This window comes from Dyella flava (genome assembly GCF_016904955.1).
Classification (GTDB): Bacteria; Pseudomonadota; Gammaproteobacteria; order Xanthomonadales; family Rhodanobacteraceae; genus Dyella_B; species Dyella_B flava.
Map to the genome: position 1 here is coordinate 115,154 of NZ_JADIKE010000031.1, position 57,671 is coordinate 172,824.

Annotated in this window: 52 protein-coding genes and 1 riboswitch (2 of these 53 running past the window's edge); of the genes, 12 read left to right on the plus strand and 40 right to left on the minus strand. The window is 60.6% G+C overall.

Annotated features, from left to right (window positions below; translation table 11 throughout):
• The 6 genes from ISP19_RS07090 to ISP19_RS07115 all read right to left on the minus strand — a co-directional run.
• A protein-coding gene (locus tag ISP19_RS07090) for a MarR family winged helix-turn-helix transcriptional regulator (RefSeq protein WP_204680663.1) crosses the window boundary here: on the minus strand, window positions 1-273 show its 5' portion. It extends 219 nt beyond the left edge of the window; 273 of the gene's 492 nt are visible here — the first part of the coding sequence; its start codon is at window positions 271-273; its stop codon lies off the left edge, out of view.
• A gap of 149 nt (window positions 274-422) precedes the next feature.
• Window positions 423-1,067 carry an HAD-IA family hydrolase gene (locus tag ISP19_RS07095; protein ID WP_204680664.1) on the minus strand — a complete coding sequence of 215 codons (645 nt, stop codon included), beginning with the start codon at window positions 1,065-1,067 and terminating at the stop codon, window positions 423-425.
• Window positions 1,068-1,103: 36 nt separating this feature from the next.
• A complete protein-coding gene (locus tag ISP19_RS07100) occupies window positions 1,104-2,102 on the minus strand; it encodes an LLM class flavin-dependent oxidoreductase (protein ID WP_204680665.1) in 999 nt (332 codons plus the stop codon).
• A 298-nt stretch (window positions 2,103-2,400) separates the two neighbouring features.
• Window positions 2,401-3,423: a cupin-like domain-containing protein gene (locus ISP19_RS07105; protein WP_204680666.1), complete on the minus strand. Its 1,023-nt coding sequence runs from the start codon at window positions 3,421-3,423 to the stop codon at window positions 2,401-2,403.
• A 180-nt stretch (window positions 3,424-3,603) separates the two neighbouring features.
• On the minus strand, window positions 3,604-5,253 hold the full coding sequence (pgm, locus tag ISP19_RS07110) for a phosphoglucomutase (alpha-D-glucose-1,6-bisphosphate-dependent) (protein WP_204680667.1): 1,650 nt from the start codon (window positions 5,251-5,253) through the stop codon (window positions 3,604-3,606).
• A gap of 90 nt (window positions 5,254-5,343) precedes the next feature.
• The gene (locus tag ISP19_RS07115; RefSeq protein WP_284385185.1) at window positions 5,344-6,042 is read right to left on the minus strand and encodes an HAD family hydrolase; all 699 of its coding nucleotides are present in this window, start codon (window positions 6,040-6,042) and stop codon (window positions 5,344-5,346) included.
• Window positions 6,043-6,463: 421 nt separating this feature from the next.
• Between ISP19_RS07115 and ISP19_RS07120 the strand changes: the two genes are divergently transcribed.
• Window positions 6,464-7,315, plus strand: coding sequence for a substrate-binding periplasmic protein (locus ISP19_RS07120; RefSeq protein ID WP_204680669.1), 852 nt, complete (start codon window positions 6,464-6,466; stop codon window positions 7,313-7,315).
• A gap of 44 nt (window positions 7,316-7,359) precedes the next feature.
• On the opposite strand, the gene ISP19_RS07125 is transcribed toward ISP19_RS07120, so the two are convergent.
• The 7 genes from ISP19_RS07125 to ISP19_RS07155 form a co-directional block, all read right to left on the minus strand.
• The gene (locus ISP19_RS07125; RefSeq protein ID WP_239556616.1) at window positions 7,360-9,441 is read right to left on the minus strand and encodes a S46 family peptidase; all 2,082 of its coding nucleotides are present in this window, start codon (window positions 9,439-9,441) and stop codon (window positions 7,360-7,362) included.
• A gap of 132 nt (window positions 9,442-9,573) precedes the next feature.
• Window positions 9,574-10,074, minus strand: a complete 501-nt coding sequence (locus ISP19_RS07130; protein ID WP_204680670.1) for a DUF302 domain-containing protein — start codon at window positions 10,072-10,074, stop codon at window positions 9,574-9,576.
• A 26-nt stretch (window positions 10,075-10,100) separates the two neighbouring features.
• Entirely contained in the window at window positions 10,101-11,663 is a 1,563-nt protein-coding gene (locus ISP19_RS07135; protein ID WP_204680671.1) for a DHA2 family efflux MFS transporter permease subunit, read from the minus strand.
• Between the two features lie 11 nt (window positions 11,664-11,674).
• A complete protein-coding gene (locus ISP19_RS07140; protein WP_204680672.1) occupies window positions 11,675-12,913 on the minus strand; it encodes an HlyD/EmrA/EmrK family protein in 1,239 nt (412 codons plus the stop codon).
• A gap of 53 nt (window positions 12,914-12,966) precedes the next feature.
• On the minus strand, window positions 12,967-14,454 hold the full coding sequence (locus ISP19_RS07145) for an efflux transporter outer membrane subunit (RefSeq protein WP_204680673.1): 1,488 nt from the start codon (window positions 14,452-14,454) through the stop codon (window positions 12,967-12,969).
• A 41-nt stretch (window positions 14,455-14,495) separates the two neighbouring features.
• Window positions 14,496-15,089, minus strand: coding sequence for a MarR family winged helix-turn-helix transcriptional regulator (locus ISP19_RS21260; protein ID WP_204680674.1), 594 nt, complete (start codon window positions 15,087-15,089; stop codon window positions 14,496-14,498).
• Between the two features lie 21 nt (window positions 15,090-15,110).
• Window positions 15,111-15,701, minus strand: coding sequence for a TetR/AcrR family transcriptional regulator (locus tag ISP19_RS07155; RefSeq protein WP_204680675.1), 591 nt, complete (start codon window positions 15,699-15,701; stop codon window positions 15,111-15,113).
• Between the two features lie 139 nt (window positions 15,702-15,840).
• On the opposite strand from ISP19_RS07155, the gene ISP19_RS07160 reads away from it, so the two are divergent.
• Window positions 15,841-16,551: an SDR family oxidoreductase gene (locus tag ISP19_RS07160; RefSeq protein ID WP_204680676.1), complete on the plus strand. Its 711-nt coding sequence runs from the start codon at window positions 15,841-15,843 to the stop codon at window positions 16,549-16,551.
• Between the two features lie 22 nt (window positions 16,552-16,573).
• Window positions 16,574-17,872 (plus strand): acetyl-CoA C-acetyltransferase, encoded by a 1,299-nt coding sequence (locus ISP19_RS07165; RefSeq protein WP_204680677.1) that lies wholly within the window; start codon window positions 16,574-16,576, stop codon window positions 17,870-17,872.
• Between the two features lie 17 nt (window positions 17,873-17,889).
• On the opposite strand, the gene ISP19_RS07170 is transcribed toward ISP19_RS07165, so the two are convergent.
• Window positions 17,890-18,882, minus strand: coding sequence for a VTT domain-containing protein (locus ISP19_RS07170; protein WP_204680678.1), 993 nt, complete (start codon window positions 18,880-18,882; stop codon window positions 17,890-17,892).
• 132 nt (window positions 18,883-19,014) lie between these two features.
• On the minus strand, window positions 19,015-19,716 hold the full coding sequence (gene aqpZ / locus ISP19_RS07175) for an aquaporin Z (RefSeq protein WP_204680679.1): 702 nt from the start codon (window positions 19,714-19,716) through the stop codon (window positions 19,015-19,017).
• A gap of 387 nt (window positions 19,717-20,103) precedes the next feature.
• Between aqpZ and ISP19_RS07180 the strand changes: the two genes are divergently transcribed.
• Entirely contained in the window at window positions 20,104-20,799 is a 696-nt protein-coding gene (locus tag ISP19_RS07180) for a class I SAM-dependent methyltransferase (RefSeq protein ID WP_204680680.1), read from the plus strand.
• A 95-nt stretch (window positions 20,800-20,894) separates the two neighbouring features.
• Here ISP19_RS07180 and ISP19_RS07185 read toward each other — a convergent pair whose 3' ends face one another.
• From ISP19_RS07185 to ISP19_RS07205, 5 genes are all read right to left on the minus strand, one after another.
• Window positions 20,895-21,263 carry an HU family DNA-binding protein gene (locus ISP19_RS07185; RefSeq protein ID WP_204680681.1) on the minus strand — a complete coding sequence of 123 codons (369 nt, stop codon included), beginning with the start codon at window positions 21,261-21,263 and terminating at the stop codon, window positions 20,895-20,897.
• Between the two features lie 140 nt (window positions 21,264-21,403).
• Window positions 21,404-22,168, minus strand: a complete 765-nt coding sequence (locus tag ISP19_RS07190) for a sulfite exporter TauE/SafE family protein (protein WP_379946189.1) — start codon at window positions 22,166-22,168, stop codon at window positions 21,404-21,406.
• A 132-nt stretch (window positions 22,169-22,300) separates the two neighbouring features.
• Window positions 22,301-22,888 carry a c-type cytochrome gene (locus ISP19_RS07195; protein ID WP_204680682.1) on the minus strand — a complete coding sequence of 196 codons (588 nt, stop codon included), beginning with the start codon at window positions 22,886-22,888 and terminating at the stop codon, window positions 22,301-22,303.
• A gap of 24 nt (window positions 22,889-22,912) precedes the next feature.
• Window positions 22,913-23,746 carry a copper resistance protein B gene (locus ISP19_RS07200; protein ID WP_204680683.1) on the minus strand — a complete coding sequence of 278 codons (834 nt, stop codon included), beginning with the start codon at window positions 23,744-23,746 and terminating at the stop codon, window positions 22,913-22,915.
• Window positions 23,743-25,491, minus strand: a complete 1,749-nt coding sequence (locus ISP19_RS07205; RefSeq protein ID WP_204680684.1) for a copper resistance system multicopper oxidase — start codon at window positions 25,489-25,491, stop codon at window positions 23,743-23,745. The genes ISP19_RS07200 and ISP19_RS07205 overlap by 4 nt, the downstream gene beginning before the upstream one ends.
• 334 nt (window positions 25,492-25,825) lie before the next feature.
• Between ISP19_RS07205 and ISP19_RS07210 the strand changes: the two genes are divergently transcribed.
• Window positions 25,826-26,044, plus strand: a complete 219-nt coding sequence (locus ISP19_RS07210; RefSeq protein WP_204680685.1) for a hypothetical protein — start codon at window positions 25,826-25,828, stop codon at window positions 26,042-26,044.
• A gap of 55 nt (window positions 26,045-26,099) precedes the next feature.
• On the opposite strand, the gene ISP19_RS07215 is transcribed toward ISP19_RS07210, so the two are convergent.
• A complete protein-coding gene (locus tag ISP19_RS07215) occupies window positions 26,100-29,408 on the minus strand; it encodes a hybrid sensor histidine kinase/response regulator (RefSeq protein ID WP_204680686.1) in 3,309 nt (1,102 codons plus the stop codon).
• Between the two features lie 517 nt (window positions 29,409-29,925).
• Here ISP19_RS07215 and ISP19_RS07220 point away from each other — a divergent pair.
• Window positions 29,926-30,855: an MBL fold metallo-hydrolase gene (locus ISP19_RS07220; RefSeq protein ID WP_204680687.1), complete on the plus strand. Its 930-nt coding sequence runs from the start codon at window positions 29,926-29,928 to the stop codon at window positions 30,853-30,855.
• Between the two features lie 2 nt (window positions 30,856-30,857).
• Here ISP19_RS07220 and ISP19_RS07225 read toward each other — a convergent pair whose 3' ends face one another.
• The 11 genes from ISP19_RS07225 to cmk form a co-directional block, all read right to left on the minus strand.
• Window positions 30,858-31,298, minus strand: a complete 441-nt coding sequence (locus tag ISP19_RS07225) for a GNAT family N-acetyltransferase (RefSeq protein WP_204680688.1) — start codon at window positions 31,296-31,298, stop codon at window positions 30,858-30,860.
• A gap of 1 nt (window position 31,299) precedes the next feature.
• Window positions 31,300-31,650, minus strand: coding sequence for a tRNA-binding protein (locus ISP19_RS07230; RefSeq protein ID WP_239556618.1), 351 nt, complete (start codon window positions 31,648-31,650; stop codon window positions 31,300-31,302).
• Window positions 31,647-32,936: an NAD(P)/FAD-dependent oxidoreductase gene (locus tag ISP19_RS07235; protein WP_204680689.1), complete on the minus strand. Its 1,290-nt coding sequence runs from the start codon at window positions 32,934-32,936 to the stop codon at window positions 31,647-31,649. The genes ISP19_RS07230 and ISP19_RS07235 overlap by 4 nt, the downstream gene beginning before the upstream one ends.
• A 218-nt stretch (window positions 32,937-33,154) precedes the next feature.
• A complete protein-coding gene (galU, locus tag ISP19_RS07240) occupies window positions 33,155-34,027 on the minus strand; it encodes a UTP--glucose-1-phosphate uridylyltransferase GalU (RefSeq protein ID WP_204680690.1) in 873 nt (290 codons plus the stop codon).
• The gene (locus ISP19_RS07245) at window positions 34,028-35,923 is read right to left on the minus strand and encodes a nucleoside-diphosphate sugar epimerase/dehydratase (RefSeq protein WP_204680691.1); all 1,896 of its coding nucleotides are present in this window, start codon (window positions 35,921-35,923) and stop codon (window positions 34,028-34,030) included.
• Window positions 35,910-36,956, minus strand: a complete 1,047-nt coding sequence (locus tag ISP19_RS07250) for an MraY family glycosyltransferase (RefSeq protein WP_239556620.1) — start codon at window positions 36,954-36,956, stop codon at window positions 35,910-35,912. The genes ISP19_RS07245 and ISP19_RS07250 overlap by 14 nt, the downstream gene beginning before the upstream one ends.
• Complete coding sequence (lapB, locus tag ISP19_RS07255) at window positions 36,949-38,124, minus strand: lipopolysaccharide assembly protein LapB (protein ID WP_204680692.1); 1,176 nt, start codon at window positions 38,122-38,124, stop codon at window positions 36,949-36,951. Before lapB ends, ISP19_RS07250 begins: the two co-directional genes overlap by 8 nt.
• The gene (locus tag ISP19_RS07260) at window positions 38,121-38,381 is read right to left on the minus strand and encodes a lipopolysaccharide assembly protein LapA domain-containing protein (RefSeq protein WP_204680693.1); all 261 of its coding nucleotides are present in this window, start codon (window positions 38,379-38,381) and stop codon (window positions 38,121-38,123) included. Before ISP19_RS07260 ends, lapB begins: the two co-directional genes overlap by 4 nt.
• A gap of 151 nt (window positions 38,382-38,532) precedes the next feature.
• On the minus strand, window positions 38,533-38,895 hold the full coding sequence (locus ISP19_RS07265) for an integration host factor subunit beta (protein ID WP_275577114.1): 363 nt from the start codon (window positions 38,893-38,895) through the stop codon (window positions 38,533-38,535).
• A 7-nt stretch (window positions 38,896-38,902) separates the two neighbouring features.
• Window positions 38,903-40,576, minus strand: coding sequence for a 30S ribosomal protein S1 (rpsA, locus tag ISP19_RS07270; protein WP_204680695.1), 1,674 nt, complete (start codon window positions 40,574-40,576; stop codon window positions 38,903-38,905).
• 162 nt (window positions 40,577-40,738) lie between these two features.
• Window positions 40,739-41,419, minus strand: coding sequence for a (d)CMP kinase (gene cmk, locus ISP19_RS07275; RefSeq protein WP_204680696.1), 681 nt, complete (start codon window positions 41,417-41,419; stop codon window positions 40,739-40,741).
• Window positions 41,420-41,528: 109 nt separating this feature from the next.
• Between cmk and ISP19_RS07280 the strand changes: the two genes are divergently transcribed.
• From ISP19_RS07280 to ISP19_RS07300, 5 genes are all read left to right on the plus strand, one after another.
• Window positions 41,529-41,786 carry an acyl-CoA-binding protein gene (locus ISP19_RS07280; RefSeq protein WP_204680697.1) on the plus strand — a complete coding sequence of 86 codons (258 nt, stop codon included), beginning with the start codon at window positions 41,529-41,531 and terminating at the stop codon, window positions 41,784-41,786.
• Window positions 41,787-41,867: 81 nt separating this feature from the next.
• Window positions 41,868-43,886 (plus strand): NADPH-dependent 2,4-dienoyl-CoA reductase, encoded by a 2,019-nt coding sequence (locus ISP19_RS07285; protein ID WP_204680698.1) that lies wholly within the window; start codon window positions 41,868-41,870, stop codon window positions 43,884-43,886.
• A 231-nt stretch (window positions 43,887-44,117) separates the two neighbouring features.
• Window positions 44,118-45,029, plus strand: coding sequence for a LysR substrate-binding domain-containing protein (locus ISP19_RS07290; RefSeq protein ID WP_204680699.1), 912 nt, complete (start codon window positions 44,118-44,120; stop codon window positions 45,027-45,029).
• Window positions 45,030-45,092: 63 nt separating this feature from the next.
• On the plus strand, window positions 45,093-45,218 hold the full coding sequence (gene ykgO / locus ISP19_RS07295; protein ID WP_115476522.1) for a type B 50S ribosomal protein L36: 126 nt from the start codon (window positions 45,093-45,095) through the stop codon (window positions 45,216-45,218).
• Window positions 45,219-45,819: 601 nt separating this feature from the next.
• Window positions 45,820-46,605, plus strand: coding sequence for a CPBP family intramembrane glutamic endopeptidase (locus ISP19_RS07300; RefSeq protein WP_204680700.1), 786 nt, complete (start codon window positions 45,820-45,822; stop codon window positions 46,603-46,605).
• 106 nt (window positions 46,606-46,711) lie between these two features.
• Here ISP19_RS07300 and greA read toward each other — a convergent pair whose 3' ends face one another.
• Genes greA through carA form a run of 3 tightly spaced genes read right to left on the minus strand, consistent with a single transcriptional unit; the run spans window position 46,712 to window position 51,541 of the window.
• A complete protein-coding gene (gene greA, locus ISP19_RS07305; protein WP_204680701.1) occupies window positions 46,712-47,188 on the minus strand; it encodes a transcription elongation factor GreA in 477 nt (158 codons plus the stop codon).
• The gene (gene carB / locus ISP19_RS07310; protein ID WP_204680702.1) at window positions 47,185-50,412 is read right to left on the minus strand and encodes a carbamoyl-phosphate synthase large subunit; all 3,228 of its coding nucleotides are present in this window, start codon (window positions 50,410-50,412) and stop codon (window positions 47,185-47,187) included. Before carB ends, greA begins: the two co-directional genes overlap by 4 nt.
• A 1-nt stretch (window position 50,413) precedes the next feature.
• On the minus strand, window positions 50,414-51,541 hold the full coding sequence (gene carA / locus ISP19_RS07315) for a glutamine-hydrolyzing carbamoyl-phosphate synthase small subunit (protein ID WP_204680703.1): 1,128 nt from the start codon (window positions 51,539-51,541) through the stop codon (window positions 50,414-50,416).
• A 215-nt stretch (window positions 51,542-51,756) separates the two neighbouring features.
• On the opposite strand from carA, the gene ISP19_RS07320 reads away from it, so the two are divergent.
• On the plus strand, window positions 51,757-52,461 hold the full coding sequence (locus ISP19_RS07320) for a 2OG-Fe(II) oxygenase (RefSeq protein ID WP_204680704.1): 705 nt from the start codon (window positions 51,757-51,759) through the stop codon (window positions 52,459-52,461).
• Window positions 52,462-52,514: 53 nt separating this feature from the next.
• Here the strand turns inward: ISP19_RS07320 and ISP19_RS07325 are convergent, their stop codons facing one another.
• The 5 genes from ISP19_RS07325 to dnaK all read right to left on the minus strand — a co-directional run.
• A complete protein-coding gene (locus ISP19_RS07325; RefSeq protein ID WP_204680705.1) occupies window positions 52,515-53,519 on the minus strand; it encodes a sodium:calcium antiporter in 1,005 nt (334 codons plus the stop codon).
• Window position 53,520: 1 nt separating this feature from the next.
• A riboswitch (yybP-ykoY riboswitch) is annotated at window positions 53,521-53,752 on the minus strand.
• Between the two features lie 41 nt (window positions 53,753-53,793).
• Window positions 53,794-54,612, minus strand: a complete 819-nt coding sequence (dapB, locus tag ISP19_RS07330) for a 4-hydroxy-tetrahydrodipicolinate reductase (protein ID WP_204680706.1) — start codon at window positions 54,610-54,612, stop codon at window positions 53,794-53,796.
• Window positions 54,613-54,793: 181 nt separating this feature from the next.
• Window positions 54,794-55,918: a molecular chaperone DnaJ gene (gene dnaJ / locus ISP19_RS07335; protein WP_204680707.1), complete on the minus strand. Its 1,125-nt coding sequence runs from the start codon at window positions 55,916-55,918 to the stop codon at window positions 54,794-54,796.
• Window positions 55,905-56,492: a TMEM175 family protein gene (locus ISP19_RS07340; RefSeq protein WP_204680708.1), complete on the minus strand. Its 588-nt coding sequence runs from the start codon at window positions 56,490-56,492 to the stop codon at window positions 55,905-55,907. The genes dnaJ and ISP19_RS07340 overlap by 14 nt, the downstream gene beginning before the upstream one ends.
• Window positions 56,493-56,554: 62 nt before the next feature.
• Window positions 56,555-57,671, minus strand: partial view of a molecular chaperone DnaK gene (gene dnaK, locus ISP19_RS07345; protein ID WP_204680709.1) — the 3' portion only. It continues 812 nt past the right edge of the window; 1,117 of the gene's 1,929 nt are visible here — the last part of the coding sequence; its start codon lies off the right edge, out of view; its stop codon occupies window positions 56,555-56,557.

Here is a 57,671-nt window from a genome sequence, read left to right on the forward strand (position 1 = left end):
GGTCAACCGGGTGATGTTGGCTGACTTTTCGCCCGCTGCATCCGCCAATTCCGACGGCGACATCGTACCGCTGGCCGTACCGTACAACATCATCATCAAGTTGTACTCCGGATGATTGATGCCATACGGCTTGAGCATGGTGTTGGCCTCGTCGTGCACCAACTTATGGATATGTTTCACCAGTCTTACCAGCGTAGCCGGGCGCCGCGGGAAATCCGGATAACGGCGGCAGGTCACTGCCAGGCGCTGCTCAGTGGATGCAAAATCGCGCATGGAACGCCCCTGCGGAACCAAGATATTACAGTTATAGATAATATATAAGTGTAATATTTATTTGTAAATATGTTGCATTACGAATTCTGGCTGTAGCATCAGACAGCAGCGGGAGAGCCAGCCTCGAGGTTGCCTCGACCGGCGCTTGTTTACGGTGTAACGCGATGGTGCGTGGTACGCCCCAGGCGAAGCATGTCCCCGGGCGACCGAAATACCTGACCGGGATTCATCTTCAGCAGTGCGTCCAGATGGGTATATCCCCACGCCACGGCGCCAAACGTGACGCCCGCCTTGGCGGCCGCTTCGGCGTCCCTGATCTCGTCGCCGATATAGATCGCTTCGGCTTCGTCAGTCCGCGTCACCTTCAAGATCCGGCGCAGGCGATGCGCCTTGCCGAACACGGTCGAATCGCATTCCAGCGCCACGAAACGGCTGACCAGCGCTTCGCCCAGTACCGCCTTGACGTTTGCAGTGGAGTTTGAGGTGGCGAGAGCTAGCCGGATGCCGGCCTGCAGCATCTGGCCCAAGACGTCGATCATGTCCGAAAACGGCCGTATTTCATCGATCCGCTGATGCATTACCTTTCGAAAATCGGCAAGTACCGCAGGTACTTTCCATAACGGCAGCTCAAGCTCACGCATGATCTCGGCAACACTCATGCCGCGCAGCCTGCCCTGCTGCTCCTGCGTCACGCATCGAAAGCCATGCCTGACCGCCAGCACGTTGACCGAATCAGCAAAGACCGGATACGTGTCGGCCAACGTCCCATCGAAATCGAAAATGGCAAGTTTCATCTTGCCGTGCATTGTGATGAATCGCGCCGGCGAAGCTCAAGCCTTGACGACGAACGACTCGCACGCCTGCATCGCCAGTTCGAACGAACGCTTGCGCTTGGCGTGATCGAATATGTTGGCGGTCAGCATCAGCTCGTCCGGACGATGCCGTTCGATAAATGCGGCCAGCCCTTCGCGCACCGTGTCTGCACTACCCACCACCGCACAGGCGAGCGCGTGGTCCACGCTATATCGCTCGGCAGGCGCTGCATAACTTTCGATATTGTCGATCGGCGGCGGGATCAATCCCGGGCGGCCGCGCCGCAAGTTGATGAAGCTCTGCTGTTGGGTGGTAAACAGACGCCTGGCCTCCTGATCGCTTTCGGCCGCCACCACGTTCACGCCGAGCACGGCATGGGGCTTGCTCAAGCGGGCCGACGGCTTGAAGTCACGGCGGTACAGCAGCAGGGCCTCGTCCATCGCATCCGGTGCGAAATGCGAGGCGAAGGCGAACGGCAAACCGAGCGCGGCGGAAAGCTGCGCACTGAACAGACTGGAACCGAGCAACCATACCGGCACCTCCACGCCTGCACCGGGCACCGCACGCACCGCCTGTCCGGGCACGGCGGGCTCGAACAGCGCCAGCAGCTCCCGCACGTCTCGGGGAAAGGTTTCCGCGCCGTCGTGGTAGCGGCGCAAGGCGCGCGCAGTCGGTTGATCCGTGCCCGGCGCACGCCCCAGGCCAAGGTCGATACGTCCCGGGTATAGCGACGCGAGTGTGCCGAACTGCTCGGCCACCTGCAGCGGTGCATGGTTAGGCAACATGATGCCGCCCGCCCCTACCCGGATCCGCGAGGTTCCGCCCGCCACATGTCCGATCAGCACGGCCGTCGCTGCGCTGGCGATGCCGGGCATGTTGTGGTGCTCGGCCAGCCAGTAACGCGTATAGCCAAGCTGCTCGGTCCAGCGCGCCAGGTCGAGCATGTTGGCGAAAGCCTGGGTTGGTGTGCTGCCTTCGGTGACGGGCGCGAGATCGAGTACGGAAAAGGGAATCATGGAGGGGCCTCGGAAGGAAGCTCCCTATCTGGGGACGGCTTGGTGCAATGCCAGTGTGACTTTTGCTTCTCGTGAAAGAAGGACGAGGGTGAGAAGCAGTCCTGTGCGGAAGTGAATCTCGTGCACCAGAGCATCGGAGCGAACGCGCGGTAACCATGATCATCGTGGCAAGCGCAGCCCCTTACCCCAGCCCTCTCCTCGCTCCTCAGAGCCGAGCACATCCATGTGCTCTCCCCGCGTGCCCCGAAGGGAGAGGGTGCATGTACAGCGGAGTGGGATTTTACGCTGCTGCAAAACCTCAGAACGCGGTCTGCGGCGGGTACTCGGCCGTAAAGTCGTTATCCCACAGGAAATTGGTGAACGTCACCGTGGCGGAGATTTCCAACCCTTCCACGAAATGCCAGCAGCCCACCGGCAAAAACAGCACTTCGCCGGGATTCAGCGTGCAGGAAAGCACCTGCACGTCACGCATCTGCGGATAACGTTGCAGGTCAATCTGCCGCGCATCGACATGAGTAAAGCAATGCTCGTGGTTGTAGACATGCGCGATCTCACAGGCGGGCATGAGCAGCACGCGCTTGCGTCCCATCACCTGCGCCATGAAATTGTTGGTGAGATCGTGATGGAACGGCGTGATCGTGCCAGACGGACCGAACCACAGGAATCCCTGGCTTGAGCCGATGCTGCTCAGATACTCGGGAATCTGCACGATGTCCTGCCACAACAGATCGAGGGCCTGGCGATTCTGCCCTTCGTTGTAGGCCGTCATATAGAAGTCGTTGCTGCGATCGGCGCTACGCACCAGCTCGACGTAATCGCCAAACAGCATCGTCTTGCGATGTGCCGTCTTGCGCAATTCGTACTGGGCATCCGCATCGCGGCCGAACTGGATTTCCACTTCACGATCGCCGCAGCGGTCCTTGAAGTAATCGAGTCCCCACTTCGTCAGCGCCGGCCAGTCTTCCATCATGCCGGTGATGATCACCGGGCGTCCGGCGGTGTAATAGGCATTGAGAAATTCTTCGCGCGACAACTGGTGGCGCCGCGGCACCTCGACGTCGCGCAGACGATTCATATGGCGCTGTGTCTCGAGCACCCAGTCGTGCTTGGCCAGGCGATTGCGCAGTCGTTGCGCGCCCGCGATGTACGGGCTGGCCATGGCCTGTTGCAGCTCGTGCACGGCTTCTTCATGCGGGATGCCGGCGCGCAGCATCTGTTCGTAGATGCTTTGCGGCGGCCCATCCAGCAACAGGTTTTCCGCAATCCAGCGGCGCCACTCGTTATCGACGTGGACAACCGGCCTCAACTCGACATGCGCCATGACATCCCCTCGCAACCTTGCCTGGCCCCTTCAGGGGCCGAGCTTAGCGCAGCAGAAGTCGTCAGGAAGTGGATGTTGTCGACGAATCGGCAGACCTGGACAGTGCCCCCGACGGCGCTATCCACAACTGGAATAAAGTTTAACTTTATTTCCCAATTAATTGTTTTATATAAACTTTAATTACGCGCCAAGCGCAGCATCGACGATCTTTTGCGCCTCCCGCAGAATCTCCTGCAGATGCGCCTCGCTCTGGAAGCTCTCGCCGTAGATCTTGTAGATCTCTTCCGTGCCGGATGGGCGCGCCGCAAACCAGCCACTGGCCGCCATCACCTTGATGCCACCGATGGCCGCGTTATTGCCCGGCGCGCGATCCAGCACCTGCTCGATCTTCTCTCCGGCGAGCTCCTGGCTTTGCAACTGCTGCGGCGAAAGCTTGGAAAGCTTCGCCTTCTGCGCCCCGCTGGCGGGTGCATCGATACGGCTGGAGTACGGCTTGCCGAGCACGTCGGTGAGGTCGGCGAAAAGCTGGCCCGGGTCCTTGCCAGTACGCGCGGTCATCTCGGCAGCAAGCAGGGCCGGCACGATGCCGTCCTTGTCGGTAGACCACACCCCGCCGTCGTGGCGCAGCATCGAGGCGCCGGCGCTTTCCTCACAACCAAAGCCCAATGAGCCTTCGAACAAGCCATCGGCGAACCATTTAAAACCGACCGGCACTTCGTACAGCCGGCGACCGAGGCGTTGCGTTACCCGATCGATCAACGAACTGCTGACCACCGTCTTGCCGACACCGGCCTTTTCGTTCCATTGCGGACGATGCCGATAGAGGTAATCCACCATCACCGCCAGGTAGTTGTTCGGCAGCATCAGCCCGCTGCTGCGTGCGACGACGCCGTGACGGTCGTGGTCGGTATCGCAGGCGAACGCCACGTCATAGTGGTCCTTCAGCCCGATCAGACGCTGCATGGCATGCGGCGAAGAAGGATCCATGCGGATCTTGCCGTCCCAGTCCACCGTCATGAATCGAAAAGTGGGATCCACCGTTTCACTGACCACGGTCAGATCGATACCGTAGCGCTGCGCAATCGGCTGCCAGTAATGCACGCCGGCGCCACCCAGCGGATCGACCGCCATGTGCACGCCGGCGTTGCGGATCACCGCAAAGTCGACGATGTTTTGCAGATCATCCACGTACTGCGCGAGGTAATCGTGCTCCTTCACCAGGCCGGAGCGCCGCGCCTGGGCATAGCTGATCCGCTTTACACCATCCAGCCCGGCTTCCAGCAAGGCATTGGCGCGCTGCTGGATCCAGCCGGTGACATCGGTATCGGCCGGACCACCGTTGGGAGGGTTGTATTTGAAGCCGCCATCGCTGGGGGGATTGTGCGAAGGCGTCACCACAATGCCGTCGGCCAATCCCTGTTGGCGGCCGTGGTTATAGACCAGGATGGCGTGCGAGACAGCCGGCGTCGGCGTGTATTCGTCGCCAGCGGAAATCATCACCGGTACATCATTGGCGACCAGCACTTCCAGCGCACTTTCGAACGCCGGGCGAGACAGCGCATGCGTATCGATGCCGATGAACAAGGGACCGTCGATGTGCTTGTACCGGCGGTAATCGCAGATGGCCTGGCTGATGGCCAGTACATGCCATTCGTTGAAGCTGCGGTCGAACGATGAACCGCGATGACCGGAAGTGCCGAATGCCACGCGCTGCGCGGGCGCCGCGGGATCCGGCCGCAGGGCGGCATAGGCGTCCAGCAGTTTCGACACGTCCACCAACAGGGATTCCGGTGCGACCTTACCGGCCAGTTTGTCGACTTTGGCGTTCACGTACGGCCCTCAACCATGGTTATGGCCGTGCATTATCCGCGACGGCCCATAACCCTTTTGTACACGGGATGTTTACCGGTCGCGGTTTGTTCAGGCCGAGGAAACCGCCACGCCGCTCACCAGTGTCGCAGCGAGCGCTTTCAAATCGCCAATCGTGTCGATGGTGTGATCCGGCGCGGGATGGATGCTGGCCAGATCGGCCTTTGCAGCATAGTGCCCCTGCCGCACAAAGACCGTGGTGAGCTTGTCGCCCAGACTGCGCTTCATCGCCGCCAGCAAATTGGGCTTGTCATCCACCATCACATAATGCTGCGCCGGATAACGTGCCTGCATCGCATCCAGCGAAAGCTCCTTGTGCACGAAAATCAGCACCTCGCCACGCACGGCGCCATAGATGCCGGATCGATCGATCTTGTGCGGCTGAAACACGATATCGCCGTCTGACAGGATCACCGCGCGGCCAAGCGTGTTCAGGGCCTCGATGGTCGACAGCGCATGGGGAAACACCTGCTCTTCGAACGGATAATCCAGCAGCCAGGCGGAGGTGGCGAGCAAGCCCGGGCGGGCATCCTGATCGCGCCGGAAGTGTTGCAGTGCGCCGAGGTAATCGGCGTAACCCACGGTATCGCGCAATTGCTCATAGACGGACCAGTAACGATCGCACTCTTCCTGCCCGAATTGCTGCACGAGGTGCGCACGCAGATCCGACGCGAAACGATCGTTGTCCAGCAAGGTGTTATCGACGTCCAACAGAAATACGGTAGAAGATGCGTTTACGGCTTGGGTCACAGCTGATGTCCACGTCATGTTCGCCGCCGTCATCGATCATCGGCTATCGATAACGATCCATAGCCAATGAGCGGGATGCGGCGCGGCTCCGCATGCCCTGGCGGGCCAGGCGGCATCCGGTCTTTGGCTGCCCGATGCGGTTGGCCCACGCTATAAAGCCCGGGCAGTATGCCACCCCGGCGGCTTATCCGGGTCAAAAGCGATATCGCGATAAATTAACGGCCAGCCGTGTCGTGTGCTGATCAGCACCCTTGTTTGCGCCGCGCACAATGCTCTGAATCGCAACCAGCGGACACGGCTCGCCGGACATTTCATGGCGCTCACATTTCCCTTACATCATCGAGGCTTGCGCCGAATCGGTGTTCGAACGAAGATCGGGCCGACGGCCTGACACCGCGGTCGCCGACCATTGGGGATAGACATGCGCTTGCTTCAGGTAATGGGCTGTCTGGTTTCTCTTGTGCTGGTGGGTGCGTTGGCCAAGGCGCCGATGGTTTCCGGGGCAGCGGCAAAATCACCCCATACGTCGCAGGTGTCCGGCGACACACTGTCAACCATTCAAAGGCGCGGCGTGATACGTGTAGGTGTCGCGGTGAACGCGCCCTGGGTGCTGCAAGACAAAGCCGGTCAGTGGATCGGGCTGGATATCGATCTGGCCCGGCAGTTCGCGCAGGACATGCGCTGGCAGATCGAACTGGTGCCGACTACCTGGTCTACGGCTATCGAAGACCTGCGCGCCGGCCGTTTCGACGTGCTCGCCGCAGGCCTGAGCGTGACGCCCCAGCGCGCCTTGCTGTTGAAATACAGCCATCCATATGGCGCGTTCGCGCTGGGCCTGGTGGTGAACCGCAAATCCCTCGGCAAGGATGATCTGCTGACACTGGAAACCGGCGAAGGCAAACACAAGGTCGCCGTGCTTTCGGGCACAGTCACCGCGGCCACGGCCAAGGAATATCTCGGCAATAGCGATCTGCTGGAAATCAACGATGAGAACAAGGCGATCGAGGACCTACGCAATGGCACGCTGGATGGCCTGATTGCCGAACAGCCACTGCCGGATGCGCTTGCGCGTTCCTACCCCGATCAGCTTCACACGCTCGATGTGAGTACGTACGGCAAGACCGCGCATGCGTTTGCGGTACGCAGCGAGGACCAGAACCTGGTGGATGTCGTCAACGCATGGCTGACTTACGAAGACGCTACCGGCTGGATCCAGTCGCGCAAGGAATTCTGGATTCATAGCGCGGCGTGGATTGAGTTGATGGGAACCTGAGGGTACCTGCCTCGCAAAACGGAGGCAGGCACCCGTCAGAAGCATTACAGATGTCCCTGGGTCAACTCGTCCGCAAGACGCGGCAGGTTGTACACCTTGCGTACCGATTCAACCAGCGCGGCGGTGTCCACGGCAACCGCACGGTTGTTGCTGCCGTCGTAGACGAAGTCACCGCCCAGTGAATGGATGTTGCCGTCAAAGATCAGACCGACGGCGTGACCTTCGCGGTCGATCACCGGGCTGCCGGAATTGCCGCCGATAATGTCGTTGTCGGTGACGAAATCCATCGGTGTAGACATATCGAGCTTGCCCTGCGCCTTCACCCAGCTCTCCGGCAGCTTGAACGGATCGGCGCCGGTGGCACGCTTGTACAAGCCGTCGAAATGGGTAAAGGGCGGCACGGGTTCGCCGTTTTCATTCCAGCCCACTACCTTGCCGTAGGAAAGGCGCAGCGTGAACGTCGCATCGGGATAGCTGGTCAACCCATCGCGATCAAACCGGGCCTTGGCGATGGCTTCGTTGGCCTTGTCCGTGGGCGCGACGACTTCGTCTTCATACGCCTTGCGAATCTTGCGCGACTCGGCATCGACCTGGCGGGCCAGCAGGATCATCGGATCATTCGATGCTTCAATCGCCTTTTCGCCGCCATCCCAGAGTTGCTTGCGCACCGCCGGATCAGCCAGCCTGGTGCCGCTGACCAGCTGCTGCGCACGCTGCTCGGGCGAATCCTTGCCGAGCACTTCATGCACGGTCGGATCATCCGCGCCAAGCGTCTGGCGCAGCTTGCCCAGCGACCAGGCCATCAGGGTTTCCTCGTACTGCGGATAAACCGGTACGTCCGATTCCACCGTTTGCTGCACGGCCGGCAGATTCGCATCCCGGTAATCCGGCAAGCGCTCGGCGTCTGGCTTCACACGCTCGGCGGCGGCACGCACCAGCGTGCGCGCATCGTGAAACAGCTCGCCGAACTGGCCGAAACCGATGCCACGCTCAAGCATGGCGTAGCGCATGTAGAGATCCTTGCCGCGTTGTTGGGCGCGGTCGATCTCCGTCCAGGGATCACCGTACTTGGCGCGCCGCTCGGGTGTCGCCGCCATCCATTGTCGCAAGGCGGCATCCTGAGCACGCTTTTGCTCAACGAAATGGTCGTCGGCCAGCGTCTGCAACCAGCCGTTATAGGCTTTGATCGAGTTCTCGATGCCGAACTGCAGCTCCTGCGACTCCTTGCCCTGCTCCGCGCCGCCGCGAGCGTATTCCCACAGCATGCCGCGCAATTCCGACAGCAAGGCATAACCCGGCACGATCTGGAAATCGCGCAAGGCCGACAACTGCGGCCAGGTCAAGCCGCGCCGGGTCGAGCCGGGATTGCCGACCACGAACGTCATATCGCCCGCTTTCGGTCCCTGCGTATCGAACTTGAAGAACTGCGGCGTATTCGCCGGCTTGCCATTGACGTAGGCGCGGAAGAAGGTGACGTCCAGGTCATAGCGCGGAAAGTTGAAATTGTCCGGATCGCCGCCGAAAAACGCGATGCTTTGTTCCGGCGCGAAAACCAGGCGCACATCCTGGTAGCGGCGATACTTGTACAGCGCGTAGCGGCCGCCGTTGTAGAGCGTGATCACATCGCAACGCCAGGTCTTGGCATCGCCGTTCACGCATTGCTGTTCCAGTTTGCTGTCAATGGCGCGTTCGGCCATCACGCGATCCGCACCGCTCTTGCCGGCGGTCGCGGCGCTCACCTGGGCGGTCACGTCGGTAATCGATTCAAGCTGATTGAGTTCGACGTCGGGGCACTTCGGTTCGTCTTCCTGCTTGAGCGCGATGTAGCCGTTGGACATGTAGTCCTCATGCCCCTTGGAAAGCTGGGACAGGCAGGCGTTGGCGCAGTGATGATTGGTCATCACCAGCCCATTGGCCGACACAAACGAACCCGAACAACCTTGCGCCAACCGCAACGCCGCATGTTGCACAAGGTCGATCCACTGCTGGGTGGGAGTGAACCCGTATTGCTGCTGCATCTGCTTGACCGGCAGGTGGTCCATCGTCCACATGCCTTCATCGGCCATGGCCGTGCCTGCCCCGGCCACGAACAGACCGGCCAGCACCAAACCGCACATCTGCTTCATAGCGATCTCCCCTCGTGGGGCAAAGGCCACGGTATGTGCCTTTGCGCCCCACCAGTATGAGATAGCTGTTACAACATAACAATGTGACGCATGGCATGGCCTGGACGCAGTCATTCCACGTCCAGCCTGGAGCTATGCCTTGGCCGCCTCGGCTGCTTTTTCGATCAGCGTGGTCAGCTTCTTATCCAGCTGCAAACCGACCTCGGTCACCTCCGGATGACCGAACTGCCCGAACAGCGAGGACGGCAGATCAAACTCCACCCGCGTCGTCTGTGCATCGATGGCGTAAACCAGCACGGTCAGTGGTGCATACAGCGCGGCACGGATATCGTGACGCGTCATCGAAAACGCCACCAGCGGATTGCCGATGTGATACCGGAACGCCTTTTGCGGCTGTCCATGCAAGGTCGGCAGACGGCCATGATCCTGCATACCGAAGATCATCAGGCCCTGCTCGCCTTGCATGCCTTCGATCAATGCCCACACCGACGCGGCGTCGGTGCCTTGGCGAAGAGCCTGCGGTTCGAAGCGGCCGGCCAGCCGTTCGAGCTCGTGGGTAAAGCTATCGAAAGCCGCTTTTAGGTCGATGACGCTGTGCGAAACAGTGATGGGTTGTGAAGAAGTGATGGTCATGACGATAGTCCAATCATTAATGGTTTTCAGTGTGCACCGGAAGCCGCAGCCGAAGCGTCGTCGCCACCGCCATGTCCGGGCCGTTTGGCGATCCACAGCAAGCCGATCAACACGAGAAACAGGATCGCGGAGATGTAAAACAGATCATCCACGCCCAACTGCGCCGCCTGCTGGTCCAGCACGTAATTGAAAATGCCATAGGCCTGCTGCTGGTTTGTTCCGACGTGCTGCACCTGAGTGGTAAATTGCTGGAACACCGGGTTGTAGTTCGTGGTGACTTCGTTGAGTTGCGCGTGATGCAAAATGGAACGGTGATCCCAGGCGGTCTGGAAAATCGACGTACCAATGCCGCCGCACAAAATGCGCAGGAAGTTGGACAAGCCCGATGCCGCAGCAATGCGCGACGCCGGCAAGCCCGACAAGATGATCCCAAGCAACGGCACAAACAGCGTGGCCAGCCCGACACCCTGGACCAACGTCGGCATGGTCAGCGACCACGGATCCACATCGCTGGTGTAATTGGCGCGCCAGAAAAAGCACGCTGCGAAAGCCAGCAGCGATACGGTCGCAATCAGCCGTGGATCGAAACGTCCGACCAACTTGCCGGTGAATGGCGTCAGCGCCACCGCCACCAGGCCCGCCGGCGCCAGCACCAGGCCCGCATCCGTCGCGCGATAACCGACATTGGTCTGCAACCACAGCGGTAGCAGCACGATATTGGCAAAGTAAAGTCCATACGCCACTGACAAAGCGGCAGCGCCCGCGCTGAAGCTGCGCAGCTTGAATAGACTCAGATCAACGATGGGATGACGATCGGTCAACTCCCACGCCACGAAATACACAAAGGCAAGCGCGGAAGTAGTCGCCAGCGCGATGATCACCGGCGAGTTGAACCAGTCCAGATCCTTGCCCTTGTCCAGCATGATCTGCAACGCGCCCACCCAGACCACCAGCAGGAACAGGCCAACCTTGTCGATCGGCAGCTTGTGCGTGGCCGATTCGCGGTCGCGGAAAATGGCCCATGTGCCGAGGATGGCTAGAATACCCACCGGAATATTGACGTAGAAAATCCACGGCCAGGTGTAATTGTCGGAAATCCAGCCGCCGAGAATGGGGCCCGCCACCGGCGCCGTCAGTGTAGTCATCGACCACAATGCCAAGGCCAGCGGCGCCTTGTTCTTCGGAAAAGCCGCCAGCAGCAGCGACTGCGACAACGGAATCATCGGGCCGGCCACTGCACCTTGCAGCACACGCGAAAACAACAGGAACGGCAGGTTTGGAGCCAGGCCGCACAACCACGATGCAATCACAAAAAGCACCGTGGAGCTCACGAACAGGCGCACCTGACCGAGTCGTTGTGACAACCAGCCCGTCAGCGGCAAGGCGATGGCGTTGGACACTGCAAACGAGGTGATCACCCACGTGCCCTGATCCGACGACACGCCAAGATTGCCGGAAATCGTGGGAATGGAGACGTTGGCGATCGACGTATCGAGCACGTTCATGAAAGTCGCCAGCGATACCGCCACGGTGCCGATCGCCAGCTTCGCGCCCTGCATGGGCGGATGATCGATGTGCTTGTCGCTCATGACACCCGCCCTCAGCGCGCCATCGCAACGTGTTGCGTATCACGCAACGTGCCCGCAGCCACCACCGTCTGCTCGGCATCATCACCGGCATTCTGCGCAATGATCCGGGCGATTTCGCCTTCGGCTTCCACACCGTAGTCGGCGAACACCGGCGTCTGATAGACGGTATTCGGTGCGTTATCCAGCGCAGCGCCGTTTTCGTTATGCAAATCGACCTCTGCAATCACCGACAGGCCGATCCGCAGCGGATGCGCTTCCAGCTCCTTGGGGGCGAGCGCAATGCGCACCGGCAGGCGCTGCACGATCTTGATCCAGTTGCCCGTGGCGTTCTGCGGCGGCAGCAGCGAGAAGGCCGATCCGGTACCGGCAGAGAAGCCCACTACACGACCGTGATAGGTCACCGACGAGCCATAGACATCGGCATGCAACGTCACCGGCTGGCCGACGCGCATATGTTCAAGCTGCACTTCCTTGAAGTTGGCATCCACCCAGATTTCATTCAACGGCACCACCGCCATCAACGGCGTGCCCGGCGCGACGCGCTGGCCGACTTGCACCACCCGTTGTGCCACATAACCGGTGACCGGTGCGGGCAAGGTATTGCGCGCATAGGCGAGGTAGGCATCGCGCACCTTGGCGGCCGCTGCCAGTACATCCGGATGATTGGCAATCGAGACATTCCAGGTCAGCGCCTGGTTGGCTGCCAGCTGCTGATTGGCGGCGTCATAGGCGGCCTGGGCATTGCTCAAGGCATCGCGGGCATGGGTGATTTCTTCCGTCGAAACAGCGCCGGACTGGGCGATGTCCATACGGCGGCGATAGTCTTCCTGCGCACGGGCAAGATCGGCCTTGCGCTGTGCCAGCACGGCGCGGTACTGCAAGTTGTCGACGTAGAGCGTGTGCACCTGGCGCACGGTTTGCCCCAGGGTCGCTTCGGCTTGCTGCAAGGCGATCCGCGCGTCGGCAGGATCGAGCTTCACCAGCGGTTGGCCTTGCTGGATGGTCTGGGTGTTATCGGCGTTGACGGCAATCACTGTGCCGGTCACTTGCGGCGTCACCTGCACGACATTGCCGTTGACATAGGCGTCATCGGTCGATTCGTAGTAGCGCGCGACCAGCAGGTAATACGCCGCGGCGGCGGCAGCAAGGGCGGCCACACCAAGGGTGATGAGGGCGAGGACCCCGCGGCGGCGGCGATTACTCGCTTGACCGCCGTCTTCGACGGGAATGGATGAGGCTTGAGCGTTCATGACAGATTCCAGGAGATGTGAGAAGTCAGAGAGAAAGAAACGGGTTCGCTTGATCAGGGTGACTTGGCCACACGATCGGCCATGGCGATGTTGTCGGGCGCTGTGTAGCCGCCGCCTAGCGCTTGGATCAGGGAAATCTGTGCATCCAGCCGCTGCAGCCGCAACGTCGCCACGCGCTGGCTTTGTTCCAGACGCGCCACATCCGACGACAACACCTGCAGTTGCGGGTCGAGGCCGGCCTTGTAGCGGACGATCTCCAGGTCGTAGGCGCGACGGCTCGCGTCATAGGCGCTTTGCGCGGTGGTCTGCTGCTGTTCGATCGCACGGATCGTCGCCACCTGCGTGGCCACATCATTCAAGGCGCTGATCAAGGTCTGGTCGTAGGCGTCGATCGCCGTGCCGTAATCGGCATAGCGATCCTTGAGCTGCGCGCGCAAGGCGCCACCATCGAACAAAGGCAGATGGATCGCCGGCCCGGCTTGCACCTGTCGGCTGCTGGCATTGAACAGGTGGCCCCAGCCGAAGGCGTCATAACCGAACGCGGCGGCCAGGTTGATATCCGGGAAGAAGTCGGCCTTGGCCACCTTCACATCATGGCCCGCTGCATCGATGCGCCAATGCGCGGCCACGATGTCGGGACGACGGGACAACAGATCGGCCGGCAGACTGTTCGGCAAGGCATCGTCCGGGGCGTCCAGCAATACGGGCCGCGTAATCTGCAGGCCGCGATCGGGGCCTTTGCCGAGCAAGGCGGCCAGTTGGTAACGCGTGGTGGCGATCTGGCCGTCCAGCGCCGATACGTCGGTGCGGGTCGCATCGATGGTGACATCCACCGTGCGGCTTTCCACTTCGTTGTCCAGACCAGTCTGCACACGTTGCTGTGTCAGCGAACCAATCGATTTGCGGCTGACAACCTCGTTCTGCGCAATATCACGCAAGGCGTACAGCAGTGCCAGATGCACATAGGCATGCGCGACGGAGGTCGAAAGAATCAGGCGCGCCTGTTGCTCTTCGGCCTCGACAGCCTTGCGATCGGAAATCGCCGAACGCAGCGCCTCGTGATTCTTGCCCCAGATGTCCAGATCATACGAGGCGCCGAACATCAGCGAGTTTTCGTTCTGCCAGCTGTTGCCGACCGGCGGCGGGAAATACGTGTTGCCGCTGAAGTGCTCGTGGGTAAAGGCATACTTCACATCGGCATTGGGGCCAATGGCGGCGTGCGCCTGCTCCGTATAAGCCGATGCCTTGGCCACACGTGCTTTAGCTTCGGCAAGCGTCGGGCTATTGGCGACCGCTTCGTTGATCAGCGCGGTGAGTTGCGGATCGCCGAATCGTTCAGACCAGTCCATCGATGGCCACACGCCACCTTGGGTGGGAATGCTCACCGCAGACGGATATTCGGACACTGCGGCCGGATGGCTATCGCTGTGAATACCGCGATAGTTCACACACGCGCTGAGGGCGGTAGCAAGCAACGCCACGGCCATCACGCGCAAGGGTAGGCGCGGCGACTTGGAGCGGTGGAAAGTAGAGGCGTTCATAAGTGATGTACCTGAGGAATGACAAAACGGGGCTGGCGATCTCATGCTGTCCGCATGCGGCGGACGTCGCGGTGTCGCGCGGAAGGACGAGCATCGGTCTGGCAGTTGTCTGCCATGCGCTTGAGGCCACGCTGCAAGGTCTGCAGGTCAGGCTTGCTGATGCCCGTGGTAAGCGCGCCAAGAATCTGCTGCGTGATCTGGATGGTGCGTTGCGCGATGCGCCGGGCCTGTCCGGTCAGCGCAATGCGTACGACGCGGCGATCTTCCGTGCAGCGCCTGCGTGTCAGCAGGCCGAGTTTTTCCATCGTATCCAGCGCGTGGCTGATGGTGCTGGCATTGACGCCGACCACGGCAGCCAGGTCATTGCCCAGCATGGCCGGCTCGGTCGCCAGCAACATCAGGATTTCCGCCTGGATGCCGGAGATGTCGAATTCTTTTCTCATGTGCTGAGTCGTCAGTCGCTTGAGCGCCGACGATGTGCGCACCAGCGCATGCGCGACGTTGTCGTGATGACTGCGTGCGGCCATCCGGTGCGCTCTGGCCTTGTTCGCCTTGTTGTCCCGTTCGTCGACGACAGCCAGTGCACCGCGAATGGGTGCGTCAGATGTGTTCTTGCTGGTCTTTGAAGTAGTCACGGGCGTATACCGGCATAAGCGCTATGAGGCGGAGGACTCGACGAGATCACCGGCAGCGCGGCGACCAGCCTGCAGAAAGCGGTCGGACATCTTCGGATCATCGGTAGTGCGCGAGAGAATCATCGTGCCGATCAGGCAGGACACCACCGCCATCGCCTTCGTTTCGCGCTGCGCGGGCTTGATCGACTCCGGCAGGAATTCGCTCACCAGCTTGACCATTTCCGTGATGCCATCAGACATTTGCGCGCGCACCGGCCCTTCGCTACGACCAGCCTCGACAGCCAGCGTGGCCAGCATGCAGCCGCGGATGACGTTGTCGCGATGCAGCGTGCTCAGGTAGCTGTCGACCACGCTACCCAAGCGAGCTCCCTCTGACTGAGTGCCCGCCTTGCGCAAGCGCGCACGCATGCCTTCCAGTCCAAGGGCCAGCGCTTCGCGCGCCAGGTCGTCCTTGGACTCGAAATGGTTATAGAAGCCGCCCTGGGTGAGGCCGATGTCGCTCATCAGCCCGGCAACGCCTACGGCAGCGATGCCTTCGTTGCGGAAGCGCTCTGCTGCCGTTTCGACGATGCGGCGACGAGTGGCCTCCTTGTGTCCTTTTTCGTAACGCATGAGCGGGTTTCCGAAGGGTTGAAATTGCAAAGGTTGCAATTAAATTATGGTCATCATATTGTATGACGTACATCATGTAAAGACCCGGGACGCACTTTTTGGGCGGCCCGGCTTCCCTCCCCACCAAGAGACGACCACTATGAATATCCAAGGCAAAACCGCCCTCGTGACCGGCGCCAACCGCGGCCTGGGCACGGCTTATGCAAAAGCGTTGCTCGCCGCCGGCGCAGGCAAGGTGTATGCGGGCGCGCGCGACCCTTCATCGGTCACCCTGCCCGGCGTGATCCCGGTAAAGCTGGATGTCACCTCACTGGACGACGTCGCGGCCGCCGCGGCGCAATGCGGCGATGTCGACATCCTGATCAACAACGCCGGCATTGCGCTTGGCGGCGTCAAGCTGCTTGAAGGCAACGCCGAGCAGGCGCTGCGCGATCAGCTTGATGTCAACGTATTCGGCATCCTGCATATGAGCCGCGCGTTTGCACCGGTGCTGCGTGCCAATGGTGGCGGCGCCATCGTCAACATGCTGTCTGCGTTGAGCTGGCTGAGCCTGCCAACCAGCGCTACCTACTCCATGTCCAAAGCCGCGGCGTGGGCCTTGACCAACGGGCTTCGCAATGAGCTGCGCGCGCAGGGAACCCTGGTCGTCGGGGTGCATGCCGGATTTATCGATACCGATATGGTTCGCCACGTCGGCGCACCCAAGAGCAAACCTGAAGACATCGCCCAGCGCGTGATCGCAGGCTTGCTCATTGGTGACGAGGAAGTATTGGCCGACGCGACGTCCCAACAGGTAAAAGCGAGTTTTGCGCTCCCATCCCCGGCCTATCTCGCTGCCCAGAACGGCTGATATTTCTTCCACGGTGACTCTTATGAAAACCATTCAACGCGTCGCCATTCTGGGCGGCGACAGGATTCCTTTTGCGCGCTACAACACCGCCTACAAGGATCTGTCCAACAAGCAGATGCTGACCCAGGCATTCACGCAGCTGGTGCGCCGTTTCGACCTGCAAGGCCAGCGCATCGGCGAAGTGGTCGGTGGCGCCGTACTCAAGCATGCCCGCGATTTCAACCTCACCCGCGAAAGCATGCTCGGCAGTGGCCTGTCGCCACAAACGCCGGCTTATGATTTGCAACAAGCCTGTGCCACCTCGATCCAGGCGTCGGTCGCCGTTGCCAACAAGATTGCGCTCGGACAGATCGACGTGGGCATTGCCGGCGGCGTGGATTCGGCGTCAGACCTGCCGCTGGCGGTATCGGATGACCAGCGCGATCTGTTCCGCGAGCTTTCCGCTGCACGCACGACCACTGCCCGCCTCAAGGCATGGAGCAAGCTGCGGCCATCCATGCTCCGTCCCCAAGTGGCGGATGTCGACGAACCACGCACCGGCCTGTCGATGGGGCAGCATACCGAGCGCATGGTGCGCGAATGGAACATCAGCCGCGAGGAACAGGATGCGCTGGCGCTGGCCAGTCACCGCAATGGACTGGCCGCCTATGCACGCGGCTTCTACAAGGATCTGGTAACGCCCTTTGGCGGTCTGGAGCGTGACGGCATCCTGCGCCCGGACACCTCCATGGAACGCCTTGCCAGGCTTGCGCCTGCCTACGACAAGACCTCTGGCAAGGGCACGCTGACGGCCGGCAACTCCACGCCGTTGACCGATGGCGCCGCGAGCGTGCTGCTGGTCAGCGAAGCCTGGGCCGCCGCCAGCCATCATCAGCCGCTGGCCTGGTTTGTCGATGCCGAAACCGCTGCAGTGGATTTCTTCACCCAGCAATCCGAAGGGTTGTTGATGGCGCCCGCGCATGCCGTTGCACGATTGCTGGCACGCAACAACCTGACGCTCGGCGATTTCGATTACTACGAAATCCATGAGGCTTTCACGGGCCAGGTGCTGTGCACCCTTAAAGCCTGGGAAAGCGCCGAGTACTGCCGCGAGCACCTGGGATTGGCTGCGCCGCTCGGCAGCATTGATCGCTCACGCCTGAACGTCAACGGCGGCTCGGTAGGGCTGGGGCACCCGTTTGCTGCCACCGGCGCGCGTATCGTGGCGGCAGCAGCCAAGCAGTTGGCGGAACACCGCGCCGCCACCGGCCGCAGCGGGCGCACGCTGATTTCGGTCTGTGCCGCCGGAGGCCTGAGCGTGGCGGCCATTCTGGAAGGCTGAATAGCCCTCCGGTAGCGTCAGTGCGCGTGGCCTGACGCTATCGGGGATGGATTCAGCGCAACATCGTCCGGCAGCGACAGCCGGTCGATGTCGTAACCGGCATCGGCCCAGGCATCCAATCCACCCAGCAAGGGACGAACACGACGGTAGCCCAGCATCATCAGCCCCTTGGCGGCCTTCGCGGCCGAAACCTCATTGGGGCAACTGCAATAGATCACGATTTCCTGCTCGATCGACACCTTTTGCAGGTCCTCGTCGACGCCACGCAGATCCGCCATCAGGGCGCCGGGAATAATGCGGTTATCCACCACGCGCGCCGCCTGCGAACGCACATCGACCACCACGGGTTTGCGCTCGTCTTCCATCAGCTTGTTCAGCTCTTCCACCGTGATGCGCGCCAGGCGCAGCGACAGCAGCAACTTCCGCCGCTGCCACCATTTCACCAGGATATAGGCCAGCAAGCCGGCCACAATGATTTCGATCGCGACAGTACCCGCGCTGGCCAGTATGAGCAGCAGATGATCGATCTGATGAGCGAAGGCATAGCCCAGGGCGACCATCACGCCGATCCAGAGCAGCGAACCGAGGCCATCCATCAGCACAAAGATCTGTGGCCGCAGCCGCATCGCGCCCACCAGCGGCGGGGCGATGGTGGACAATCCCGGCACGAATTTCGCCACCAGCAGAATCTGCCCGCGCCAGCGCTGGAAGCGCAGCTCGGACTGCTTCACGCAAGAGTCCGGCGAAAGCGAAATGCGACAGAGCGTGCGCATCACCGTTGCGCCGAAGTAGCGTCCGGCCCAATACCAGGCCAGGTCGGCCAGCAGGCAGGCCACCAGCGCCACCAGCACCACCGCGCCCAGCGGCAGCTTGCCGATCGAGGACAAGGCCCCGGCTATCACCAGGGTGGGCACAGCTGGAATCGGCGCACCGGCCTGCTCCGCCAGCACGTTGAGGAAGACCAGCAACAAGCCGTATTCCGCGATCAATTCGATAATCGCATGGGTCACCGGACCGTCCCTCGATAGAATTCCACCATGTCGGTGTGCGCATCGTTGGGGCAATCGGCGCCGATTGCAAGCAGCAAGCAGGGGCTGCGCGGCCAAACCGCGAGCCCCTGCCGAAAAAGATGTTTTGAAGACTTATCGGGGCGAATCTTCCGCCAGCAGGCTACGGAAGATGAGGCCGCCCACCGCGCCGCCGATCAACGGCACCACCCAGAACATCCACAGCTGCTGGACCGCCCAAGTGCCCTGGAAAAGGGCTACGCCAGTGCTGCGGGCCGGGTTCACGGAGGTATTGGTGATCGGGATGCTGATCAGGTGGATGATGGTCAGCGTCAGGCCAATCGCCAGCGGGCCGAAACCGGGCGGTGCACGGCGGTCGGTTGAACCGTGGATCACTATCACGAACATGGCGCTGAGTACGAACTCACTGACCATACAGGCCAGCAGCGAATAACCGCCCGGTGAATGTTCGCCGTAGCCGTTGGAAGCGAATCCGCTGGCCGTTGCATCGAAGCCAGGCTTGCCCGAGGCAATGACGTAGATCACCGCGGCCGCGAGGATGGCGCCAAGGACCTGCACGACGATATAGGGAATGACATCCTTGCCGCTGAAGCGCCCGCCGAAGAATAGACCGACTGTCACGGCTGGATTGAAATGCGCCCCGGAAATGCCGGCACAGGCATAGGCCATCGTCACCACCGTAAGGCCGAACGCAAGCGCAACACCAAGAAAACCGATACCGAGCTGAGGAAATGCGGCGTCAAATACCGCACTGCCGCAACCACCAAGTACCAGCCAGAACGTTCCGAAAAACTCGGCACTGAGTCGTTTGAACATGAGTGTCTCCGAATCAATAGAAATGATGAGCGCATCACGCAATGCGAGGTTGGCTGCCAATTTCTTTATTGCGACGTCTGCTGTCCCCCGGAGGCCACGCTGCGATCCACGCGGTGGCAGAACGCGTAATACCACGCGGTCATGCGGTGCGGAAGCCTTTATTCGCACTGCAACACGCGAGCTAAGTTTTGTGAGTACGAGGTGAAAAGTGCGCTGTGGCGTGTGCGCCCTGCTTATGGCGGATAAAGCCCGCCCGAGTCCCAAGCCGCGAATACCCTGCCGTCGTGTCTAGGGCCCGCTAGCGCTATTGGCAACGCGAGCTACGCCAATAGTGCTAACAGGCCCTAGGATGGCCATCCAGTCACCGCACCTCCAGGCACGCCAGGCATGCACAACGATACGAACCCTGAAACCTGCATCCTGGAAAGCTGGCATAAAAATGCCGATGCATGGACGCACACCGTGCGTCATGGCCATATTGAAAGCCGGCGTCTGGTCACTGACCGGGCGATCATCGACGCCGTCCTTGCCGGCCGGCCCCGCTCGGCGCTGGACTTGGGATGTGGCGAAGGCTGGCTGGTGCGTGCGCTGAGCGCATGCGGGATTTCGGCCATCGGCGTGGATGCCGTACCGGCGCTGATTGACCGCGCGCGCGAATTGGGCGGCGACTTTCGCCTCGCTTCCTACGAGGATGTCGTGGCTGGACAGCTATCGCTCAAGGCCGATGTGCTGGTGTGCAATTTCGCCTTGCTGGGCAAGACTTCCGTCGAGCAGCTGCTGGCATCTCTGCCGCGCATGCTGCAAGACGGCGGCCGCCTGGTCGTGCAGACCGTGCACCCACTGATGGCCTGCGGCGAACACGCCTACGTTGACGGCTGGAGACGGGAAGAATGGGTGGGATTCGGCTCGGCGTTTCCCTCGCCTGCGCCGTGGTACTTCAGGACACTGGCAAGCTGGATGGCCTTGTTTGCGGAATCGGGCTGGCAACTATGCGAAATGCGCGAACCGCTGCATCCGGGCACCGGCAAGCCGGCTTCGGTGATCTTTATCGTGCAGAGGGCGGCAGCGCTACAACGTCGATAACGACATGGGCTGCGTAAAACCGGGATGCGTCGCTTCGCAGTAACGCATCCCGAGGTTTCCGGGCCGGTGCGCATGCGCCCGGCCCGGAATGAGGATCAGAGCGCCGCGTCCTTGAGCTTCTTCAGCGGACGGATCTTCACCTTCACGGTGGCGGGCTTCGCAGCGAACCACTGCTCTTCCTTCGTGAAGGGGTTGATGCCCTTGCGCTTCGGCTTGGCCGGAACGTTGACGGCAGTGATCTTCAGCAGGCCCGGCAGGGTGAACACGCCGGCACCCTTCTTGTGAATCGACGCGTGTGCAACACCTTCGAGCGCGGAAAGCACCGCGCGCACTTCCTTGGATGCAACACCGGTGGTTTCAGCCAGGTGTGCAACCAGACCCGACTTGCTCAGTGCTTCCTTGATCGGCTTCGGAGCTGCGGCGGCTTTGGATGCCGTTTTGCCTTTTGCTGCCTTCTTTGCCATGGACTACCCCATCGTTATTTGGTTTGTTGAATTGCCTCTCGGCGAGCTGAAATGTAGGGGAAATTTATGGCGTCGCCAACTAGCAAATGCAAAAAAACCTATAAAAGGTGCATTCAGCGGCTGCTGGACCGCCCCGGAGCCTAGCGGAGCACGCTTTTTACCAGCATAAAAAGGGCAACGGCCACGACGATGGCCGCGAAAAGGATGCTCAGCGCACCGCGCTTTCTGGACAAATTCTGAGCACCCAACATGCCCAGCCAACCACCCACGATGCCGCCGGCGATGAACTCCAGTGCGACCGGCCAGGCCACCCATCCCGAAACGGCATAGTTGACCGCCGCCGTAAAAGCAAAGGCCCCCACGCAGAACAGTGACGTGCCGATCGCATCGATCATCCCCATGCCACTGGCAAAAACCAGTCCTGGCACGATCAGGAAGCCACCGCCAATACCGAAGAATCCAGACAGGCTTCCTGCCCCCAATCCAACGATACCCAGGCGGGGAAACATGTATCTGCGTGGATAGCCGGTGCCGTCGTGCCCACGCCTGCCCCGCAACATCAAGGCGGCAATGACCATCATCAGCAATGCAAACAGCACCAGCAGATGATGGCCATCGATGATCTTGCCGAGACTGGACCCAAGAAAGGCACCCAGTACACCGGTGGCCGCAAACATGAAAGCCGCCGGCCAGCGCACATTCCCTGCCCTGGCATGTGGAATCAGGTTGGCAAAGGCGTTGGCGGCGACCGCCAGTGCGCTGGTGCCGATGGCGACATGCGGATCGCGCAGCCCGACAACGTAAAGCAACAACGGTACGGCCAGGATCGATCCGCCGCCACCAATCAGCGCAAGCGAAAAACCCACTGCGGAACCGCAGAGCATGGCTAGCAAATGGTGCAACAGGGTCGGATCCATGGTGTGGTGCATCAACGAACCAAGTGGCCATTAAACCCTAAACCGAAGCTCCGCACCCTGGTCCCAAAGTTGGCCTGTCGCGGAGCGTTCGCATGAAACTGCCGCCGTCCACACTGGCGATCAATGCGATGTTTCGCCACTGCCGTCGTGCGCCCCTTGCTTGCCTGCGCCCATATCCATGTCCATATCGTTGTCCGGCGGCGCCTTGGCAACGACGTCCTTGTATTGCGCCGGCGTCATGCCTGGAAGCTTTTGCAGGAAGGCCACCATGCTCCAGATGGTCGGGTCATCATGCGTCGCGCCCCACGCCGGCATACCGCTCATCTTGACGCCGTGCTTGATGATCCAGAATGCCTCACGCGGCTCGATCCGCTGCTGCGAGAGATTGGGTGGCTGCGGATACAGGCCCGCACGAATTTCCGAATCGCTCATGCCTGGCGCAAGATGACAACCGGTGCACATGGCGGCGTACTGCCCGGCGCCTTTCAGAATCAGCGTGGGATCGTCCAGATTGGGCACGCTGATGTCCCTGGCATGCCGTTGCACGGAGTGCTCACGCACCATCGTGAGGAAGCGATAGGTAAGCGGCTCGTGCGGCGAATCGGCGCCGATGTTGTAGAAGCCGGACCAGGCATAGGCGTAGGCCAGCAAGCCCAGCACCACGACACCGGCCACCATGCTGGTGCGATATTCAATACGTCGCTTCATGGGATGTCCTAGGGACTGTTAGCACTATAAGCTGATACGGATACCGACGACGAACTGCCGGTCAAAAACGGGAAACTGATCCTCACGCGCAAAACGCGCGGTCGTACCGAAACGGCGCGTCCATACCACGCCGAAATAAGGCGCGAACTGCCGCGAGATTTGATAGCGAAGACGCAACCCAAGTTGCGCATTGGACAGACCGCCACCCACCTGCTGCGCCGGATCATCCTTGCTATACAGATTCACTTCCAGCTCCGGTTGAAGCATCAGGCGCTGGGTAAAGCGCAGCGTATATTCGGCCCGCGTGCGCGCAGCAAACCGGCCCGACTCACCGGCATACGCTGTCGCCTCCAACTCCACCCAGTATGGCGAGAGCCCCTCCAGGCCGAATGCCGCCCAATTGCGTTGTGGCCCGATCCCCAGATCATGCCGCACACCGAGCTGCGTGCTCCAGAAGGCTGATACGGGGTGACTCCACAACGCTTCGATATCGGCATGGTCGATACGCCCCTGGCTGCCTTCGCCTTCGCTGCGCAACCAGAGCTTATTGTCGTCATTGCCATACCAGGCCTCTGCCTCCCACATGGGGCCACGTCCCCCATAGCCGTCGGCATATTCCAGTTGATCGACCAGCAGCATCGCGTAGGAGGCATTGTCATGCATATCCATGTTTTGCATGGAAGCCTGGCTGGACATGACAAATGACGATGAATCGGCATTGCCGGCCGATGGCGTGGACTGCATGTCTGACATGTTCATGCCTGAATCCTGCGCCGCGGCGAAGGCCGGCAAAGCCAGCCAGCCGATGGCCACCCAGCGGCAGTGACAAAGCGCGGCCTTGTGCCTGAATCGACTCATGCCACCACCACTTCGCGGAACATGCCCGCTTCCATATGGAAAAGCATGTGGCAGTGATACGCCCAGCGCCCCGGATTGTCCGCGGTCACGGCATAGCTGATCTGTTGCGCCGGCTGCACGTTGACGGTGTGCTTGCGTAGCTGGAAATGCCCATCGGCATCTTCCACTTCGCTCCACATGCCGTGCAGATGAATCGGATGATTCATCATGGTGTCGTTGACCAGCACGATGCGCAACCGCTCGCCAGTATTGAAGCGCAGTGGATTGGCATCGGAAAACTTCACGCCATCGAACGACCAGATGTAGCGTTCCATATTGCCGGTAAGCCGCAGCGTGATTTCCCGTCCAGGCTCACGCTTGTCAAGCGGCCCGCCAACCGTGTGCAGATCGGCGTAAGTCAGTGCGCGCCGACCGTTATCGCGCAAGCCCACCCCGGGGTCATCGAGGCTGGTCCGCGGATGCAACACACGCATGTCCACGCCCGGACCGGTTTTAAGCGGATGACCGGGTAACGCCGCTGAATCCTGCATCATCGGCATGGCCGAATGATCCATGTCCTGCATGCCCGCCATACCGTGCATAGCGTGCTCACCAGACGACATGGCGCCCATCATGTCTTGCATGCTCAGCCAGACGCGCGGGTCCATGGTCGGTACCTCAGCTTCCATGCCGGGGCGCGGCGCCAGCGTACCGCGTGCGTAGCCGCTGCGATCGATAGACTGCGCAAAGAGTGTGTATGCACGATCCTCCTGCGGCTCGACGATGACGTCATAGGTTTCAGCGGGGTAGATACGGAATTCATCAACTTCGACCGGCTCGACATCCTGTCCGTCGGCACTGACGACCGACATCTTCAAACCGGGCAGGCGCACATCGAAGATCGTCATGGCCGAGCCATTGATGCAGCGCAGCCGGATTTTTTCGCCAGGCTTGAACAGGCCCGTCCAATTGCCGGTGGGCGCGCGCCCATTCATCAGATAGGTATAGGTGTAGGCCGAAACGTCGCTCAGATCGGTGGGATTCATGCGCATCGTGTTCCACATCTTGCGCATGGCGAGGGCTTCACGCAGCCCTACCCGCTGCGCATCGCGCATGAAATCAGCCACAGTGGGCTGGCCAACATTATAGTAATCGCTTTGCTTTTTCAGGCGCGCAAAGATGCTGGCGGGGTTGTCGTCGGTCCAGTCATTGAGCATCACGACATAGTCGCGCTCGGTGGCGATGCGTTCGCCACCCGCCGGCTCGATCAACATGGCGCCGATCAAGCCGGTCTGTTCCTGATAACCCGAATGGGCGTGATACCAATAAGTGCCCGATTGCCGCAGTTTGAATTGGTAGACAAAGGTTTCGCCTGGCGCAATGCCGTCGAAACTGATGCCGGGTACACCATCCATCTGAAATGGCAGGACGATGCCATGCCAATGGATGGATGTCGGCACGCGCAGCCGGTTGGTAACACGCAGGTATACGGTGTCGCCTTCTTTCCAGCGCAGGATCGGGCCAGGAAGACTGCCATTGACCGTGGTCGCTACAGCCGACTTGCCGGTGTAGTTGACGGCGGTTTCTCCGATCTCCAGCGCAAAGTCGTTGCCCGCAAGCGTGATGGGTGGCACGACCGGTTGCATGGCGGACGCGCGAGCGGGCCGACACAGCCCGAAAGCAGCCGCCGTACCGCCCAGGGCCAGGCCCTGGACGAATCGCCGCCGCGACAGATTCGTCGCAGACGACGGGTGGAACGTTTTCATGGGATGACTCCAAACCAGGCAGAACAACCTGCCACGGCCCGCGTCGAAGAAGAGCGGCCGTGCAGGAAGGCAGATCCGAGGGAGCGATCAGGCTACCGGTGGCCTTAGGGGAGGAGTCGGGTCTAGCGCAGGCGCATCGATATCGTGAAACGACGCATAGCTGTCTGCAGGTGCGCTACAACCGGGCAAAGCGGATACGGCAGGCAACAGCAACACACTTCCGCACAGTGCATCGCAGTGACAGGTCGAATGAGCAGTGTGGCCGCAGCAGTCGCCCGACTGGGCGGCATGATGCGCGTCATGCCCCATCGTCGAACTCACGGCTGCCGGCATCATGTTATCCGCCGAACCAGCGGCCAAGCTCATCGCCGCAGCAGGTAGCGATGCCATCGCCAACATCAACCATGCGAACAAGGCCATCGCACGCATGAAACGCGAGGCGCAGCATCTACGCATGAAGAACGACTGTGACATGGGGGACAAGCTTATCCCCGCAGCAGGGGGCGGCTCAACAACTTATTGGGCACCCCTGCCCTCACCGCCAGACATGTAAAGACCCATCCCGTCACCGCCTTCAGGCCAGCCTTGAAGGCGGTTTTAAAAAACCGTCAAGTGGATTCGGCATAGTCACGCAAGAGTTCACGCATGGTCGACTCCAGGCTTTCAATACCGGGGCGCGCCGCCTCAACGCCCTCGGCATCGATCCATCTTTCGAGCTTGGCGCAATGCCTGGCAACCGCTCGTTCACCCAGCATCAGCAACGCCCCTTTCAAGGAATGAATCCGCGCAAGCAATGAATCCCGATCGCCCCTGTCGGCGGCGTCAAGAATGGTTTCCAGATCGCGGGTACCAGACTCGATAAAGATGCGGCAAATCTTTTCAGGGTACTTGCCAGCCCACGTTGCCTTGACAAGCGAAGCAGGCGGTTGGCTTGTCCGGGGAAGATAGCGCGACATGGCCTCACCCAGCTGCTGCAAGGACAATGGCTTAAGCAAAAGCTCATTGATACCAGCCTGCTTGCATTGCATCTTCTCGCTGGTCAAGGCGGTGGCCGTCACGGCAAGAATGGGCACTTCCACGCCCTTGGCGCGTAGTTCTTCGGTCAACTCATAGCCATTCATCTTGGGCATGTTTATATCGGTCAACACCATTTCGTAGCTCCCTTCATGCCAGAGACGAAGGGCTACGGCACCGTCCTCGGCCGCGTCGACCGTATATCCCAGTGTTTCGAGCTGTTGCTGGATCAGTTCGCGATTGACGGGATTGTCATCAACAAGCAGGACCGAACGAGGGGCTTCGGTTACACGCTGCTCCGGATAGTCCTGCGCGGTTTCCTGGGCTTGCAGATCGACCTCCGCATCAGCGTCCAGGATCGCCCCCAACAAGGCATTGCTGGAGTAGCACGAGATGAAACGGACACCTTCACGGAGCTCCGGCAAGAGAGGGCCATCCGTGGTTGCCTTGATGGCACGCCTCGCACTCGCCAAAAGAGTGCGCTCCTCATCATCGGACCACACATACCACGAGCCGAAGATGACCAAAGCATCTGCCTGCAGCAGCCAGTTGCTATCCAGCTCCGATGGCAATGCCGCCGTCATCACTTCGGCGCCCCAACCCGCCAACAGGGCGGACACCTCGGTACGCCATTCCGTGGCGGCAGACAGCAGTGCAATACGATGCCGCGCCAACAGTGTCCGGTCCTGCGTTTCGGCAAGTTCATCCACGACAACAGGTAACTCGAACGAGAAAACGCTGCCGACCGAAGGCGTGCTGTGCACCTCGATCTTGCCACCCATCAGTTCGCTGAGCTGCCGGCAAAGGGTCAGCCCCAACCCGCTTCCGCCAAAGCGGCGTGAGATGCTTGCGTCCGCCTGCGAGAACGGCTGGAACACCTGCTGCCGTTGCTGCTCGGTCATACCGATACCGGAATCGATGACCTCAAAGCGAAGCCGGACTTGTTCATCAGGCTGCCGAGGCACGCCCCGGACACGCAAGGTAATGCGTCCAGACTCCGTAAATTTCACGGCGTTGCTTACCAGATTATTGAGCACCTGCCGGATTCGGTGCGCGTCGGCGATGTAGGCGGTCGCCAATCCAGCTTCGACACCGTAATAAAGTCGCAAGCCCTTGCGTTGCGCGGCAGGTGCGAACAGCAGCGTCGTCTGTTCGATCAGCGATCGTAGTTCGAACGGTAGCGGATCAATATCCAATTGCCCGGCCTCGATGCGCGAGAAATCCAGCACATCGCTAATAATGGTCAGCAAGACCCCGGCAGAAAGGCGAATGCGTTCAAGCCGTTCACGCTGCGCAGGCTCAAGACGCGAGCGGCCCAGCAGTTCAAGATGCCCAAGAATGCCATTCAATGGCGTACGAATTTCGTGGCTCATCATCGCCACAAACGATGTTTTGGCACGACTGGCCGACTCAGCCGCCAATTTTGCCTTCTCTGAATTCCGCCTGGCCCGGCGAAGATTCTCTTCAAGCTCGATGCGTGCCGTCATATCGCGCACTACGCAAAAAAGTGCGTCTCGATCCTGGTAAACGATGGGCATGGCGGCGACCAGCAAATGACGCGTGCCAGCGCCGTGCTCACTCATCAAAGTGACGCTGAATTCGCGGGCCTCCGGACGACCGCTCAACGATCCTTCTGCACGGGTGAATTCGCGCAAAAGTTGCCTATAAAACGTGCTCTCTGGATCGTGGATATCGACGGCGTAGTTACGCACCAGATCATTCTGCAGGATCGGATTGGCATCGTTCATCGAGAGTACACATAAGCCGACCGGCGAGGTTTCGATCATGGTGCGATTAAGCACCTCGCTCTGATAGACGCGCTTCGCCCGAGCCAGAACCGGCGCAAACACGCTGCGATCCTGTCGAATCAACAGTAGCCAGAGCGTGCCGAGCAGCAGGATGGCCAGCGTGATCGCAACGAGCATGGGGACCCGCTCGCCGCGCAGGATATCCAGCCCGTCGTAGGCACGCACCAATGTCCACGGCGTTCCTTCGATGCGCTCGGCAATAAAGAACATGCCGCCACGGCGGTATTTGACCGCACCAGCTTCGTCGGGCTGCAAGATCAGAAAGGGCTTGATGGCCGCAGCAACCGCCTCATCGTGCGCCGTCGATCCGGTTCCAAAAATCATCTGACCGTCGTCGCTCACGACAGTCATTTCAAGCGCGGACATTTTTCGGATTTGGTCAACGAAGGGCTGAATCGGCTCATAAACAATGAATGCGCCGATGGGCTCATCGCCATCCATCGCTACCAGCGCCCCCAGAATGGAAGGCTCACCTGTCAGCGGGTTCTTGCCCAGGGAAGTCGGAATCTTGGGCAACCCATGGCCATAGAATGACAATCTAGGGTTGCCGTGGCGCAATGCCTTGAGCGCTTCCAGATTCTGGAAATCGACCGTCGGCATGGCGAGCTTGTTGAACAAGTCGACACGGCTGTCGTTTTTCAAAGCGGTGTCGGAGCCCGTGTTATCGACATTCATGCCAAATGCGAACAGCGCCTGGCTTGGATCGTAGAAATTCGCGGTGGTTGACGGCCGGCCGCTGTGATCACTGCGCATCGTCAAAGAGGTGCCGCTGATCACCGATAACTCACGAATCAAACCAAGATAACGATCGACTTTTTCCCTGGGCCACGCTTCGACGCCGCGGCCAAGCACCAGCCAGGGCACGCTTTGTCTGTCCGCCTGGACCATCACTTCGCTATCGTGCGAAACAAAGCCTCGAAAATCCTGATCGCCTTTGGCAATCAGCTCATCGGTTTTGCTCTTCCACACATACTCGATCATGTTCAGCGTGCGGATATAGCCTGCATCGCGCTGAACAAAGGCGGAGTCAAGCGCCAGCTTTGCCTTGCGAAAACCATCCAGCTGACCGGATCTGTAGTCATCGATGCTCAGCAAGATGGATGCCAGCATGGTCAGCAGGATGATCAGGGATAGAAATACGCCGCCGCCGTATAGCAAGCGTCGCTGGTGCCGCTCCAAGGCGGAAATATCGCGCTGGCCTGTAGGATTTTTTTCGTTGACAGGCTCGGGCTTCGTCATCATGTTCGTCCGATGATTCTTGGATGGCATTCAGCACGGACACCGAGTGCGCAAGCAAATAGCTGTATGAAACGGGGGCAAAAAACGCTGGCTGCAGCACACCCTAGACGAACGATTTACCGCCGCGAGGCTCTCGGACAGCAGGAACGAGTCGATCCGCACGGTGCAACGCTGACCCGAGGATCAGAAAATTCCCTCGGGCCTTGTCGGCCCGAGGGCAAACACCGTTGGACGGACTTACACGCGGTTTAGTGATCGTAAGAGCCCACCCCCTGGAGAAATATCGGACTCACCTTAAAAATGGAGGTTGGAATAACCTCCTGCGCCCTTAGAACGATCCATATTCATTGCCGCTTCGGACAACCCCACGCTTATGACACATCCAGGCATCCACACCATCGACACTGGTTTTGTTCGCCCTCGATTCGATGCAGCTTATTTACTGGTCCACGAGGGACATGGCGCTTTCATCGATTGCGGCACCAATCATGCAGTCCCACGCTTATTGCAAGCGCTGCCCGAAGCCGGCATCGAAGCCTCCCAAGTAGACTGGCTGATACTGACCCACGTGCACTTGGACCACGCTGGCGGTGCGGGCGAGCTGATGACGCATCTGCCTAATGCAAGGCTTCTTGTCCATCCACGCGGGGCCCGCCACATGATTGACCCATCCCAACTTTGGGCAGGTGCGCTGGCGGTGTACGGTGAGGAGGTCATGGAGAAGGCCTATGGCCGTCTTCGCCCGGTGCCTGCCGAACGCGTGGTGGAGGCCCCTGATAATTTTACAGTTGATCTGGCAGGCCGCTCGCTACGCTGTCTCGATACACCCGGTCACGCGAAGCATCACATGGCTATCCATGATCAGCATGCCAACGTGTGTTTTACCGGCGATACATTCGGCCTTTCCTATCGGGAGTTCGACACCGACAAAGGGCCTTTTATGTTGCCTACCACCACACCGGTGCAGTTCGATCCTGATGCGCTGCACGCATCGATCCGCCGGTTACTGACATTGAAGCCCGAGGCGATGTATTTGACACATTATGGCCCGGTCGAACAGGTGGAACACCTGGCAGGCAAGCTGCATGAGATGATTGATGCGATGGTCACCATCGCGCAGCGCGTCGAAAACCCGCCTGATCGGCACACCCGGCTGACCGGAGCACTGACCAACTTGTATGCCGCGCGCCTCGCCGAACACGGCTGGCAGGGTGACCGCGAGTCACTGCTGCACTTGCTCGGCATGGATATCGAGCTCAATGCACAAGGCCTTGGTGTGTGGCTGGATCGCGAACGCCGCTAGATTCACGCCAAGTGCTTTATATAAGCATGCTGGGTTTTACGGCGGACATAGCTCAATTGCTCATAAAACGGATGCGAAGCCTCGCGCGTGACATTGGAGCGGACCGAGATCGAATCAAAGCCCATTTGAACCGCCCAGTGCTCCGCATCCGTCACCAGCATCCGGCCGACACCGATGTTTCGATGCCTGGCATCCACGACCAGGCCGACGATCTCGACACGTTCGCCTGACTCCAGTGTGCGGCGGCGTTCGGCGGCTATCCAGCCGCATAACACACCATCGGCTTCGGTCACCGTAATGCGGTGATCTGGATGCGGCAGCAAGACACTGAGGCGATCTTGCATTGCTTCGACGGATGTCGGATAGCCCAGCTCGGCGGCGAGCCGCGCGAGCTCCGGAGCGTCATTCGCGCGCGCCGGCCGTATCGTTATCGCACCGGTCATATCAGGCCAGTCTCGTGCCGTTCGGCACGGGGCGCTCAACCGCAGTGATAACGACACCTTCGTCAGTGTGAAAACCGGTCAACAGGAATTGTGAACGGAAGGGACCAATCTGCTTTTCCGGAAAATTGATGACGCCGACAATCTGCCGGCCGATCAGGGATTCCGGCGTATACAACGCAGCGATCTGGGCGCTGGTCTTGCGCTCGCCGTAGGGACCGAAGTCTACCCAGACTTTCCACGCCGGTTTGCGTGCTTCGGGAAAAGGTTCGACACGCGTGACGGTGCCCGCCACGATCAACACCTTCTGGAAATCAGCCCAACTGATTTCTTCGATAGCTGCCTGTTCGCTCATCCTTCCAGACTCGTCTTGAACCAATCGTTGAATTCTTGCCACCAATAGCTGGCTTGCGCGCCGATAAAGCCAAAAGGCTTGTAGGTGTGCTGCAAACCATAATCGGCGAATTCCCTCCAGGACTCGTCACCTTCGGCGATCGCCGACGCCAGTAGCTCGCCAGCCGCACAGGTCGGAGCGAGGCCATGACCACCGAAGGCCTGAGCCCACCACAAACCATCGCCTGCGCTGCCGATCTGTGGCATTTGATGACGCGCATAACTCATCAGTCCTGACCAGGCGTATTCGATACGCACACCTTTCAAGGCAGGAAATACACGCAACAGATCGCGCGTAAGAACACGCTGTACTGCAGCAGCTGAACGATTACGAATTGAGATGCGACCACCCCACAATAACCGTTTGTCGGACAACGGGCGGTAGTAGTCGAAGGCAAAGCGGGTGTCGTAGATCGCGGCGTGCGTTTGCAGGCACTGATCAAGCCTTTCACCCAGCGGCTCGGTCACCATCACATAGGTGGCAATCGGCAGCACCGCACGATCAATCTGCCGACGCAAACCCGCCAGGTAACCGCCGCATGCGAGTACCACGTGCTCGGACTGAAGTTCACCCTGCGGCGTGCTTATCACCCAATGGCCGTTCTCCCGGCGCAGCCGCCATACATCGCTGTCCTCATGAATGCTTACGCCCTGCTCCGCTGCTGCACCGGCAAGTCCGATGGCGTAATTGAGCGGATGAAGATGCAAGGCATTGCGTTCGTAAAGGCCATCGGTATAACGCTCGCTGCGCACCAGTTCGCGCAACTCTTCCTGTGGCAGCCAGTCCCAATGCGCACCGTAGTGGTCGGCCAGCAATCGCTGACGTTTACGCAATACCTCCGGGTCGCGGAACCAGTTGGCCCAGATAATGCCCTTGTCCACGACGTCACAGGGAATGGCATAGCGCGCAGCACGCTCACGTATGCGCTGCACCGCCGCCGTAGTCAGATCAAAGATCCGCCGAGCGCGCTGTCCGCCTAGCTGGTGATGCAGTGCCTCCTCGCCCAGCGAATAGCCGCCGAATACGAAGCCACCATTGCGTCCGGAAGCTCCGAAGCCGATCTGCTCGCGCTCCAGCACCACGACATCGCGCACACCTCGCTCGGCCAAGCTCAGCGCGGTATTCAGCCCGGCGAAACCGCCGCCGATGATGGCCACGCGCGCTTCCCTACGCCCCTGCAGCGGCGCATAGGGTACGTACGGCGTTGCCGTAGCACGGTAATAGGAAGGACCCTGTGGTTGCCTCATGTCTTGACGTGAAATGCCCCGGGCGGTGGGCAGCCGAGCATAGCGCGTACCGAACGACAACGCTCGGGCGGAAAAGCATGGGACCACGCGCTGCACGCGCCGGGTGCACTCTGTGCCTTACCGGATGGATCGCCGAGCGCGACAGGGATTAATCGCTCACGCATGAACAGGCCTGAATCAAGCACGTCAAGTGCTTGATTCGTTGACCTGACATCTTGTCAGAGCGTACTGGCGACTTCGCGAACAACCTTGGCCAGCGAAGGATCCTGCAGCGCCATATGCATGGTCGCCCGGACCAGACCAGCCTTGTTGCCGCAATCGAAGCGCGTACCTTCGAAGCGGTAGGCCAGCACCTTGCCCTGCTCCGTCAGCAAGGCCTCAATGGCGTCCGTGAGCTGGATTTCGCCACCCGCCCCCGGTTTGGTCTGTTCCAGCAACTGGAAAATGCGCCCGGGCAGAACATAACGGCCGACGACGGCCAGATTCGAAGGCGCTTCGGCCGGCTTGGGCTTTTCGACCATGAAACGGATGCGCGCGCTGCGCTCGTTGATCGGGTCGGCGTCGACGATACCGTACTTGTCGGTCTGATCCTGGGGTACCTCTTCCACGGCGATCACGCCGGCCTGCTCGGCTTCGCCCAGCTCGGCCATTTGACGCAGCGCACCCTTGCCACGATTCCAGATCAGGTCATCCGGCAGTACGACGCCGAACGGCTCATCGCCCACCACCGGCTTGGCACACAGCACAGCGTGCCCCAGGCCAAGCGCTTCGGGCTGAGTCACGAAGATCGCGCGCACATGGCGCGGCAACGTGCCTTGCACCAGGGCCAGCAATTCATCCTTGCCCTTTTCCTGCAGCTTGGCTTCAAGCTCGTAAGCCTTGTCAAAGTAATCGGCGATGGCGTGCTTATAACGATTGGTGACGAACACCAGCGTATCGGCGCCCGCGTCAACGGCTTCATCGACGGCGTACTGGATCAGCGGCTTGTCCAGTACCGGCAGCATTTCCTTGGCGACGACCTTGGTAGCCGGCAGAAAACGCGTACCAAGGCCAGCTACCGGGAAGACCACCTTACGCAATGGCTTACTCACTCACTTCTCTCCAATTTCGTTACGGCGAAGCGGGACCACGTTGCCCGGTTGGGCAACATCACTCCAGCAGAATGATGGAAGCAGGCTGGACACGCAGTTCCGAAGTTCTTCCTCGTCATAACGGCTTACGGCGTCAGTGGCCTTGGCCATCTGTGCCTGTAGCAAATCCCAGGAAACCGGACGGTGCTGCGCCAGGAAAATCTTGTTGTGGGTCGTCGCGCTGTAGTTTTCCAAGGGATGGAACAACTCTTCGAACAGTTTCTCGCCCGAGCGCAAGCCGGTATACACAATCGGAACTTCCGTGCCAGGTTTCTTGCCGGCAAGGCGGATCATTTGTTCGGCCAGATCGCGGATCTTGACCGGCTCGCCCATATCGAGCGCGAAGATCTCGCCGCCATTGCCCAATGCCGCAGCCTGCAGAATCAGCTGGGTGGCTTCGGGAATGGTCATGAAGTAGCGCGAGATTTCCGGATGCGTCACCGTTACCGGGCCACCCGCCTGGATCTGCTGACGGAACAACGGCACCACGGAACCAGCCGAATCCAACACGTTGCCGAATCGCACCGTGATGAAATGGGTGTTCGAATGCGCATTCAGGTTCTGGCACCAGATCTCGGCGATGCGCTTGCAAGCTCCCATTACGCTGGTGGGATTGACGGCCTTGTCGGTGGAAATCAGTACGAAGCATTCCACCCGCGTCTCACTGGCCAGATCGGCCACGGTGCGAGTCGCCAGCACATTGTTGCGGACTGCGGTGCGTAATTGACCTTGCAGCATGGGGACATGCTTATACGCGGCAGCATGGAAAACCACCTGCGGCATGACATCCGTGAATACATGGCGCATGGCGACAGCGTCCCCGCAATCGGCCAGGATGCTGTTGAGCAACAGCTCCGGATAAGCCGCGCGAAGTTCCTGCGAGATCTGATAAAGGTTGTACTCGCACGATTCCACGATGGTGAGCGCATGCACACCGAGCCGGGCCACCTGGCGGCATAGCTCCGAACCGATCGAGCCACCGCCACCGGTGATCAGGACGCGCCGCCCGGTCAAGGTCTCGCGAATTCGGGTCCAGTCCAGTTCCACCGCGTCGCGGCCAAGCAAGTCCTCGATCGATACTTCCTTGATCTGATTGAACTGGGCGCGGCCGGCAACAACGTCCTCAAGCTTGGGAACAGTGCGATAAGGCAGACCGGTGTGATCGCATAATTCGACGACCTTGCGCATTTCACGCGCGCTGGCGCCCGGCAATGCAATCAACAGCATCTGGACGGCCGCCTCCTTGGCCACATCCGGAAGTTGCTCCAGCGTGCCCAATACAGGCTTGCCGTTGATGCGCGCACCACGCAAGGAGCGCTGATTGTCGACGAACCCCACCACCATGTAACGGCTGTCGCGATGCAGATCACGAGCAAGCGCCTCGCCGGCACGATCGGCACCGACGATCAGCACGCGCTGGGTCTTCGCATTCATGAAAAGATCGATGCGGCTGTCCTTCCAGAAGCGGTAGGCCAGCCGAGGCGTCCCCAGGAACAACGCCAGCACAAACGGATACAGCAGCAGGATCGAACGCGGCACGCCTTCGAGGCGACCATAAAAGAACAGTGCAACGCCAATCGCTACGGCACCCACCACCGCTGCGCGCAGGATGTTCCAGAGATCCGGCAGACTGGCAAAACGCCACACGCCTTTATAGAGGCCCGTCCACGCGTAGACCAATCCCTGCACCAGCAGCACGATCGGGAATTCAAAAGCTTCGAACGTCACCGGCAGCTGAGGATCCAGCGCGTAGCGCAGTTCTTTTGCCACCCACCAGGCAAGCGCCGTGATGAGCAGATCGTGCATGACTACGGCAATTCGCGGATGAACTATGCCGACCCATTTACGTACGGACATAACGAACCTTGTATCGATCTCGCTGGATCATGCGGCGCTTGGCAGACAACCAAACGACCGCTGCGATCACATATGTGACGATGCAGGCTACTAGCCCCATCCCTGGCATCTCCCAGGCCAACGCCGCCAACGGCGCTGCCACCAGCAGATTCCACCCCCCATACCACGCCGTTGCTACGGCATGCGTATGGCCCCTGCGCACAATCCATTGATACAGATGTTCGCGGTGCGCAGTGTACCAGCGGCGTCCACCCACAATACGAGTAAGCAGAGTAAGGGTGGCATCCGTCACAAAAGCTGAACTGAGGATCAGGGCGGGCCAGAGCAGCAGCCAGTTCACCCGCCAAAGCATGGCGGTCAACGCGAACAGGAGCAGGCCCACACTGCCGCTTCCTACGTCTCCCATAAAGATCCGGGCCGGGGCCCGGTTGTAGCACCAGAACCCAAGACAGGCCGCGGCCACGCAGGCTGATGCTCCGGCCAGGGCCGCCTGACCAGCAAGCCACCCCACTATGCCAAGGCCACCGGCGACGAAAATGCCCTGCTGCGCCAACAAGCCGTCAATACCATCCATAAAGTTGTGCAGGTTGATGCTCCACGCCCCCGCTAAAACCAGCAGCGGCAGCCACAACCAACTCGGCCCATGGAGCAGCAAGGACGCCGAAAGCAGGGCTGCTGCAAGAATCTGCACCCCGAAGCGGGGCAACGCCGGCAAAGAGCGGTGGTCGTCCCACCATCCAATCCAGGCGACCAGCACAAATGCCACCAATAATGTGATGACTATGTGAAGAGGCCAGGCGGCCGGCGCATAGAGCAAACAGATTGGTACCGTCAGCAGCACGGATACGACGATGCCAATACCTCCGCCACGCGGCGTCGGAATCTTGTGGGAACGACGCTGTCCCGGTTGATCGAACATACCGCGCCGGTGCGCATAGGCAATAGCAGCACGCACCACGCCCAAGGCAATCAGGAAGGCAATGAGAATGGCGATCGCGATCGGGGCAGACATGGCCACGACGGCATCACTCATTGGCTACACCATGAATCGGCCGGATCGTGCTCCAGCCTTTGCAACTTGGACATTGCCAGTGATGCGCCTTGGTACCGAAGCCACAATGGCTGCATCGATACATCGCCTGCCCTTCGAGCAGCTTGTGCGTCAGGTCGCGCAGGATCAAGAAATTCTCTCTTGCCTCGCCTTCGATCTTGTCCATGGTGGCATCGATCAATGCCATCAGGCCGCGCACGGATGGACGCTGACGCAGCTGCGAAGTAAGGAACTCGATCGCCGGCTTTTCGCCATCGCGCTTCTGGTACAGGTGGGTAAGCGCCAATACCGGCGAGATGCCGTGATAACGGGCAAGAATGTCTCGCAGGAAACGCTCGGCGCGCTCCATCTGCCCCGAACGCGCATAGCTGTCGAGCAGAGGCGGCAGGATTTCCGGCACGAAGGCGATGTCCGCGCTGACCGCACGCTCGTACGCATCGACCGCATCGGCATGCTGCCCTTCTTCTGCATGCAAGCGACCGGTGAGCATAAATGCGCGCACGCAATCGGGTTGGCAGGCGAACGCATGTTGCAGGTATTCACGCGCCTCGGTCCGCGCACCATGCTGACGGGATTGCTCCGCCAGCTCGCAATAAAACTGCGCGATGGTGGTGACCTCCTCTTCACCCGTCATGGTTTCCAGGCGGCGGGCGTGCTCGATCGCCTTATGCCAATCACGCTCGTGCTGATAGATGGCAATGAGGTGGCGCAAGGCCGAAGGCGCATGCGCATTCATCGCCACCAGGTCGGAGAACAATGCTTCAGCTCGGTCAAGCAGACCGGCGCGCATGTAGTCTTCGCCCAGTTCCAGCAGGGCCACGGTCTTCATGCCTTCGGACAAACCCGGCCTGGAGACAAGATGCTGATGCAGACGGATAGCTCGATCCACTTCGCCACGACGCCGGAAAAGATTGCCTAACGCTAAGTGCGTTTCTACGGTGTCGCGGTTGTATTCGGCCAGTTTCAGGAAGACTTCGATCGCCTTGTCCTGCTCCTCATTGAGCAGGTAGTTCAGGCCGCGGAAATAGTCGGAGGACAGCTCGCTCACTTGCGCCCCGGAACGACGTACACCGGCACGCCGAGCGGTCCACCAGCCGCTTAGAAAAGCCGCCGGTATGAGGAGAGCCAGCAGCGGATAGAGAGCACTCATGGGGTTTTCGACGCCTTCGCACCCACGGCCTTCCCGGCGCGCCGTCGCTCACGACGGTGTTGCGTGGTGACACCGAGCCAGGCGGTCAGGCCGCCAAGAATCCAGCCGAGTGCAAGCGCCACCAGCAGGGCTGCGCCCTTGGGGACTTGGACACGCGCAAAGGCCAGGTCATAGCCGACGAGGTCCGCATTGAGCGCCCCGAGCACTACTCCCCCGGCGATGAACAGCATCAATAGCAGCATGACGATCAATCGCATCGCGAGACTTTACCTGATTGCCCGTAAACGGCACAGGCGGTCGATGCAAACAATTCAGCCAAAATCGCCCTTTCTCGATGCCCACGAAAAAGAAAAGGCAGGATCGGCCAAGGGCCGCCTGCCTGTCGGATAAGAATTAAGCGAGGAAGGATCAGCCTTCCTGCCGTTGCTCCAGATGCATGTTGACGCGTTCGCGCAACTCTTTGCCGGGCTTGAAGTGCGGAACATGCTTGCCGGGCAATGCCACGGCATCGCCGGTCTTGGGATTGCGTCCCATGCGAGGAGGCCGGTAATGCAGGGCAAAGCTGCCGAAACCGCGTACTTCGATGCGTTCGCCGCTGGCCAGAGCCTGGCTCATTTGTTCGATGACGTTCTTGACCGCCAGCTCAACGTCGCCAAACGCAAGATGGGTCTGGCGCCTTGCCAGCGCCTCAATCAGCTCGGATTTGGTCATGGGTCCCCAATGTCCGTGACGTGGAACGAGTTGGGGCGGCGAAACGCCGCCCCACTGCAGGCACTAATCAGTCAGCCTTGTTGAGCTGCTCTTTCAGCAGCGCACCAAGCTTGGTCGTGCCACCCGACGCGGACGAATACTCGGCCATGGCGTCTTGCAGCTCTTCCTCGTCCTTGGCGCGAATCGACAGCGACAGCTGGCGACCCTTGCGGTCCATACCGGTGAACTTGGCCTCGACCTTGTCGCCCAGCTTCAGATGCTGGGTAGCATCGTCGATGCGCTCCTTGGCGATGTCGCTGGCGCGGAGGTAACCCTCGACGCCGTCGCCCAGGTCGATGACTGCACCCTTGGCGTCCACTTCCTTCACGGTACCGTTGACGATGGTGCCGCGCGGATGGAAAGCCATGAAGTGGCCGAACGGATCCTGCTCCATCTGCTTGATGCCGAGCGAGATGCGCTCACGCTCCGGATCCACGGCGAGCACCACGGCCTCGATCTCGTCGCCCTTCTTGAAGTTGCGAACGAGGTCTTCGCCGGAAGCCTGCCAGGAGATGTCGGACAAGTGCACCAGACCGTCGATGCCACCGTCCAGGCCGATGAAGATGCCGAAGTCGGTGATCGACTTGATCTGACCGGATACCTTGTCGCCCTTCTTGTGCATGGCGGCGAAAGCTTCCCAGGGGTTCGAGCGGGTCTGCTTGATACCCAGCGAGATGCGGCGACGCTCTTCATCCACGTCCAGCACCATCACTTCGGTCTCATCACCAACCTGCACGACCTTGGCCGGATTGACGTTCTTGTTGGTCCAATCCATTTCGGAGACGTGGACCAGGCCTTCGACGCCCGGCTCGATCTCGACGAAGCAGCCGTAATCGGTGACGTTGGAGACCTTGCCGAACAGGCGGCTACCGACCGGGTAACGACGCGAGATGTTCACCCACGGATCGTCGCCCAGCTGCTTGAGGCCCAGCGACACGCGGTTGCGCTCGCGGTCGTACTTCAGCACGCGCACGTCCAGCTCATCGCCGACATTGACGACTTCGGACGGATGACGCACGCGCTTCCACGCCATGTCGGTGATGTGCAGCAGGCCGTCGATACCGCCCAGGTCCACGAACGCACCGTAGTCGGTGAGGTTCTTGACCGTGCCCTTCACCACGGCGCCTTCGGTCAGGCGCTCCAGCAGCTTCTCGCGCTCTTCGGAGAACTCGGTCTCGACGACGGCGCGGCGGCTGACCACCACGTTGTTGCGCTTGCGGTCCAGCTTGATGATCTTGAACTCAAGTGCCTTGCCTTCCAGGTACACCGGATCGCGCACCGGACGCACGTCGACCAGCGAGCCCGGCAGGAACGCGCGGACATCCTTGATGTCGACGGTGAAGCCACCCTTGACCTTGCCGGAGATCATGCCGGTAATGGTCTCTTCCTTGTCGAAGGCCTGCTCGAGGTCGTCCCATACCATGGAACGCTTGGCCTTCTCGCGGGAGAGCTTGGTCTCGCCGAAACCGTCTTCCAGGGCGTCGAGGGCAACCTTCACCTCATCGCCTACCTGCACTTCCAACTCACCCTTCTCGTCCTTGAACTGCTCGATCGGGACGATGCCTTCGCTCTTCAGGCCCGCATTGATCACAACGACGTCGTTGCGGATTTCCACAACGATACCGGTGACGATGGCGCCCGGCTTCAGCTTAGAGATGGCCTGTTGGCTCTGTTCAAACAGCTCGGCAAAACTTTCAGTCATGTTGATTCCAGAAATAAGAAAAGGCCCTCGACCCACTGCGCGCCGTCGGATGTTTGCGCGTGGGCAGGCCCACCAGTTGTGGGTGTTTCAGGATCGCTCCCTGGCACCGTTGACCCAAAACCTCATGCCGCGGCATGAAGCACCAAAGCCGCCGCAACCGTTTTACGGTTTCACGACGGCCAAAACTTTCGCGACCACGTCTTCGATCCCCATGCCGGTGGTATCGACCAGCACTGCATCGTCGGCGGGTTTGAGCGGCGCAACGGCTCGCGAGGCATCGCGGGCGTCACGCGCTTCAATTTCGCTCCGAAGGGACGCAAGTGTAACGCTTAGCCCCTTTTCCTTCAACTGCTTATAGCGCCTTTTCGCCCTTTCGGCAGCGCTGGCAGTGAGGAATACCTTGAACGGCGCATCCGGAAAGATCACCGTGCCCATGTCCCGTCCATCGGCCACCAGGCCGGGGGGCTTACGGAAGCTTAATTGCAGGTCCACCAAGGCCTTACGGACGGAAGGCACCGACGCGATCGCCGACGCCGCCGCACCGGCGGTTTCGGTCCGCAGCTCGTCTGTGGCATCATGACCATTGACGATCACCCGCGTTTCGCCATCATGAGGCGCCCCCCGGAACTGGATCCGGATGGCTTCAGCACAGCGGGTGACCGCAGCAGCGTCGGACAAGTCCAGTCCGGCTGCCCCTGCCGCATAACCCACCGCGCGATACAAGGCACCCGAATCCAGCAAGCGCCAGCCCAAGTGCTCGGCGACGAGCCGGCTGATGGTGCCCTTGCCTGATCCGGAAGGTCCGTCAATGGTGAGTACGGGCACAGGCGGACTTGTTTGCATGGACTGACCTGATGGCACGGGAAGTGCTTAGCTTAACGTGTTTACAGGGGGTTCCAAGCACATGCTTTCCGGTTCTGCATCAACGATCATCCCGTACCAACTACCCGCCATGAACGACCTCCAACGCGAGTTCGAGCAAGCCGTTACGGACATCAAGCGGCTGGGCGAACGCCCCGACAACGACACCTTGCTCAGGCTGTACGCGCTCTACAAGCAAGGCATCGACGGCGACGTTCATGGTTGCGATCCCGGCTTTTTCGACTTCATCGGCACCGCCAAAAAGGAAGCCTGGACGCTGCTGAAAGGCATGTCGCAGGACGAAGCCAAACGCCAATACATAGCGTTGGTACGACAATTGCTGATCTGAGCCTCATCTGCCCCATCGGGGCCACTTGCGCCCAGGTCGCTTAGCGGGCACATTCATACGATCGTTTGAAGACGGTCTCGTATGAACTACCCCCATCTGTTCGCCCCGCTCCCGCTGGGCCATGTCACCCTGCCCAACCGCATCCTGATGGGCTCGATGCATACCGGGTTGGAGGACAAAGCCGCCGACTTTGACAAGCTCGCCGCCTACTTCGCCGAACGCGCGCGCGGCGGCGTCGGCCTGATGGTGACGGGCGGCATCGCCCCGAGCATCGAGGGCTGGCTCAAGCCTTTTGGTGGCAGGATGACCCAGCCCTGGCACAAACCGCGGCATCGCAAGATCACCCGCGCCGTGCACGCCGAAGGTGGCCGCATCTGCATGCAGATCCTGCACGCAGGGCGCTACGGCTATCACCCGCTTTCGGTAGCTCCATCCAAGATCAAGTCACCCATCACGCCGTTCACGCCGCGCGAACTCAGCGCACGTGGCGTCGAACGCACGATCAACGATTTCGTTCGCTGCGCGCGACTCGCGCAGGACGCCGGCTACGACGGCGTCGAAGTGATGGGTTCGGAAGGCTATCTGATCAATCAGTTCATCGCCTCGCGCACCAATCAGCGCGGCGATGCATGGGGCGGCGATGCCGAGCGGCGCATGCGCTTCCCCGTCGAAATCGTACGCCGCACGCGCGCGGCGGTTGGTCCGAATTTCATCATCATCTATCGGCTATCGATGCTTGACCTGGTCGAAGGCGGACAGGATTGGCAAGAAATCGTGACGCTGGCCAAAGCGATCGAAGCGGCCGGCGCCAGCATCATCAACACCGGCATCGGCTGGCACGAGGCACGTGTACCCACCATCGTCACCAGCGTGCCGCGCGCCGGCTTTGCGTGGGTCACGAAGAAGCTGAAAGGCGAAGTGTCGATTCCGCTGATCACCACCAACCGCATCAACATGCCGGAAGTGGCCGAGCAGATTCTCGCCGGCGGCGAAGCCGACATGGTATCGATGGCACGTCCGTTACTCGCCGATCCGGATTGGGCGGCGAAAGCAAAAAGCGGTCATAGTGAACGCATCAATACCTGCATCGCCTGCAATCAGGCATGCCTCGATCATGTTTTCCAAAACAAGCGTGCAAGTTGCATGGTCAATCCACGCGCTTGCCACGAAACCGAATTACAGATTGCTCCGACCAAGACGCGTAAACGGATCGCGGTCGTCGGCGCCGGCCCCGCGGGCATGGCGTGCGCCACAACGCTGGCCGAACGCGGCCATGACGTCACGCTGTTCGATGGCGCCAGCGACATCGGCGGCCAGTTCAACTACGCCAAGCGCATTCCTGGCAAGGAAGAGTTCCATGAAACCTTGCGCTACTTCCGCAACCGTCTTGCCGACGTCGGCGTGCGCATGCGTCTGGGCGAAGTGATGGATGCCACCTCCATTACGGCGGCGAATTTCGATGACGTGGTCGTCGCCACCGGCATTACGCCGCGCAAAGTGAATTTTCCGGGCAGCACGCATCCACGCGTGCTGAACTATCTCGACATCCTCGCCTACAACAAGCTCGTGGGTCATCGCGTAGCGATCATCGGTGCCGGCGGCATCGGTTTCGACGTCGCCGAATTCCTGATCGAGCACACCCCCTCACCCTCTACCGAGGTGGAGCGCTGGACACGCGAATGGGGGGTCGACATGCAACTGGAACAACGCGGCGGCCTGAAATCGCCGCAACCCGAAGCACCGGCACGGCAAGTCTGGCTGCTGCAACGCAGCGAAGGCCGTCCCGGCGCACGCTTGAATAAAACCACCGGCTGGGTGCATCGCGCCACGCTAAAGAACAAGCAGGTCACCATGCTTGGCGGCGTCAGTTACGACCGCTTCGATGACGATGGTCTGCACATCACGGTGGACGGGGCGGCCCAGGTACTGGCTGTCGACCACGTGGTGATTTGCGCCGGGCAGGAACCGAATCGAGGCCTGGCGGACGCACTCGTCGCCCAAGGCCAGCGAGTCCACGTGATCGGGGGCGCCGACGTCGCCGCCGAACTCGACGCCAAACGCGCCATCGCCCAGGGCACACAACTTGCCACAACGCTTTAACAAGGCGCTGTAAGTATCTAACGGGAATCAGAAAAGGAAGCGCCCCGCCAGCGACGCGTCGGTATTGGCTCTGGGGAGGGATGCCGAATACCGCGGGGGTAGCGTCGCTGCGGGGCGAGGGTCAGCGGCACTCGGGGGGAGGGGGTCAGTGCCGCGACAGGGACTATATTATGATCGACGCGATACAGAATCAAATATATATTTGGAGCTCCATTTATACGAAAGTCATATATGTTTGATTTTCGCCAACTCCGTTATTTCATCGCCGTCGCGGAAGAATTGAGCTTCACCAGGGCCGCGCAGCGCCTGCACCTTTCACAGCCGCCGCTATCCCAGCAGATTCAGGCCCTTGAGCAAGATCTGGGCATACGTCTGCTGGAGCGTGACAAGCGGAACGTGACATTGACCGAGCCAGGTCGAATGTTCCTTGAACAGGCTCGCCAGATCCTGGCGATGGCTGAAGATGCCCGCTCCCTGGTGACCGAAGCCGCCGCCGGCTTCAGCGGCCACCTGAAACTGGCCTATACCGTGTCGGTCTCATTCCACCCGGCCCTGCCCCAGACGTTGCTCCGGCTTGGGCAAAGAGCGCCCAACATCCGGGTGTGGTTGAGCGAGATGTATACCGAACCGCAATTTGCCGCCGTGCGTTCGGGCCAGATCGACGTGGGCTTCGTACGTGATGTACCCAGCCATGAAGACGACGCGCGCGCGTTGCGGCTGGATATCATCGATCACGAACCACTGCTGCTTGCCCTGCCCGCCGGCCATCGCCTGGCCGGGCGCAAAAGCCTGGAACTGGGTGAGGTCGCCGGCGAACCCTTTGTGATTCAGCCACGCGAACTGGCCGCCACGCTTTATGACCGGCTGGTTCAGCTCGCCGCCAAAGCCGGTTTCCATCCGGTTGTGCGTCAGCAGGCCCAGCAGATCAACGGCCTGATTGCCCTGGTGGCGGCTGGTATCGGCCTGGCGCTGGTTCCCGCCAGCATGCAGGTCGTCAAGCTGGCTGGCGTAAGCTATGTGCCTTTGGCCGATCCGGATGCCTACCTCCTGCTCGCGGTGGCCAGCCGGGCTGAAAACCCACCGCCGGTGGTCTTGCAGTTCCTGGAAACGGTCGCTGATGCCAAAGCGGCCCTGGGCTTGTGATAAGTCGTTCAAATAGTTATACTTGCGCGCTTTCTTTGACTCATCTCGTTTCAGGAGCCTGCCGTGAAGGTGCTTTCCTCTTTGAAGACCGCCAAGCAGCGGCACCGTGACTGCAAGGTTGTGCGCCGTCGCGGCAAAGTGTTCGTGATCTGCAAGAGCAACCCGCGCTTCAAGGCGCGTCAGCGTTGATCGCAGCTGCGAACTACTAAAAGAGCCGCTGAAAAGCGGCTTTTTTATTGAGCCTGTTCCAGCCGCTGCAAAGCGGCTTTTTTAATGGCCGCGTTTCGGCGGCCATGAACCGGCCTTTGATGGACGCGCCGGCCGCCACCCCTCTTTGCGGCGAAGCCGCTTTATCGCGGCGTTCTTAAGGATGCTCTGATCAATTCTGCGTGGGCGGCATGATGTCCAGAAGGCTCGCAGGCTGTGGCGCGTGGCGCAGGGAAGACTGGCTGTCTTGCCAAGCCGCGCGGTACAGCCTGCGGGCCTTCTGGACATCACCCCGTCATTTTAAATTCAATACGTTGGGGCCAGTCCTGTCTGTCCGCATGCCTTCCTCGCTCCTCAAAGCCGAGTACATCCATGTACTCTCCCCGCGTGCGGTCCGTCGTCTCGACAGCCAGACAGTCTGCCTTCCTCGCTCCTCAAGGCCGGGCTCCATGTACCCTCCCCGCGTGCGCCGACGTCCCTATGGCCTGCGAACAGACAGGACCGGTGACGCCCGCGCAGAATTGATCAGAGCATCCTTAATGGATACATTCGAGCCGCCGATCCTCATTGCTGGGGAAGCGTCATGGATATACAGCGGTATATCGGGCTTGCGCAGGACATCTTCGCCATTGCACTCGTGGCGATATTCCCGCTGATCGATTTGCCGGCCACGCAGCGCCTGAAGCAATTCAGCAGCGGACCGGCCCGACTGGCACTTTACCGTCGGAGTGTTTTTTCGACGTGGGTCTTCACGATTACCGCCATAGCTCTCTCTTCGCTGGGCTCGCTGCTGGTGGTGTCACGACAGCCTGGTGATCTCCCCTGGCTGGACGGCAACGCCGTTATGCATGCAGTCGTCGCGATCGGCTTAGTCGCCCTGTTCGCCTGGATTCTCTGGCCAAGTGTCCAATGCGCACTCAACCGAGGTATTCGGCAGCAGTACTTCCAGGCCTACCGTTCGTCTTTTATCCGCTTTCTGCTACCTGTTTCGCGTCAGGAGCGAACCTGGTGGGTGGTGTTGAGCGTAACGGCGGGTGTATGCGAGGAGCTTCTTTATCGCGGCTTTATGCTGCAGTATTTGCGCGGCCATCTCTCGGGCGGTCCCGCACTTGGCCTTACGCTTGCGTGGCTACTTAGTTCGTTGGCTTTCGGGGCCGGGCATTTCTATCAAGGCGCACGCGGCGTCGTGGAAACGACGGTTGCCGGATGGGTATTCGGCCTGCTTGCCATCTTTACCGGAAACCTCATTTTGCCGATCGCGCTGCATAGCCTGGTCGACTTGCGCATCCTTCTCACTTATCACCCGGCTCAGGATGCGCCGGAAGAAGCCACAGTGCTCATCAGCGGCTTTCGTTTGCAGGATCACTAACACTCGCGCCGCTGGCCACTCGCGCATGAAAAAGCCCGGACTGCGATAGCAAGCCCGGGCTTCTCGTTTTCATGACCCAGCCGAGATAATGACGGGCACTACGCCATCACCCGTAGCTGACGGCCGTGATTTCGTAGCGCTTGATGCCATTGGGCGCCTTGAACTCGAAACTGTCCCCGGCGCTTTTGCCGATCAAGGCACGCGCGATGGGCGACGAAACGGCAATAAGACGCTGTTTGATGTCGGCTTCCAGGTCACCCACGATCTGGTAAGTCACCGCTTCACCGCTGTCCTCATCTTCCAGCGCCACCGTCGCGCCGAACACGACCTTGCTTCCCGCACTCAGGCGCGATACGTCGATCACTTCGGCGGTCGACAACGCGGCTTCCAGCTCGGCAATGCGGCCTTCGATAAAGCTCTGCTGTTCGCGCGCGGCGTGATACTCGGCATTCTCCTTGAGATCGCCATGGGCACGTGCCTCGGCGATCGCCGCGATGATCTTCGGGCGTTCGACCGATTTCAGCCGATCCAGCTCGCCTCGCAAACGCTCCGAACCGATTTTGGTGATGGGGGCGCGACTCATGCGCTCAGCTCCTTGTGAAGTTCCTGCAGGCTATGGACTTCGCCGGTGTCGTGAAAATCCAGCGAATGCACCAGCGCACGCGCGCCTGCGACCGTGGTGGAATACGTAACGCGATGCTGCAAAGCCTCGCGCCGGATCGAGAACGAGTCGGCAATCGCCTGCTTGCCCTCGGTAGTGTTGACGATATAGACGATCTCGCCGTTCTTGATCAGGTCGACGATATGCGGCCGGCCTTCAAGCACCTTGTTGATGCGCTCGCACGCTACACCATGCCCGGTGAGATAGCTTGCCGTACCGGATGTAGCGACCAGCGTGAAACCGCGCAAGGCGATGTCCTTGGCCACCGACAGCAGGCGATCCTTGTCGGCATCGCGTACCGAAACAAACACCTTGCCCTTCGGCGGCGTCTTGATGCCAGCCGCATCGTGACCGCGCGCAAACGCGGCGCCGAAGCTGCGGCCCACGCCCATCACTTCGCCGGTGGAACGCATTTCCGGACCCAGGATCGGGTCGACGTTCTGGAATTTCAGGAACGGGAAGATCGCTTCCTTGACCGAGTAGTAAGCCGGGATCACTTCACGCGTGGTGCCTTGCGCGACGAGACTGCGCCCGGCCATGCAACGTGCGGCAATCTTGGCCAGCGGCACGCCGGTCGCCTTGGAGACGAACGGCACGGTACGCGAAGCACGCGGATTCACCTCCAGAATAAACACCGTGTCGCCCTGAATGGCGAACTGGGTATTCATCAGGCCCACCACCTTCAGTTCCTTCGCCATCAGGCTGACCTGGCGGCGCAGTTCGTCCTGAATGGCCGGCGTCAGCGAATAGGGCGGCAGCGAGCACGACGAATCGCCCGAGTGCACGCCGGCCTCCTCGATATGCTCCATGATGCCGCCGACCAGCACGTTACCGTCCTGATCCGCAATGATGTCGACGTCGACTTCCACCGCGTGATCAAGGAAGCGATCCAGCAGCACAGGTGAATCGTTCGAGACTTGCACCGCTTCGCGGATGTAGCGCGACAGATCGGCATCGTCGTACACCACTTCCATCGCGCGGCCGCCCAACACGTAGCTCGGACGCACCACCAGCGGATAGCCGATCTCGCGCGCCAGCGCCAAGGCTTCGTCGGCGTTGCGCGCAGTGCGGTTCGGCGGCTGGGTCAGGCCCAGCTTGTTGATCATCTGCTGGAAGCGCTCGCGGTCTTCGGCCAGGTCGATCGAATCTGGCGAGGTGCCGATGACCGGCGCACCGGCGGCTTCAAGCGCGCGCGCCAGCTTCAGCGGGGTCTGGCCGCCATATTGCACGATCACACCCTTGGGCTTCTCGAGGTCGACGATTTCCAAGACGTCTTCCAGCGTCAGCGGTTCGAAGTACAAGCGGTCAGACGTGTCATAGTCAGTCGACACGGTTTCCGGATTGCAGTTGACCATGATGGTCTCGAACCCGTCTTCGCGCAGCGCCAAGGCGGCGTGCACGCAGCAATAATCGAATTCGATACCCTGCCCGATACGGTTCGGACCACCACCCAGCACCATGATCTTGTTGCGGCCGGTCGGATTGGCCTCGCATTCTTCCTCGTAGGTCGAATACATGTAGGCGGTAGTGGTGGCGAACTCGGCCGCGCAGGAATCCACGCGCTTATAAACAGGACGCACGCCGAGCGTACGACGCAGATGACGGATGGCGGCTTCATCGGTCTTGATCAGCTCGGCCAAGCGCGCGTCGGAGAAGCCCAGGCGCTTGAGTTCGCGCACGCGTGCGGCGTCAAGCGCAGTGATGCCCTGCTCCTGAACTTCCTTCTCGGTCAGCACGATGTCTTCGAACGCAGCCAGGAACCATGGATCGACACGGCTCAGCTCGTGCACTTCTTCCAGGCTCAGTCCAGCGCGGAACGCATCGGCCAGATGGAACACGCGGTCCGGACGCGGTTCGCGGAGTTCGCGCTTGAGCGTGGCCAGGCCGTCTTCGGTACCAATATCCAGACCGGTCGGATTCAGGCCGGTCTTGCCGATTTCCAGCCCACGCAGCGCCTTCTGCAGCGACTCGTGGAAGCTGCGGCCAATCGCCATCACTTCGCCCACCGACTTCATCTGGGTGGTGAGGCGCGCATCGGCCTGCGGGAATTTTTCGAAGGCGAAACGCGGGATCTTGGTGACGACGTAATCGATGGTCGGCTCGAACGAGGCCGGGGTAAGACCGCCGGTGATGTCGTTCTTGAGCTCATCCAGCGTGTAGCCCACGGCGAGCTTTGCTGCGATCTTGGCGATCGGGAAACCGGTGGCCTTGGAAGCAAGCGCAGACGAACGCGACACGCGCGGATTCATCTCGATCACCACCACGCGGCCGGTTTCGGCATTCACGCCAAACTGCACGTTGGAGCCGCCGGTATCCACGCCGATCTTGCGCAGCACCGCGATGGATGCATCACGCAGACGCTGGTATTCCTTGTCGGTGAGCGTCTGCGCCGGTGCGACCGTGATCGAATCGCCGGTATGCACGCCCATCGGATCGAGGTTTTCGATCGAGCACACGATGATGCAGTTGTCCGCCTTGTCGCGGACCACTTCCATCTCGAACTCCTTCCAGCCGAGCACGGATTCTTCCACCAGCACTTCATGCACCGGGGACAGTTCCAGGCCGCGCTTGACGATCTCTTCGAATTCTTCGCGGTTGTAGGCAATGCCACCACCCGAACCACCGAGCGTGAAGCTGGGGCGGATGATGGTGGGATAGCCGACGGTGGCCTGAATCTCCACCGCCTGCTCGAACGACCTGGCCACCGCGGCCTTGGGACATTCCAGGCCGATGTCGGACATCGCCACGCGGAACAGCTCGCGGTCTTCCGCCATGCGGATTGCTTCGCGCGATGCGCCGATCAATTCCACGCCGTACTTTTCGAGCACACCGTTGTCGGCAAGATCGAGCGCGCAGTTGAGGCCGGTCTGGCCACCCATCGTCGGCAGCACCGCGTCCGGGCGTTCCTTGGCGATGATGCGTTCCACCGTCTGCCAGTTGATCGGCTCGATGTAGACGGCATCGGCCGTCTCCGGATCGGTCATGATCGTGGCAGGATTGGAGTTCACCAGGATGACCCGGTAACCCTCTTCCTTCAGCGCCTTGCATGCCTGCGCGCCGGAGTAGTCGAACTCGCAGGCCTGGCCGATGACGATCGGACCCGCGCCGATGATGAGGATGCTCTTGATATCGGTACGCTTGGCCATCTCAGCGGGCCTCCTGCATCAGCTTGGCGAAACGGTCAAACAGGTAACCAATGTCGTGTGGCCCTGGGCTTGCCTCCGGGTGACCCTGGAAACAGAAGGCCGGACGATCGGTGAGCGCAAAGCCCTGCAGTGAACCGTCGAACAACGAGGTATGGGTGACACGCACATTCGACGGCAGCGTTGCACCGTCCACCGCGAAGCCGTGGTTCTGCGAAGTAATCAGCACGCGGCCATCATCATGGTCTTTCACCGGATGATTCGCGCCGTGGTGGCCGAACTTCATCTTCAGTGTCTTCGCGCCCACCGCCGCGCCCATGATCTGGTGACCGAGGCAGATGCCGAACAGCGGGATCTTCGCAGCGAGGAATTCGCGCGTGGCGGCAATGGCGTAATCGCAGGCAGCCGGATCGCCGGGACCGTTGGAAAGGAACACACCATCGGGCTTCATCGCCAGCACGTCGGCCGCCGGGGTCTGTGCCGGCACCACGGTAATCTCGCAGCCGCGCTCGGCGAGCAGGCGCAGAATATTGCGCTTCACGCCGAAGTCGTAAGCCACCACCTTGAAGCGCTTGGCCGGTTGATTGAACGTTGTGCTGTCGAGGTTGTACACACCCTCGCTCCAGCCGTACGGCTTGTCGACGCTGACCACCTTGGCCAGATCCATGCCATTAAGACCAGGGAAGGCGCGCGCCTTGGCCAGCGCGGCGTCGACGTCGATCGACTCGCCAGCCACGATGCAGCCGTTCTGTGCGCCTTTGTCGCGCAGGATACGGGTCAGGCGCCGCGTATCGATGCCGGCGATGGCCACGATGCCGTGGCGCTTGAGGTAATCGGGCAGGCTCTCGCTGCTGCGCCAGTTACTGGCCCGGCGCGGTACATCACGCACGATCAAGCCGGCGGTATGCACCGCAGCGGATTCTTCATCCTCGGCGTTGCAGCCGGTGTTGCCGATATGGGGATACGTCAGGGTCACGATCTGACGGGCATAGGAAGGATCGGTGAGGATCTCCTGGTAGCCCGTCATCGCTGTGTTGAAAACCACCTCGCCGACGGTCTCACCAGTCGCGCCCACGGCTTGGCCGTGAAACACGCTGCCGTCTTCGAGGGCAAGCAGAGCGGAAATGGGCATGGGGGCCGCCTTTTAGGTGCAGCAAAGTCCGCAAGCCGCGTCGAAGCAGGCTTGTGGACCTTGGGTCAAAGAAAGTCTCGGGCGGGTTGAAATGATAGGTGGCAAGACGCTTTCTGTCCACCGCAACGGATTGTGAAAAATGTCACCACGCCCTACCAAAGCTGCGGTCTCGCGCTAGACTGGCAGCCACTTGGCCGGACAAGCTACGAAACTTCATGAATGCAACCGTTCTGCTTGATCCCATCCGACTCGATCGCCCGGATACGGACGTACGGCAGCAACCTTTTCCGTTCATGATCGCGCACGGCCAACTGCCCGACGAAGCACGCAGCGGCCTGGAGCGGGACTTCCCCAAGTACACCAGCGCCGGCTTCTTTCCCTACGACCCGGTCGACTGTGGTCCGACGGTGAACACGCTCGTCGCGCAGATGACCACCCCGGCCTTTGCCAGCGCCATCGGCCGCTATCTCGGCATCGATAACCTGGGCCAGTACCCCACGCTGGTGACCCTGTGCCGTGCTCTGAACAAGCGCCACGGCACCATCCATACGGACAGCCGCTCCAAGGTCGCCACCGCCCTGCTCTACTTGAACACGCAGTGGCCGGATACCAGCGATGGCTGCCTGCGCTTCCTGAACAAGATCGACAACATCGACGATCTCGCGGCACCGGAATTGAAGCCGCTTTACGGAGAATTCGCCGTATTCAAGCGCTGCGAGAACTCCTTTCACGGCCACCTGCCCTACGAAGGCGAACGCCGCGTGATCCAGGTCGCCTGGCTTACCAGCGAAGAGGAAAAGCTGCGCAAGACCAAACGCGGGAAATTTTCGCGGGCGTTCAAGAAGCTGTTCGGCGCCATCGATCGCAAGGTGGGTGCAGGCCGTGACCGCAACGCGTCACACAAGACACGCGACGACTGAGCGGCGCGCATCAAGAAAAGTGCGCGGGTAAATTCCGGCAGACATAGCTGCTGCTAAGCCAAAAGGCTCCAACCCACGTACACGGCAAACACGCCGTACAGCAAACCTACCGGCACCAACGTGCGCCCATCCACGTTGCCGCGATGAAACAGCCGCCACAGATAGATGATCGCGATCGTGGTGATGATGCCCGACGCAATCAACGGTTTGTCGAACATCCACGGCGTGGCGAACAGGGCCAGCGCACTGGGAACCGTCGCCTGAATCATCATCGCACCTGAAATATTCGCCAACGCCAGACGCTCCTTGCCCTGACGAACCCAGATCAGCGCATTCATCGTCTCGGGCAATTCTGTGGCCACCGGGCTCAACACAAGCGCAACCAGATGCGGCGGCAGATGCATCGCAATGCCGATCGTTTCAAGCTGCGACACAAAAATGTGCGACGCAATGGCAATCACCAGCAGTGACAGCACGGCCTGTGATGCAACGGCGATGAACGACGGTGTGGCGGCGCGCGGCTGGAACTTCAGTGGCTCAAGCGCCTCTTCAACCGACGTGTCATCTTCATGCGTCAATTCGCGCCACACATACAGCGCATAGGCAGTGAGAAACAGCACGCCCAGCCAGGGTTTTAGCGCGAACGCAATCAATCCCAAGGCGCATTTCACGACAAAGATCGACAGGAACCACACCTGATCGCGCGCCAACCGCGACTCACCTGCTTGCACGCGGGCGTCGTTGCGACCCAGCTTGCGGCAATTGATCCACAGCGCCACGCCGACCACGGCATAGGCAATGGTGGCGAGCACCAATGGCCCGCCCATCGCCGCACCCACGCCGATATCGCGAACCTCCGGAGTTCGCCCTGTGATCACGGCAACAAAGGTGACCGCACTTTCCGGCAACGCCGTACCAAACGCCGCCAGCACGGTACCCGTGGCGGTCGCGCCGAGATTGAGCTTTTGCCCCAGCCACTCAATGCCGTTGACGAAATACTCGCACGCCAGATAAATGACCCCGGCGGACAGCAGGAACAGCAGCAGCGTAGAGAGCATGGAGCATTCCGGGCCGGGCGAGCGAAAAAACCAATGGCTCACGCACACTGCTCGCCCGGCCTGGGTGAGTTGTGTGGTGGCCAAAGGTCTCGCCGGACCATCGCAGGCAGTGCAGCTGCGATAACTGTTCGCGCCATGAAGCATCAAGGCTTCAAGTATGTTGACGCGAACTCCTCAAGGCATCACCTGGCGGTTGAATGCGCTGAGGATGGCTACTCCCCAATGACGTTGCGGCGCATGGTACAGGCGCAAAGGTCTGCGGACAAGCCGCCGGTCATCCATGCCTATGGGTACGGCCGCGCTCCTGCAACATGCTGTCAATGCTGTAGGCACCTGGCTTGCGGCCCGCCAACCAGGCGGCAGCCTCCAGCGCACCGCGAGCAAAGATCGAGCGATCCGTGGCGCGATGGCTGAGCTCCACCCGCTCACCCTGACCAAGCAGCAAAGCCGTGTGCTCGCCGACCACATCGCCACCGCGCACCACCGCAAAGCCGATGCTGCCACTACGGCGTGCACCGGGACGCCCCTCGCGTACGAACACGCCATCCTTGGCCAGCGTGGTGTCGCGCGCATCGGCCGCGGCATGCCCCAGCGCGAGTGCCGTACCGGATGGCGCATCTTCCTTGCGGCCATGATGAGCTTCGACAATTTCCAGATCCCAGTCTGGCAAGGATGCAGCAGCTTCACGCAGCAAGCGCGTGAGCACGGCGACGCCAAGGCTGAAATTGGCCGCCTGCAAAACCGCGGCATGTTTCGCAGCTTCATCCAGCTGCGCCTCCAGCGAGGCATCGATACCGGTGGTTCCGGTTACCAGGGCGATGCCATGAGCCGCGCAATGCGCCAGCGCACTGGACAGACCCTGCGGACCACTGAAGTCGACCACAACGTCGACAGCTGGCGCGGCTTCCCAGCCATGTGAGTAGCGCGCTGATGTCGAGAGTTCGCTGAAAACCGGGATGCCGTCATGTTCCGAGCCAGCGGAAACGACCGCATGCACCAGTTCAAAACGGCGGTCTTCACGCACCAGCGCGAGCAAAGCCCGGCCCATGCGGCCGGAGGCGCCGTTGATGGCAAGACGAATGGCATGCGTCATTGTGTGTGCTTCCTTGAGCTTTTGTCTCCCTATCCTCTTGGTGGATAAGGCATGGGGTGACGCCAATCTATTTGACAAACCACTTATCGAAGTGACGCCTGGATGAGACATCTTCGCAAGATTGGCCCCTCACCCCAACCCTCTCCCCGGAGGGGAGAGGGAGTAAGGCGACGTAGAAGACTCAGGACGTTACACGCGACCAGAACTGCTTTACGCCATCCACCCAGGTCTTGGCGCGCGGCGTGTGCTGATCGGCATTGCCGTCGGCAAAGGTGGCTTCCAGTTTCTCCAGCAGATCGCGCTGCTCACGAGTGAGGCGTACCGGGGTCTCCACCACAACCCGACAGATCAGGTCGCCGGTGCGGCCGCCGCGAACGGATTTCACGCCGCGCCCGCGCAAGGTGAATTGCTGGCCGGTCTGCGTTTCGGGCGGAATGATGATGCCTATCTCGCCCTCCAGCGTGGGCACCAGCAACTCGGCGCCCAGTGCGGCCTGCGCAAAGCGAATCGGCAGTTCGCAATAAAGATTGCTGCCGTCGCGTTGAAAAATCGCATGCTCCCGCACGCGCACTTCGACATACAGATCGCCTGCTTCAGTGCCGGTGGGACCCGCCTCGCCCTGCCCGGTCAGGCGAATGCGATCGCCATTGTCGACCCCGGCCGGAATGCGTACCGACAGCGTGCGCGTTTCTTCCAGACGGCCTTCACCATGACATTGCTTGCACGGCTTCTCGATCGCACGACCACTGCCCGCGCAATGCGGGCACGTCTGCTGGATGGAGAAAATGCCGTTCTGCATGCGCACACGGCCGTGCCCGTTACAGGTCTTGCACTGCACCGTCTTGCCATCTTCCGAACCGCTGCCGTTGCAGTGATGGCAATTGACCTGCGTGGGAATATCGAACTTCTTCTCGACCCCGAATACGGCTTCTTCGAGATCCAGTTCCATGATGTAGCGCAGGTCCGCGCCGCGGCGCGCACGCCCACGTCCACCGCCGCCAAAAATGTCGCCGAAGATATCCCCGAAAATATCGCCCATGTCGCCGAAGCCGGCGCCACCACCGCGACCACCCATGCCGCCTTCAAAAGCAGCATGGCCGTACTGGTCGTACATCGAGCGCTTCTGCGTGTCGGACAGGACTTCGTAGGCCTCCTTGGCCTCTTTGAATTTTTCCTGCGCGTGCGGATCGTCCGGGCAACGGTCCGGGTGGTATTTCATCGCCAGGCGACGAAAAGATTTCTTCAGCTCGACCTCGGTAACCGAACGTTCAACACCAAGGACTTCGTAATAGTCACGCTTGCTCATGTTTGATCCGCGATTCAATCCGTCGATCGGGGATAAACCAGATCGCCGCCACCGTGGCATAAAGTAGACACGACACCCACGGCGCCACGAACGCCAGCAGGATGCCCCCCAGATACATGGCGACGGCAACCCTGCCTTTCCAGTCATGACCGACCGCCTGCGCCAGCGCGGAGGTCTTGCCGCCATTCGCATCAATCAGGCAGTACTGGAACGGCCTCCAGGCGATGGCGCACATCAACAGCACAAAGCCGTATACCGCCACCGGAAGCCGCGCAAAGTGGTTCTCGCCCATCCAGCCGGTCGTCACCGGCATCAGCGACAACCAGAACAGCAGATGGAGGTTGGTCCACAGCACGCCGCCGTTGACCCTCTCGGAAGCATGCAGGAAATGGTGATGGTTATTCCAGTAGATGCCGACATAGATAAAGCTCAGCACATAACTCAGGAATACCGGCCACTGCTCGACGAGCACGTCCCAACCGTCGCCGTGCGGCACCTTCAGCTCCAGCACCATGATGGTAATGATGATGGCGAGTACGCCATCACTGAAGGCTTCTAGCCGCCCCTTGTCCATGGCCCACCCTCCAAAGGCAACGAGCGCCCCGAGGGGCGCCCGCTTCAGACGTCAACCTGTGATCAGGACGACTTACCGTCGTTCTTGACCTCGGTGAACTCGGCATCGACCACGTCATCCGGCTGGGCGGAGCCGCCCGGGCCCGGGCCATGCTGTGCGCCCGCGTCGGCCGGACCACCCTGGGCAGCGGCGTACAACGACTGCGCCACCTGCTCCAGCTTCTGGATCTTCGACTCGATCGCAGCCTTGTCGTCGCCGTCCTTCACCTTTTCGAGATCCGACAGCGCACCTTCGATCGAGCTGAGCTGATCGCCCGGCACCTTGCCGCCGTGTTCCTTCAGTGCGCTGCGCGTGGCATGCACCAGCTGATCGGCCTTGTTGCGCGTAGCGACAAGCTCGTGGAACTTCTTGTCTTCTTCCTTGTTGGCTTCAGCGTCGGCAATCATGCGCTGGATTTCATCATCCGACAGACCCGAACCGGCCTTGATCTCGATCTTCTGTTCCTTGCCGGTCTTCTTGTCCTTGGCCGACACGTGCAGGATGCCGTTGGCGTCGATGTCGAACGTCACTTCGATCTGCGGCATGCCGCGCGGAGCTGCGTCAATGCCGGAGAGGTCGAACTTGCCCAGCGACTTGTTCGCATTGGCGCGTTCACGCTCACCCTGCAGCACATGCACAGTGACCGCGGTCTGGTTGTCGTCGGCGGTGGAGAAGATCTGCGAAGCCTTGGTCGGCACCGTGGTGTTCTTCTCGATCAGCTTGGTCATCACGCCGCCCATCGTCTCGATACCCAGCGACAGCGGAGTCACGTCGAGCAGCAGCACGTCCTTCACCGAACCACCGAGCACACCACCCTGGATCGCCGCGCCGACGGCCACGGCTTCATCCGGGTTGACGTCCTTGCGCGGCTCCTTGCCGAAGAAGTCCTTCACCGACTCCTGCACCTTGGGCATGCGGGTCTGACCACCTACCAGGATCACCTCGTCGATGTCGGAGACGCGCAGACCGGCGTCATTGAGCGCGGTGCGGCAGGGTTCGATGGTCTTCTTGACCAGGTCCTCCACCAGCGCTTCCAGCTTGGCGCGGGTGAGCTTGATGTTGAGATGCTTCGGACCGGAGGCATCGGCCGTGACGTACGGCAGGTTCACTTCGGTCTGGTGCGAGGACGACAGTTCGATC

What these genes read in the sequence shown, in the direction of transcription:
- ISP19_RS07235 (WP_204680689.1), bottom strand. Translation starts at nt 32,936, where the DNA reads ATGAGGCAACCACAGGGTCCTTCCTATTACCGTGCTACGGCAACGCCG.
- ISP19_RS07140 (WP_204680672.1), bottom strand. Translation starts at nt 12,913, where the DNA reads ATGAACGCTCAAGCCTCATCCATTCCCGTCGAAGACGGCGGTCAAGCG.
- carA (WP_204680703.1), bottom strand. Translation starts at nt 51,541, where the DNA reads ATGCCCATTTCCGCTCTGCTTGCCCTCGAAGACGGCAGCGTGTTTCAC.
- ISP19_RS07100 (WP_204680665.1), bottom strand. Translation starts at nt 2,102, where the DNA reads ATGATTCCCTTTTCCGTACTCGATCTCGCGCCCGTCACCGAAGGCAGC.
- ISP19_RS07125 (WP_239556616.1), bottom strand. Translation starts at nt 9,441, where the DNA reads ATGAAGCAGATGTGCGGTTTGGTGCTGGCCGGTCTGTTCGTGGCCGGG.
- ISP19_RS07250 (WP_239556620.1), bottom strand. Translation starts at nt 36,956, where the DNA reads ATGAGTGATGCCGTCGTGGCCATGTCTGCCCCGATCGCGATCGCCATT.
- lapB (WP_204680692.1), bottom strand. Translation starts at nt 38,124, where the DNA reads ATGAGTGCTCTCTATCCGCTGCTGGCTCTCCTCATACCGGCGGCTTTT.
- ISP19_RS07160 (WP_204680676.1), top strand. Translation starts at nt 15,841, where the DNA reads ATGAATATCCAAGGCAAAACCGCCCTCGTGACCGGCGCCAACCGCGGC.
- ISP19_RS07135 (WP_204680671.1), bottom strand. Translation starts at nt 11,663, where the DNA reads ATGAGCGACAAGCACATCGATCATCCGCCCATGCAGGGCGCGAAGCTG.
- aqpZ (WP_204680679.1), bottom strand. Translation starts at nt 19,716, where the DNA reads ATGTTCAAACGACTCAGTGCCGAGTTTTTCGGAACGTTCTGGCTGGTA.
- cmk (WP_204680696.1), bottom strand. Translation starts at nt 41,419, where the DNA reads ATGCAAACAAGTCCGCCTGTGCCCGTACTCACCATTGACGGACCTTCC.
- carB (WP_204680702.1), bottom strand. Translation starts at nt 50,412, where the DNA reads ATGGCCAAGCGTACCGATATCAAGAGCATCCTCATCATCGGCGCGGGT.
- dnaJ (WP_204680707.1), bottom strand. Translation starts at nt 55,918, where the DNA reads ATGAGCAAGCGTGACTATTACGAAGTCCTTGGTGTTGAACGTTCGGTT.
- ISP19_RS07205 (WP_204680684.1), bottom strand. Translation starts at nt 25,491, where the DNA reads ATGAAAACGTTCCACCCGTCGTCTGCGACGAATCTGTCGCGGCGGCGA.
- ISP19_RS07200 (WP_204680683.1), bottom strand. Translation starts at nt 23,746, where the DNA reads ATGAGTCGATTCAGGCACAAGGCCGCGCTTTGTCACTGCCGCTGGGTG.
- ISP19_RS07340 (WP_204680708.1), bottom strand. Translation starts at nt 56,492, where the DNA reads ATGGACAAGGGGCGGCTAGAAGCCTTCAGTGATGGCGTACTCGCCATC.
- ISP19_RS07155 (WP_204680675.1), bottom strand. Translation starts at nt 15,701, where the DNA reads ATGCGTTACGAAAAAGGACACAAGGAGGCCACTCGTCGCCGCATCGTC.
- ISP19_RS07165 (WP_204680677.1), top strand. Translation starts at nt 16,574, where the DNA reads ATGAAAACCATTCAACGCGTCGCCATTCTGGGCGGCGACAGGATTCCT.
- ISP19_RS07145 (WP_204680673.1), bottom strand. Translation starts at nt 14,454, where the DNA reads ATGAACGCCTCTACTTTCCACCGCTCCAAGTCGCCGCGCCTACCCTTG.
- ISP19_RS07220 (WP_204680687.1), top strand. Translation starts at nt 29,926, where the DNA reads ATGACACATCCAGGCATCCACACCATCGACACTGGTTTTGTTCGCCCT.
- ISP19_RS07095 (WP_204680664.1), bottom strand. Translation starts at nt 1,067, where the DNA reads ATGAAACTTGCCATTTTCGATTTCGATGGGACGTTGGCCGACACGTAT.
- ISP19_RS07195 (WP_204680682.1), bottom strand. Translation starts at nt 22,888, where the DNA reads ATGAAGCGACGTATTGAATATCGCACCAGCATGGTGGCCGGTGTCGTG.
- ISP19_RS07285 (WP_204680698.1), top strand. Translation starts at nt 41,868, where the DNA reads ATGAACTACCCCCATCTGTTCGCCCCGCTCCCGCTGGGCCATGTCACC.
- ISP19_RS07325 (WP_204680705.1), bottom strand. Translation starts at nt 53,519, where the DNA reads ATGCTCTCTACGCTGCTGCTGTTCCTGCTGTCCGCCGGGGTCATTTAT.
- ISP19_RS07180 (WP_204680680.1), top strand. Translation starts at nt 20,104, where the DNA reads ATGCACAACGATACGAACCCTGAAACCTGCATCCTGGAAAGCTGGCAT.
- ISP19_RS07230 (WP_239556618.1), bottom strand. Translation starts at nt 31,650, where the DNA reads ATGAGCGAACAGGCAGCTATCGAAGAAATCAGTTGGGCTGATTTCCAG.
- ISP19_RS07260 (WP_204680693.1), bottom strand. Translation starts at nt 38,381, where the DNA reads ATGCGATTGATCGTCATGCTGCTATTGATGCTGTTCATCGCCGGGGGA.
- ISP19_RS07300 (WP_204680700.1), top strand. Translation starts at nt 45,820, where the DNA reads ATGGATATACAGCGGTATATCGGGCTTGCGCAGGACATCTTCGCCATT.
- ISP19_RS07280 (WP_204680697.1), top strand. Translation starts at nt 41,529, where the DNA reads ATGAACGACCTCCAACGCGAGTTCGAGCAAGCCGTTACGGACATCAAG.
- ISP19_RS07290 (WP_204680699.1), top strand. Translation starts at nt 44,118, where the DNA reads ATGTTTGATTTTCGCCAACTCCGTTATTTCATCGCCGTCGCGGAAGAA.
- ISP19_RS07225 (WP_204680688.1), bottom strand. Translation starts at nt 31,298, where the DNA reads ATGACCGGTGCGATAACGATACGGCCGGCGCGCGCGAATGACGCTCCG.
- ISP19_RS07130 (WP_204680670.1), bottom strand. Translation starts at nt 10,074, where the DNA reads ATGACCATCACTTCTTCACAACCCATCACTGTTTCGCACAGCGTCATC.
- ISP19_RS07245 (WP_204680691.1), bottom strand. Translation starts at nt 35,923, where the DNA reads ATGTCCGTACGTAAATGGGTCGGCATAGTTCATCCGCGAATTGCCGTA.
- rpsA (WP_204680695.1), bottom strand. Translation starts at nt 40,576, where the DNA reads ATGACTGAAAGTTTTGCCGAGCTGTTTGAACAGAGCCAACAGGCCATC.
- ISP19_RS07210 (WP_204680685.1), top strand. Translation starts at nt 25,826, where the DNA reads ATGTTATCCGCCGAACCAGCGGCCAAGCTCATCGCCGCAGCAGGTAGC.
- ISP19_RS07120 (WP_204680669.1), top strand. Translation starts at nt 6,464, where the DNA reads ATGCGCTTGCTTCAGGTAATGGGCTGTCTGGTTTCTCTTGTGCTGGTG.
- ISP19_RS07320 (WP_204680704.1), top strand. Translation starts at nt 51,757, where the DNA reads ATGAATGCAACCGTTCTGCTTGATCCCATCCGACTCGATCGCCCGGAT.
- dapB (WP_204680706.1), bottom strand. Translation starts at nt 54,612, where the DNA reads ATGACGCATGCCATTCGTCTTGCCATCAACGGCGCCTCCGGCCGCATG.
- ISP19_RS07185 (WP_204680681.1), bottom strand. Translation starts at nt 21,263, where the DNA reads ATGGCAAAGAAGGCAGCAAAAGGCAAAACGGCATCCAAAGCCGCCGCA.
- ISP19_RS07105 (WP_204680666.1), bottom strand. Translation starts at nt 3,423, where the DNA reads ATGGCGCATGTCGAGTTGAGGCCGGTTGTCCACGTCGATAACGAGTGG.
- greA (WP_204680701.1), bottom strand. Translation starts at nt 47,188, where the DNA reads ATGAGTCGCGCCCCCATCACCAAAATCGGTTCGGAGCGTTTGCGAGGC.